The organism is Nostoc sp. JL33 (assembly GCF_017114985.1).
GTDB lineage: Bacteria > Cyanobacteriota > Cyanobacteriia > Cyanobacteriales > Nostocaceae > Nostoc.
Window position 1 is genome coordinate 1 of sequence record NZ_JABXKP010000068.1, and the last position, 40,386, is coordinate 40,386.

General features: G+C 41.8%; 44 protein-coding genes, 1 other RNA gene and 5 pseudogenes. 30 read left to right on the forward strand and 20 right to left on the reverse strand.

What is annotated here, in order from left to right; genetic code table 11:
* Positions 1–409, forward strand: a 409-nt coding sequence (locus HWQ23_RS19130; RefSeq protein WP_292831204.1) for a hypothetical protein, incomplete at its 5' end; no start/stop codon positions are given.
* A gap of 250 nt (positions 410–659) precedes the next feature.
* On the opposite strand, the gene rnpB is transcribed toward HWQ23_RS19130, so the two are convergent.
* The 3 genes from rnpB to corA form a co-directional block, all read right to left on the reverse strand.
* Positions 660–1,088, reverse strand: an RNA gene (rnpB, locus tag HWQ23_RS19135) — RNase P RNA component class A.
* 48 nt (positions 1,089–1,136) lie between these two features.
* On the reverse strand, positions 1,137–1,832 hold the full coding sequence (locus tag HWQ23_RS19140) for a hypothetical protein (protein ID WP_292831207.1): 696 nt from the start codon (positions 1,830–1,832) through the stop codon (positions 1,137–1,139).
* Positions 1,833–1,896: 64 nt separating this feature from the next.
* Complete coding sequence (gene corA, locus HWQ23_RS19145) at positions 1,897–3,039, reverse strand: magnesium/cobalt transporter CorA (protein WP_292831210.1); 1,143 nt, start codon at positions 3,037–3,039, stop codon at positions 1,897–1,899.
* Between the two features lie 94 nt (positions 3,040–3,133).
* On the opposite strand from corA, the pseudogene HWQ23_RS19150 reads away from it, so the two are divergent.
* Positions 3,134–3,959, forward strand: a pseudogene (locus HWQ23_RS19150) (IS982 family transposase).
* Positions 3,960–4,093: 134 nt separating this feature from the next.
* Here the strand turns inward: HWQ23_RS19150 and HWQ23_RS19155 are convergent.
* Genes HWQ23_RS19155 through HWQ23_RS19165 form a run of 3 tightly spaced genes read right to left on the reverse strand, consistent with a single transcriptional unit; the run spans position 4,094 to position 5,442 of the window.
* Entirely contained in the window at positions 4,094–4,732 is a 639-nt protein-coding gene (locus HWQ23_RS19155) for a histidine phosphatase family protein (RefSeq protein WP_292831214.1), read from the reverse strand.
* Entirely contained in the window at positions 4,686–5,168 is a 483-nt protein-coding gene (locus HWQ23_RS19160; RefSeq protein ID WP_292831217.1) for a hypothetical protein, read from the reverse strand. Before HWQ23_RS19160 ends, HWQ23_RS19155 begins: the two co-directional genes overlap by 47 nt.
* A complete protein-coding gene (locus HWQ23_RS19165; RefSeq protein WP_292831220.1) occupies positions 5,158–5,442 on the reverse strand; it encodes a hypothetical protein in 285 nt (94 codons plus the stop codon). Before HWQ23_RS19165 ends, HWQ23_RS19160 begins: the two co-directional genes overlap by 11 nt.
* A 515-nt stretch (positions 5,443–5,957) precedes the next feature.
* On the opposite strand from HWQ23_RS19165, the pseudogene HWQ23_RS33690 reads away from it, so the two are divergent.
* Positions 5,958–6,086: pseudogene (locus HWQ23_RS33690) on the forward strand (IS982 family transposase); the annotation flags it as partial.
* 5 nt (positions 6,087–6,091) lie between these two features.
* Positions 6,092–6,187: pseudogene (locus HWQ23_RS33695) on the forward strand (IS982 family transposase); the annotation flags it as partial.
* Positions 6,188–6,660: 473 nt separating this feature from the next.
* Here HWQ23_RS33695 and groL read toward each other — a convergent pair.
* Positions 6,661–8,334, reverse strand: coding sequence for a chaperonin GroEL (groL, locus tag HWQ23_RS19180; RefSeq protein WP_292831226.1), 1,674 nt, complete (start codon positions 8,332–8,334; stop codon positions 6,661–6,663).
* A gap of 158 nt (positions 8,335–8,492) precedes the next feature.
* On the opposite strand from groL, the gene HWQ23_RS19185 reads away from it, so the two are divergent.
* The gene (locus HWQ23_RS19185) at positions 8,493–9,575 is read left to right on the forward strand and encodes an MraY family glycosyltransferase (RefSeq protein WP_292831228.1); all 1,083 of its coding nucleotides are present in this window, start codon (positions 8,493–8,495) and stop codon (positions 9,573–9,575) included.
* Between the two features lie 62 nt (positions 9,576–9,637).
* On the opposite strand, the gene HWQ23_RS19190 is transcribed toward HWQ23_RS19185, so the two are convergent.
* Positions 9,638–10,519 (reverse strand): Rpn family recombination-promoting nuclease/putative transposase, encoded by an 882-nt coding sequence (locus HWQ23_RS19190; protein WP_292831231.1) that lies wholly within the window; start codon positions 10,517–10,519, stop codon positions 9,638–9,640.
* Positions 10,520–10,795: 276 nt separating this feature from the next.
* On the opposite strand from HWQ23_RS19190, the gene HWQ23_RS19195 reads away from it, so the two are divergent.
* On the forward strand, positions 10,796–10,972 hold the full coding sequence (locus HWQ23_RS19195) for a hypothetical protein (RefSeq protein WP_375466669.1): 177 nt from the start codon (positions 10,796–10,798) through the stop codon (positions 10,970–10,972).
* 57 nt (positions 10,973–11,029) lie between these two features.
* On the opposite strand, the gene fabG is transcribed toward HWQ23_RS19195, so the two are convergent.
* The gene (fabG, locus tag HWQ23_RS19200; protein ID WP_292831234.1) at positions 11,030–11,776 is read right to left on the reverse strand and encodes a 3-oxoacyl-[acyl-carrier-protein] reductase; all 747 of its coding nucleotides are present in this window, start codon (positions 11,774–11,776) and stop codon (positions 11,030–11,032) included.
* A 685-nt stretch (positions 11,777–12,461) separates the two neighbouring features.
* On the opposite strand from fabG, the gene trxA reads away from it, so the two are divergent.
* The 4 genes from trxA to HWQ23_RS19220 all read left to right on the forward strand — a co-directional run bounded on the left by trxA (position 12,462) and on the right by HWQ23_RS19220 (position 15,288).
* The gene (trxA, locus tag HWQ23_RS19205; protein WP_292831237.1) at positions 12,462–12,779 is read left to right on the forward strand and encodes a thioredoxin; all 318 of its coding nucleotides are present in this window, start codon (positions 12,462–12,464) and stop codon (positions 12,777–12,779) included.
* Positions 12,780–13,016: 237 nt separating this feature from the next.
* Positions 13,017–13,178: a hypothetical protein gene (locus HWQ23_RS19210; RefSeq protein WP_292831240.1), complete on the forward strand. Its 162-nt coding sequence runs from the start codon at positions 13,017–13,019 to the stop codon at positions 13,176–13,178.
* A 232-nt stretch (positions 13,179–13,410) separates the two neighbouring features.
* Positions 13,411–14,340 (forward strand): hypothetical protein, encoded by a 930-nt coding sequence (locus HWQ23_RS19215; RefSeq protein ID WP_292831243.1) that lies wholly within the window; start codon positions 13,411–13,413, stop codon positions 14,338–14,340.
* 18 nt (positions 14,341–14,358) lie between these two features.
* Positions 14,359–15,288, forward strand: coding sequence for a GUN4 domain-containing protein (locus HWQ23_RS19220; protein WP_292831246.1), 930 nt, complete (start codon positions 14,359–14,361; stop codon positions 15,286–15,288).
* Between the two features lie 437 nt (positions 15,289–15,725).
* Here HWQ23_RS19220 and HWQ23_RS19225 read toward each other — a convergent pair whose 3' ends face one another.
* Both HWQ23_RS19225 and HWQ23_RS19230 read right to left on the reverse strand, forming a co-directional pair.
* Positions 15,726–17,645, reverse strand: a complete 1,920-nt coding sequence (locus HWQ23_RS19225; protein WP_292831249.1) for an iron uptake porin — start codon at positions 17,643–17,645, stop codon at positions 15,726–15,728.
* A 527-nt stretch (positions 17,646–18,172) separates the two neighbouring features.
* Positions 18,173–18,376 carry a hypothetical protein gene (locus HWQ23_RS19230; RefSeq protein WP_292831252.1) on the reverse strand — a complete coding sequence of 68 codons (204 nt, stop codon included), beginning with the start codon at positions 18,374–18,376 and terminating at the stop codon, positions 18,173–18,175.
* Positions 18,377–18,749: 373 nt separating this feature from the next.
* On the opposite strand from HWQ23_RS19230, the gene HWQ23_RS19235 reads away from it, so the two are divergent.
* From HWQ23_RS19235 to HWQ23_RS19245, 3 genes are all read left to right on the forward strand, one after another.
* On the forward strand, positions 18,750–18,884 hold the full coding sequence (locus tag HWQ23_RS19235; RefSeq protein WP_292831255.1) for a hypothetical protein: 135 nt from the start codon (positions 18,750–18,752) through the stop codon (positions 18,882–18,884).
* 73 nt (positions 18,885–18,957) lie between these two features.
* Complete coding sequence (locus tag HWQ23_RS19240) at positions 18,958–19,197, forward strand: hypothetical protein (RefSeq protein ID WP_292831258.1); 240 nt, start codon at positions 18,958–18,960, stop codon at positions 19,195–19,197.
* Positions 19,198–19,296: 99 nt separating this feature from the next.
* Entirely contained in the window at positions 19,297–19,659 is a 363-nt protein-coding gene (locus HWQ23_RS19245) for a pentapeptide repeat-containing protein (RefSeq protein WP_292831261.1), read from the forward strand.
* Between the two features lie 74 nt (positions 19,660–19,733).
* Here HWQ23_RS19245 and HWQ23_RS19250 read toward each other — a convergent pair whose 3' ends face one another.
* Positions 19,734–20,438: a Uma2 family endonuclease gene (locus HWQ23_RS19250; protein WP_292831264.1), complete on the reverse strand. Its 705-nt coding sequence runs from the start codon at positions 20,436–20,438 to the stop codon at positions 19,734–19,736.
* 384 nt (positions 20,439–20,822) lie between these two features.
* On the opposite strand from HWQ23_RS19250, the gene HWQ23_RS19255 reads away from it, so the two are divergent.
* From HWQ23_RS19255 to HWQ23_RS19265, 3 genes are all read left to right on the forward strand, one after another.
* Entirely contained in the window at positions 20,823–21,434 is a 612-nt protein-coding gene (locus HWQ23_RS19255) for a hypothetical protein (protein WP_292831267.1), read from the forward strand.
* A gap of 482 nt (positions 21,435–21,916) precedes the next feature.
* Entirely contained in the window at positions 21,917–22,573 is a 657-nt protein-coding gene (locus tag HWQ23_RS19260; RefSeq protein WP_292831270.1) for a DUF2301 domain-containing membrane protein, read from the forward strand.
* Complete coding sequence (locus HWQ23_RS19265) at positions 22,573–23,262, forward strand: YdcF family protein (protein WP_292831272.1); 690 nt, start codon at positions 22,573–22,575, stop codon at positions 23,260–23,262. The genes HWQ23_RS19260 and HWQ23_RS19265 overlap by 1 nt, the downstream gene beginning before the upstream one ends.
* Positions 23,263–23,587: 325 nt before the next feature.
* Here HWQ23_RS19265 and HWQ23_RS19270 read toward each other — a convergent pair whose 3' ends face one another.
* The gene (locus HWQ23_RS19270) at positions 23,588–24,790 is read right to left on the reverse strand and encodes an SGNH/GDSL hydrolase family protein (protein WP_292831274.1); all 1,203 of its coding nucleotides are present in this window, start codon (positions 24,788–24,790) and stop codon (positions 23,588–23,590) included.
* A gap of 173 nt (positions 24,791–24,963) precedes the next feature.
* On the opposite strand from HWQ23_RS19270, the pseudogene dprA reads away from it, so the two are divergent.
* The 6 genes and pseudogenes from dprA to HWQ23_RS19300 form a co-directional block, all read left to right on the forward strand.
* Positions 24,964–25,671: pseudogene (dprA, locus tag HWQ23_RS19275) on the forward strand (DNA-processing protein DprA); the annotation flags it as partial.
* Between the two features lie 81 nt (positions 25,672–25,752).
* On the forward strand, positions 25,753–26,856 hold the full coding sequence (locus tag HWQ23_RS19280) for a site-specific integrase (RefSeq protein WP_292831276.1): 1,104 nt from the start codon (positions 25,753–25,755) through the stop codon (positions 26,854–26,856).
* Between the two features lie 403 nt (positions 26,857–27,259).
* Positions 27,260–27,445: a plasmid mobilization protein gene (locus tag HWQ23_RS19285; protein ID WP_292831288.1), complete on the forward strand. Its 186-nt coding sequence runs from the start codon at positions 27,260–27,262 to the stop codon at positions 27,443–27,445.
* Between the two features lie 5 nt (positions 27,446–27,450).
* A complete protein-coding gene (locus HWQ23_RS19290; protein ID WP_292831290.1) occupies positions 27,451–27,720 on the forward strand; it encodes a hypothetical protein in 270 nt (89 codons plus the stop codon).
* A 152-nt stretch (positions 27,721–27,872) separates the two neighbouring features.
* The gene (locus HWQ23_RS19295) at positions 27,873–28,022 is read left to right on the forward strand and encodes a plasmid mobilization protein (protein WP_292831293.1); all 150 of its coding nucleotides are present in this window, start codon (positions 27,873–27,875) and stop codon (positions 28,020–28,022) included.
* An 84-nt stretch (positions 28,023–28,106) separates the two neighbouring features.
* Complete coding sequence (locus HWQ23_RS19300) at positions 28,107–29,846, forward strand: VapE domain-containing protein (RefSeq protein ID WP_292831296.1); 1,740 nt, start codon at positions 28,107–28,109, stop codon at positions 29,844–29,846.
* A gap of 543 nt (positions 29,847–30,389) precedes the next feature.
* On the opposite strand, the gene HWQ23_RS19305 is transcribed toward HWQ23_RS19300, so the two are convergent.
* On the reverse strand, positions 30,390–30,905 hold the full coding sequence (locus HWQ23_RS19305; RefSeq protein ID WP_292831299.1) for a hypothetical protein: 516 nt from the start codon (positions 30,903–30,905) through the stop codon (positions 30,390–30,392).
* Between the two features lie 274 nt (positions 30,906–31,179).
* On the opposite strand from HWQ23_RS19305, the gene HWQ23_RS19310 reads away from it, so the two are divergent.
* Positions 31,180–31,497 (forward strand): hypothetical protein, encoded by a 318-nt coding sequence (locus tag HWQ23_RS19310; protein ID WP_292831302.1) that lies wholly within the window; start codon positions 31,180–31,182, stop codon positions 31,495–31,497.
* A gap of 151 nt (positions 31,498–31,648) precedes the next feature.
* Here HWQ23_RS19310 and HWQ23_RS19315 read toward each other — a convergent pair whose 3' ends face one another.
* On the reverse strand, positions 31,649–32,284 hold the full coding sequence (locus HWQ23_RS19315; RefSeq protein ID WP_292831305.1) for a hypothetical protein: 636 nt from the start codon (positions 32,282–32,284) through the stop codon (positions 31,649–31,651).
* Between the two features lie 125 nt (positions 32,285–32,409).
* Between HWQ23_RS19315 and HWQ23_RS19320 the strand changes: the two genes are divergently transcribed.
* The 7 genes and pseudogenes from HWQ23_RS19320 to HWQ23_RS19350 all read left to right on the forward strand — a co-directional run bounded on the left by HWQ23_RS19320 (position 32,410) and on the right by HWQ23_RS19350 (position 36,225).
* The gene (locus tag HWQ23_RS19320) at positions 32,410–32,661 is read left to right on the forward strand and encodes a hypothetical protein (protein WP_292831309.1); all 252 of its coding nucleotides are present in this window, start codon (positions 32,410–32,412) and stop codon (positions 32,659–32,661) included.
* On the forward strand, positions 32,654–33,190 hold the full coding sequence (locus HWQ23_RS19325; RefSeq protein WP_292831312.1) for a hypothetical protein: 537 nt from the start codon (positions 32,654–32,656) through the stop codon (positions 33,188–33,190). Before HWQ23_RS19320 ends, HWQ23_RS19325 begins: the two co-directional genes overlap by 8 nt.
* Entirely contained in the window at positions 33,183–33,413 is a 231-nt protein-coding gene (locus HWQ23_RS19330) for a hypothetical protein (RefSeq protein WP_292831315.1), read from the forward strand. Before HWQ23_RS19325 ends, HWQ23_RS19330 begins: the two co-directional genes overlap by 8 nt.
* Positions 33,414–33,552: 139 nt before the next feature.
* The gene (locus tag HWQ23_RS19335; RefSeq protein WP_292831318.1) at positions 33,553–34,125 is read left to right on the forward strand and encodes a hypothetical protein; all 573 of its coding nucleotides are present in this window, start codon (positions 33,553–33,555) and stop codon (positions 34,123–34,125) included.
* 112 nt (positions 34,126–34,237) lie between these two features.
* Positions 34,238–34,615: a hypothetical protein gene (locus HWQ23_RS19340; protein WP_292831321.1), complete on the forward strand. Its 378-nt coding sequence runs from the start codon at positions 34,238–34,240 to the stop codon at positions 34,613–34,615.
* 108 nt (positions 34,616–34,723) lie between these two features.
* A pseudogene (locus HWQ23_RS19345) lies at positions 34,724–35,173 on the forward strand (DNA-processing protein DprA); the annotation flags it as partial.
* A gap of 116 nt (positions 35,174–35,289) precedes the next feature.
* Complete coding sequence (locus tag HWQ23_RS19350; protein WP_292831323.1) at positions 35,290–36,225, forward strand: DNA-methyltransferase; 936 nt, start codon at positions 35,290–35,292, stop codon at positions 36,223–36,225.
* On the opposite strand, the gene HWQ23_RS19355 is transcribed toward HWQ23_RS19350, so the two are convergent.
* The 5 genes from HWQ23_RS19355 to HWQ23_RS19375 all read right to left on the reverse strand — a co-directional run bounded on the left by HWQ23_RS19355 (position 36,217) and on the right by HWQ23_RS19375 (position 40,273).
* The gene (locus tag HWQ23_RS19355; RefSeq protein WP_292831326.1) at positions 36,217–36,861 is read right to left on the reverse strand and encodes a hypothetical protein; all 645 of its coding nucleotides are present in this window, start codon (positions 36,859–36,861) and stop codon (positions 36,217–36,219) included. The genes HWQ23_RS19350 and HWQ23_RS19355 overlap by 9 nt on opposite strands.
* A gap of 52 nt (positions 36,862–36,913) precedes the next feature.
* On the reverse strand, positions 36,914–38,473 hold the full coding sequence (locus tag HWQ23_RS19360; RefSeq protein WP_292831329.1) for a serine hydrolase: 1,560 nt from the start codon (positions 38,471–38,473) through the stop codon (positions 36,914–36,916).
* A 174-nt stretch (positions 38,474–38,647) separates the two neighbouring features.
* Positions 38,648–39,388, reverse strand: coding sequence for an RNA methyltransferase (locus tag HWQ23_RS19365; protein WP_292831332.1), 741 nt, complete (start codon positions 39,386–39,388; stop codon positions 38,648–38,650).
* Between the two features lie 145 nt (positions 39,389–39,533).
* On the reverse strand, positions 39,534–39,929 hold the full coding sequence (locus HWQ23_RS19370) for an HNH endonuclease (protein WP_292831334.1): 396 nt from the start codon (positions 39,927–39,929) through the stop codon (positions 39,534–39,536).
* A 2-nt stretch (positions 39,930–39,931) separates the two neighbouring features.
* Positions 39,932–40,273, reverse strand: a complete 342-nt coding sequence (locus tag HWQ23_RS19375) for a hypothetical protein (protein ID WP_292831336.1) — start codon at positions 40,271–40,273, stop codon at positions 39,932–39,934.
* Positions 40,274–40,386 lie beyond the last annotated feature (113 nt).

Here is a 40,386-nt window from a genome sequence, read left to right on the forward strand (position 1 = left end):
CGCCACTGATTCCGAATACAGAATTCAGTGGGGGACTTACGGCGCAATAGTTAAAAGCTTGAGAGCATTACGCGATTTATGTCTGATACAGTATGGCATCCAAGCAATAGGGAACCCTGCTGAGAAGGCATCCTACATTAACGCACTCCTGACGTTCCCTGTTATAGCCTGTAAGCAAGTGTCAGAGAATAAAGGATTGAAGTCTCCTATGCTCTCTCAAGTACAAGCGCTAGAAGCAACGCTAGAGGCTATGGGAACACCTACACCGGAGCAGTCAGCATTGCTCAAAGTGACGATGGAGGGAAAGAAGCTAGAGTATCCAACACGGTATAGTCAAGAGAAGCTGTTTGGACTCTATCGGGTTAAATGGCATCTGGATACAGCATTAGAGATACTGGGAATGCTCTAAATTATCAATTAACCATTAGACCTCTAGCAAAAGTCGAAAACCCGCCCGAAAATAAATTTTCTTTTCTTATAGCTCAAGTCGGTTTAAACCGACTAATGGCAGTAGTTTTAGTCCGTTTAAACGGACTTTTGCTATAAGAAAAGAGACTTGAGTCTCTGGCGGTTCAAGTATTTTCGCAATAGGTTTATTGTCCAAAATCCGTACAAAAAATAATAGAGTACAAACCGTGAAGGTTTATACTCCATTACAGGGGAAAGACTAGGTAGTAAGCCGGGTTCTGTTCTCTTGCGAGGGCAGTTATCTATCTGGGACGCTTGTTACCAAACGCCTCTAGCGGCTCTCGTTGAGCGGAACTGGTAAAAGACCAACCATAGTTCCTATCGCCTTGCTCCCAACCGGGGTTTACCGAGCCAGCACCTCTCGATACTGCTGGTGCGCTCTTACCGCACCTTTGCACCCTTACCAAAGATTGGGGAGTCGGGAGTGGGGAGTGGGGAGTAGGGTTTTTCTTTCCCTATTCCCTATTCCCTATTCCCTAATTCTTGGCGGTATCTTTCTGTGGCACTATCCTCACGATCGCTCGCACTGGACGTTATCCAGCAAGTTTGGTCTTTCGGGAGTCCGGACTTTCCTCAAACCAGTAACTATGACTGATCTGCAACCGCCTGCGCCTACTCTCTCCTTAGATCCAGTGTAATCTTGGATGGCATACTATGTCTGGTTTGTATTACTTTTTTTTATTCCAAGGTAGAGCGTAAGTCCAAGGTAGTTTCCTGACTGTGAAAGGACAATTGATAATGCTAATGGCAGGGAAATCACGACCTGGGGATAGACCTAAACGCACTTCAGATATCCGTAGCACCAGTTGCAGGGAAAAGTCTAATGCCTTTCTTCTGTTAATAAAGTCGTTGTACAACTTTTTTTGCCCTTTTTGCAGCCCATTGATATCAATTAGTGGTTTTTTAGCTAAGTAGGTTCCAGTTATTTGATCGCGCTCGAAAACATCTTCTGCTGTCACCGTTTCAGAAAGTGTTTTCTTGGGGGCAATCAGGCTAGGACTTTGGGGTACTGCTAAGTCACGGGTTAAGTCTGGTGATTTGCGAATCACTCGGCGCGATTGCTTGCTATGTTCAACTACCAAAGAACTGTTGTCCCAGTCAACGTATACAGCAACATTATCAGATTTATTTTCAATGCTAATTCCTAAATCTTTCAAATCGTCAATTGGGTATGAGGATTTGAGTTTAAAGGAAATCCCAATTTGATCATCGAGATTGTGTTCTTTTAGTTGCTCGTCAACGATTCCTTTTTTAAACTCAAACTTAATTTGATCATCGATGGATTCAACCATGCGGTTAAAAACATAGGAAACACCGATAATATAAATCGTTAAAACTACTAAATTCTGGTCGCTACTCCTCATAAATTAAAATATTAACTCCCGATGCTAATGAATGTATATTTGACTGATCCCTCATCTGCAATTTTTAATTGCGCTTGATTATTACAGAATTTTGCAGCCAGCCTCGTCGCCAAAAAAAGAATAGCAAACCTAATGCGATCGCTAACATCACTGCCCAGCAAATAGGGTAGCCCCAATACGAATTCAACTCAGGCATATTATATGGCGATTTTTCAGTATTGAAATTCATCCCATATATTCCGGCAACAAAAGTCAGTGGAATAAAAATTGTTGAAACTATTGTTAGTACCTTCATGATTTCATTCATTTTGTTGCTTACTGCCGAAAGATACACATCCATTAATCCAGATGCTAGTTCTCGATAAGTTTCCACCATATCCATCACTTGTACCGTATGGTCATAACAATCTCGCAAGTAGATTCGCACTTCTTCACTAATCAAATCGGGAGCATCTCGAATTAAGGAATTAATTGCATCTCGCTGGGGCCAGATAGCACGGCGTAGTTGCAGTAATTCTCGCCTAATTTGATAAATATTTTGTAATGTTTGTGGGGTAGGTTTAACTATTACTTCCTCCTCTAACTCTTCGATTCGCTCACCATAAAGCTCCAGTACTGGGAAAAAGCCATCAATAATCGCATCTAACAGGGCATAAGCTAAATAATCCGCTCCCTGTTTACGGATAGTACCTTTGTTTTTTTCAATCCGCGATCGCACCGCTTCAAAGCAATCATGTTCTGGTTCTTCTTGTACTGTCAGTAAATAGTTTTTCCCTAATATCAAACTCACTTGCTCGCTGTGAAAACCACATATCCTTTCCTTTGGTACTACCATGCGGGCAATGAATAACAATTGGTCTTCATAATCCTCTGTTTTGGGACGCTCCGGTACATTAACTATATCTTCTAAAACTAGAGGATGTAACTCAAAAACGTTACCCAATCGTTGTAATATGTCTTGACTGCCTAAACCTTGTACGTCTACCCAAGAAATCGATTCCGTCTCCAGATAGGGGATACATTCTTCTGGAGTTGCTATTTGTTCCCGGATGAAATCGGTTTGGCTATAGTCAATCAAGAAAATTATCGGTGGTGGAGCATCTGCATCAATAAAAATGGTTCCAGGTATACTCCCTGGTTGGTGGTAGAACTCATCTTCATATGGCCTACTTACTATTTTGGGGAGGCGACTCAGTTTTCGTGCCATGCAATTTTACCTAATAACCCAAGTTGCTAGTTACTTGACTCGTGCGATCGCAAAAGTAGTAAAATCCCCTCCAAGAATAAAAACGGAGGGGATTATGCTAAATGAAATAATTACTGTCTATGCTATCATAGACGACTTCCTGAGAGCAATTGGACACAAAGAAGATTGTCGGCGAGAGATGAGCGACGCAGAAATTATCACAACAGCACTAATTGCGGCAATGTTCTTCGATGGTAATTATGCTTCATGTTGTAGCTATATGAAAGACCACAATTTGATACCAAATATGTTAGATAAATCCAGATTTAATAGACGACTACATAGCATTTCTATGCTGATAAATGACTTATTTCATCAAATAGGAATGATCTTCAAGGAAACAAGTGATTCCACAGAATATCTTCTGGACTCATTTCCCGTTCCAATTTGCGATAATATTCGTATTTTCCATGTCAAGCTAATTAAATCAGAAGAATATCGGGGTTATATAGCATCAAAAAAACGCTACTTTTATGGAATTAAAGTCCAATTATTAACGACTAAAAGCGGTATACCTGTTGAGGAAAGTCTTTATGCCTGGTAGTACTACTGATCTACGAGCTTTAAATAGTTTACCATTAAATTTACCATCAGACAGTCAGATATATGCTAACTCCGCATACACAGATTATACTGCCGAAGATGACCTTGTTGATTCGAGTGAGATGAAACTAGAAGTAATGAGAAAAAAGAATTCTAAACGTTCAGATAAGCCGTATATACAATATATAAAACAATCGACTCGTCACTATATTGAAACTGTATTTAGTGCTATTACTAGTATGCATCCAAAATTCATTCATGCAGTCACTTATGAAGGTTTTTTACCTAAGTTACAATCATTTATTTTTGCTTTTACTTTAAAAAAAGCATTCATGTAGCTAGTATTGTTTGACATTTATAATGAGTGGTATATATTTCGGTTACACACCAAGTAACCGAAGCGTTTTTCATGCGATCACATCGCTCTGCAGGTGCCAAGCACCCGGAGTCGCATAACCCGCAACTTGGATTATTATGTTCCCGGACGAGAGCGAATACGATCGGGTATATGATGGCGATCGCCTAATATTTCTAACAAGGGGCCATTTACGTCAAATTTAACCATACTTACCGACGCGACCAAAATATTCACCCGATAGCGATAGCGTCCCAAATCAATTCCCAGTAAACTGCAAAGCATAATCCGAATCGTGGCTTTATGGGAAACTACTAAAACATTACCTTGGGTATGTTTTTCTTGAATTTCAGCAATTACAGGCATAGAACGGTTAGCAATATCTACCGCAGTTTCTCCACCTAGTGGTGCATTCCAAGCGGGTTCTGTCAACCATTTTACATAGTTTTGGGCGTAATTCTCTTGGGCAAACGATTTACTCTTCCTTTCCCATTCGCCGTAACTACCTTCTCTAAGTCCGTCACGCAACTGCATATCCATACCGATAGCATCACAAAATGGCTTGGCAGTTGCAATTGTGCGTTTCATCGGGCTAACATAAACAGCCTCCCACAACAAGCTTTGATAAACATCGGCAAAACCGGACGCCATCTGCATCCCCTCTGTTGTCAACTCCGCATCAGTTTCACCGCAGAAATTACCACTTTGACTAAAAGTAGTTTCTCCATGTCGCAGTAAATATAAATTGAGTGTCATAGCTTGTATCGCGATTGGGATAGAAGAGTTTGTGCAAAAATAAAATACCATCAATCTCGCAATCGAGTCTGTGACACCAGGACAAACTAATCAACCCTGAGTCTATGATGAAATACAGACAAGCTGACCCAGACCTATCAACTGGCATTCGATAAAACGACATTGGCACAAGCCGCAGCCTCATCGGATCAATTTGGTCTGGATCGCATTGCTTTGGAGTAAGGTTGAATAACGTCGTTTGCTGAGGTGGTTGCCTTTCCCTCACCTTCTGTTGATAGTCCAAAATCTGAGATTTGCACTTCAAGAGCGCCTCAAGGTTCATTACCAGTGTTTCTGCTTTGCGTGCTGGTGTGACGGTCAAATTAGAAAATAAATTTAGCTGGTTGGGTTCCAAGGTGATTAATGGGAATGTACAAACCAGTGGATTATCCGCCACAACTCGATGGAGTTAAACCTGTTACCAGGTTTATTAGAGCGATCGCTGTTGGATTTTTGGGCATTTTAAAATAGCGTTTACTGAGTAGAGCCATATTAAAAGGATTTGGTCGCAGTAAGAAAAAACCAGTGCTTGAGGGCAATGAACTGACTACAGGTATTGTGCACCATCCTGTTACGATTTGGCAGGCTTGGATATCATTTACTGGCTGATAATGCCAGCGAGTAAGTTTTTCTGTCTCAGCCGCATTCATTGGTTCAAAACAAAAGTGCATTGACATACTCCCAACCGCTCACCCTATACCTTCTGCTAAAAGTATACTTCTTCTCGTTATTGACCAACAGCCTCTCGCCATCAGGAAAAGTCACAATCTGCTGTCAAACGTCGTTGGATTGCCTAGGTGCGATCGCTCTTTTCTAACACGATTGTAGCCAAATCTATCCAAACAGTACTCATCAAAGGTTTTGTGCGTAGATTGATATAATCTGCGATCGCCTACGGCGGGGCGTAGCCCATCGCGTAATTCTATTAAAGCTTTGCCTGCTTCAAAAAACGCCCGCTCCCACTTTCCTCTCCAAGTGCAGGCGGTAAGCTCACGCCATGCCGTCAGGCTTATCGCTTTGTTCCTACTCGGTTAATTCTGAAACTTCAACAGCATTAACTGTAGGCCGATCTCACCAAATCGCGTTGCTCCCCTATTAACCCAAGTTGCTAGTTATGCGATCGGAAGGTGAAAAAGAGATCACAAAAGTAATAAAATCCCCTCCAAGAAGAAAAACGGAGGGGAAAATGCTAAATAAAATAATTACCATCTATGCTATGATTGATGACTTACTTAGAGCAATTGGTGACAAAGAAGATTGTCGGCGAAATATGACTGATGCAGAAGTGATCACAACAGCAGTAGTTGCCTCACTAGTTGATTTCCTAAATCAATTCATGCAGTCACTTATAAAGGTTTCTTACTCAAATTACAAGCATTTATCTTTGCTTTTACTTTCAAACAAGCATTTATCTAGCTAGTAATAGTTTATACTCTTAGTTGAAAATCTATCTCTCGGTTATGGGCTGACGTAACCGAAGAGTTTTTGTGCGATCGCATGACTCTCCAGCTGCGAAGCACCCGGAGTCGCATAACTAGCAACTTGGGTTAATAGTCATTTGTCATTTGTCAGTGCTAAAAAGAACTGACTAGGGCAACCAAGACTTACACGTAATTTTACAAAATTTAATATAAAGACGGTAATTTCTAAATTAAGCAATTATTTCAGTGGTTAATTTGGTCATCAGCATTTTGTTAGTAACCAGTTGTACCCACAATTAATCATTGAAAAGTTTCATAATTACAGCTATTTTCAGATAAATAGGGTCGCGCGCTAAGGGTTACTTCCCAGCAATACAGATAACATACTCTAAATCAGCAATGCTATAAAAAACAGTTTGCCTTGGCAAGACAAACTGCTGAAAAAATATTTATCTGGGGGAGCAGAAATTAGAACATGCCCATGCCGCCCATACCGCCCATGCCGCCCATGCCGCCCATACCGCCCATACCGCCCATATCAGGGGCAGCAGCAGCAGATTTCTTCTCCGGCTTTTCAACAACGATCGCTTCGGTGGTTAAGACCAAACCAGCAATGGAACCAGCGTTTTGCAAAGCTGAACGCACGACTTTGGCAGGGTCGATAATACCAGCAGCAATCAAGTCTTCAAATTCCCCGGTAGCAGCGTTGTAGCCAATGTTGAAGTCGCTATCCCGGACTTTAGAGACGATCACAGAACCTTCAGCACCAGCGTTGTCTGCTATTTGGCGCAAGGGGGCTTCTAGCGCTCGTCCGACAATATCAGCCCCAATCTTTTCTTCCTCGTCTTGTAGGCTGTTTTTAATCGCTTCTACCGTCTTAGCTAAGTGAATTAGGGTCGTCCCACCACCAGGAACAATACCTTCTTCCACGGCGGCTTTAGTAGCGTTCAGCGCGTCTTCAATCCGCAGTTTGCGGTCTTTGAGTTCGGTTTCGGTTGCCGCACCCACTTTAATCACTGCTACACCGCCAGCGAGCTTGGCGATGCGTTCTTGGAGTTTTTCTTGATCGTATTCAGAATCGGTTTCTTCCAACTGTCGGCGAATTTGAGCAATCCGCTTTTGTACCTCTGGCTTTGTGACACTGCCAGCTACAATTGTGGTGTTTTCTTTGTCAATGGTGATTTTGCGGGCAGTTCCCAGCGCTTCTAGAGAAGCGGTATCCAAGCTCAAGCCGATTTCTTCAGAAATCAACTGTCCATCGGTGAGAATAGCAATATCTTCTAACAAAGCTTTGCGGCGATCGCCAAACCCAGGCGCTTTAATTGCAGCCACGGCCAATACACCCCGCGCTTTGTTCACCACCAGAGTTGCCAAAGCATCACCTTCGACATCTTCAGCGATAATTAGCAAGGGCTGACCAGAACGGGCAACTTTTTCCAAAATCGGCACTAAATCCTGGATGCTGCTGATTTTTTTATCTGTCACCAAGATCCGGGCGTTTTCAAATTCGACTATTTGCCGCTCGTTGTTGGTGACGAAGTAGGGAGAAATATAACCCCTATCAACCTGCATCCCCTCAACTACTTCTAGTTCGGTGGTTAGGGATTTGGATTCTTCAACGGTAATTACACCATCTTTGGTGACTTTTTCCATTGCTTCGGCTAACATTTGGCCAACTTCTTCATCGTTACCAGCAGAGACAGTGGCAACTTGAGCGATCGCACTTCCTTCTACTGGCTTGGCTACCCTGGCAATTTCGTGTACCAGTGCCTCAATAGTTTTGTCGATCCCGCGCTTCAAACTAACTGGGTTACTACCCGCCGCGACGTTCTTCAAACCTTCCCGAATCAAAGCCTGTGCTAAAACTGTGGCGGTGGTTGTACCATCCCCAGCGACATCTTTAGTTCTTGAGGCTACTTCCTGGATGAGTCTTGCACCAGTATTTTCCAAAGGATCTTCTAATTCAATTTCCTTGGCAACAGTGATACCATCGTTGACAATTTGAGGTGCGCCAAATTTTTTCTCTAAAAGGACATTGCGACCTTTAGGCCCCAAGGTGATTTTTACGGCATCGGCAAGGGCGTTAACACCCCTTTCTAGAGCTCGCCGCGATTCCTCGTTAAATGCAATAATTTTCGCCATGTTTTATTTCTCCAGCGCTTCCATTAGACAATTTAGCACTCACACGTCAAGAGTGCTAATCTCCCAAGCGGCTCAACTTACAAAATGGAAATAAAAAAATTGATTAATATACAGGTGATGCTCATATTAGATACAAGCAGTAATGCTTGAATTGGGAGATGAATCTAGACAACTCCCTTAAGTCCCTCGGTATTGCCGACCCTAGCGGCACCGGCTGGTTGGCGGTAGTATTTACGTTTCTCTTGGCTTGGGTTGTAACCTGGCGTTTAATTCCGACAGTACGCAAATTCGCCTTGCGGGTAGGTTGGGCTGACCAACCCAACGCACGGCGACTCAACCGAGAACCTTTACCCAATGCAGGGGGGCTGGCTATCTACGCGGGTGTAATTGCCGCGCTGGTATTAGCTAGCCTTTTACGACCTATCGAACTCCAAAACGTATTGGCTCAGGTACTCACTATTCTGTTGGGGGGTTCGATATTAGTCCTTGTAGGCTTTATCGATGATCAGTTCGGCTTACCGCCCTCTGTTCGATTGTGGGCACAAATTGTCACGGCACTGTTGCTGGTAGCTAATGGCATCAGCGTCAAAGTGATGTTTGGCACTCCCATCGACTCGCTGCTGTCCATGTCGCTAACAGTACTGTGGGTAGTAGGGATTACCAACGCCATCAACTTGATGGATGGTATGGATGGCTTGGCAGGAGGAATCAGCTTTATTACGGCGATGAGTTTGTTGGGTGTTGCAGCCCAATTTAACAATCGTGCAGCGGCAATCTTGGTACTCGCAGCCTTGGCAGGTGCTGCACTGGGCTTTTTGCGCCATAACTTCCATCCGTCACAAATTATTATGGGTGATGCCGGAGCATACTTTTTCGGCTATGTGCTAGCAGCAACCAGTATTTTAGGCAAATTGCAACAAAACACAGTTTATGCGCTAATTCCTACGGTTTTATTTCTGTTGTTACCAGTGCTAGACACCACTCAAGTATTTGTGCGGCGGCTACTAGCAGGAAATAACCCTCTGAGTACTCCTGGCAAAGACCACCTGCACCACCGCTTACTTGCTTGGGGACTCTCCCAGCGCAATGCTGCGTTCACGCTTTGGTCAATTACCTTAGTTTTCAACTTGCTGGCGATGAGAATACAAGGTATGAGTTTGGCTGTAATGCTGACTACCGCCAGTAGCATTATTCTTCTTTTGGGCTTTACTGTCTGGCAAAGGATACGCCAACAGCCTTAGTTGTTTGTAGGGTTAGCATTGTAATGCTACCCCTACTATGCTTTATTCTGTCCACAAAAAATTCAAGTTTGAGTTAAATTGTCTTGCAGCCAAACAACTAAATCTCCTTCTGTGGAAAAATCTAACAGTGCTTCGGCTAGATTTTCAAGCTGTTCAATAGATAACTGACTGATGCGCTCTAACAATTGCTGACTCAAATTACCAATGCGTCGTCGCAACTGGCGCATGACTACCTCTAGAGTCTGTTTTTGCCTGACTTCATTACGGACTTCTTCAATGATATCATCACGCACTTCCTCATAAATTCTGGTAGTTTTGATATCAAAATCACCGAGTCCAAACATTTTTATCAACTCCTGACGACTGATACGCGGTAGTTTGTAAACTACAATTGTTTCTATTAAATCTAGCACTTTTCCTTGAAGTGCTTTATCGCTCAATTCTGAACGTGTCCTTGTAATCAAACTTTTGACTAATATGGGAGTTTGTTTTTTATTTACAACTACTAATTTGATAATACCAACTCCCAAGGAATATTCAGTTACTTCTCCAAGCTCGTTTAGATATAGCCTCGTTACAAGTTGGCTTTCGAGTAAGACTCGATACGGTTGTACTTGGATTGGTTCAAGGCTGCGGCGAGGGAATATAACTACTGCTCGCCAATCTTTAGTAGGTGCGTAAAGTCGTAAATACAGAAATATTTCTGAAAATAAACGAGCGTAAAATTCGTTATCTTTTTGAAATTGAACCTCCACAAAATAAATCGGCTGACTACTAGTATCAGCAAGAGGAAGAAAGACTCCATCAATGCGAAATGCTGTTTGCTTTAATTCTACTGAAGCGAAATTATATGCATTTGCTTCTGATGCTTGCAGATTAATTAATTCAAAAAAAGCACTGGGAAAAGTTTGGAATAAACGATAAAAAATGGAGTCTGTTTTCATGCTAGTAGTCTGTCAATAAATAATTGATGGATAGATCCCCTGTAGAGACGGCGATTTATCGCGTCTCTCTAACGGTCTAAAGTAGCTCTTTATGGGGTGGGTTAAGCGCGATCGCCTTCACCCACCATTGAACACCAGAAGTTAGGAGTCCAAAGGCCAATTTGGCGGTCTTTTGGTATTTTTTAAAGCTTCATCCCGTGGGTTAAAAACCTGATTTTTCGTAGTCCACGGAGATGGAATATTAGAGAAACCGGGGATTATGAGAACTACTATCTTATGAAACGTTACAGTAATCTTTATCGAGAAATTATTGAGTTTGAAAATATATTGCTTGCTGCACGAAAATCGCCGAAAGGCAAGCGTTTTCGTGAACAAGTTTTACCGTTTAATTATAATTTAGAAACTGAATTAATCAAGATACAACTAAAATCGGTGCGTTACGCCGAGGGCTAACGCACCCTACGAAAATTGCTGGAGACGCGATTCATCGCGTCTCTACAATTTGATGAATTACGCCATTACCATACCGCCATCGACGTTAAAAACTTGTCCGGTGACGTAGGCGGCGGCGGGATCGGCGGCGAGGAAGCGCACCATCCCAGCGATTTCTTCTGGTTGACCGAAGCGACCGAGTGGGATGTATTTGAGAATATCTTCAGGGTTGTTGAGATCGCTGGTCATGTCGGTGGTGATGAATCCAGGGGCGACGGCGTTAACGGTGATCCCGCGAGTAGCGAGTTCTTTGGCAACGCTTTTGGTGAAGCCGATTACACCTGCTTTGGCGGCGCTGTAGTTTGATTGTCCTGGGTTGCCCATTAGCCCAGCAACGGAGGTAATGTTGATAATCCGCCCCGATCGCTGCTTCAGCATAATTTTACTGATTGCGCGTGTACATAAGAAAACACCAGTTAGATTAAGGTCTATCACAGCTTGCCAATCTTCTGTCTTCAAACGCAAAAGCAGATTGTCGCGGGTAATACCTGCGTTGTTGACTAAGATATCCACACGGTTGAACTTTTCGATGACGGACTTAACTAGTGCGTCTACTTGATCGCTTTTAGAAACGTCAGCTTGGATAGCGATCGCCTGACCTCCTGCTGCTGTAATTTCTGCAACAACTGCCTCAGCTGCTGCACTAGAACTGGCATAATTGACAACTGCGATCGCTCCCTGTATGGCTAATTCAATTGCGATCGCTCGGCCAATTCCTCGTGATGCACCTGTGACAATTGCGACTTTATCTTGTAATAATGTCATTTAATGTTCCTCAATCTTAGAAATACCGCGCTAATTATCTTATGGTGATTTCGGGAACATCTGAAATATTGTCTGGACAAAATCTAACTATTGCGGGGTGACAATCTTGCTGGCATGATGCAAATTAGATAGCTAATAGATAAGAAATAGTTAGTTATATTATGAAAAATACCCTTTGAAGAAGAAGTCAGAATTCAGAAGCCAGAAGTCAGAATTAATGAGTAATTAAATCTCTACAGTTATTTCTCTGTTAATGCATGAATAACTTGAAGCAATATATTGTTGCATTTAATTATAGCTGCGTAGGCGTAGGCAGTCGTAGACATCACTCTCAATACGGTTTGATCGCAAAGACGCGATAAATCGCCGTCTTTACAATAATCAGTCCTTTGTAGAGACGGCGATTTATCGCGTCTCTTGCCTTAATCGAACCGTATTGACATCACTCTCGTGAATGCCTCTATAATTATTTGGTTGCTCAGGATGGTTTAAATAGATATCTAGTTCATATGCACAAAGTACAATAATATACGTGTTTTATTATAATTATTTAAGATTTTTGGCGGGGAAATCAATCTATATTAACTAATCTAATCTTTTCCCAACAAAAACCCATAAACCTATACCGATTTTATTTTCTAAGAATTACTATTGAAACAAACAATTGAAAATCGGTGTGTGTCACATGGCAACTAAAAAGCAATTTAACAGCTTTGAAGAGATGCTGTCTGCTTCTGATGTACCTGTATTAGTAGATTTTTACGCTGACTGGTGTGGCCCATGCCAGATGATGGTGCCAATTTTAGAGCAAGTCAATGCCCAACTTAAGGATCGCCTGCGGATTGTGAAAATCGACACAGAAAAATACACAGACTTGGCTACTCAGTATCAAATTGCCTCTCTCCCAACCTTAGTACTATTTAAGCAGGGTCAGCCTGTGGATCGGATAGAGGGAGTGATGCAAGCACCGCAGTTGGTGCAACATCTACAAACAAAGATTTAAGCTAACACTTAGAATTTTGATTTTGGTTCTTAGAGGCGCGATATTTCGTGCCTCTTTCAGTAAATAGTAATTGTGCGCCTCTGTGCAATCAAATCACTGTTGAACTGAACTTGTAGCAGATAAAATCTTAAGTAAATATTAAGCATATTTACTTATACGTCTAAAGAAAGTAATTTAGAAATTAGGAGAGCTATATTGTGTAGATATAACAAAATATATTGACAAGCAAAGCAATATATGAATAAGCAGCAAAGCTCTGAGAAAGCTTATATTTGGGCGAATATTGATTTTGATAAGGTTAAACATAGAATAGATGCGGTAACTTGCCAGATTGAGCGGGTTATAAAAAAGCACGAATTATCAAATCAAACTGGTAAATCAGGCAAAAAAAATAATTAGGTTAACTGTAGGGCGATGTCTACGATCAGCTACACTTACACAGGTTATTTTTTGTGTAGCGTAGGCGTAGCCCGCCGTAGGCATATCACCAGTTTTGAACAACAGATTTTGGGCAAAGCGACTATATTTTTCTCAAACACTAAACAATATTATTCGATAATCGTCCACCGACTTTCTAGTTATTTATTAGTCATTATTTTATCCTCGACACTCCTTTTCAGGAGTGTTATTTTTGGGAGGATATCTGCTTGCTAATTATGCTGTAAAAGGGTGTAGACAAATGGTGGGATGGCTATTTGGAGGTCTTGTTAAACAATTTGAGAGTGCAGCTAAGGAGGTTTTGAGAGAGAGTAGCAAAGAAATAGCTAACTTGTTTGATGACAAACTTTACCCTTTAGCCGACAAGCTTGATTACATAGCTCAAGAAAGCATTAATCAGGCAATAGAAAGAACTGAGGAATTAGAAAGCAAGGTTAAAGTTGATATTGAATATCTGTTGAATACCGCAGATGAAAAAGTTAAACATCACCTTGAGAAAATAGATAGAATTCGTGAGAAAGCCCTCACTGAGACTGTTAGTAAAACTAATTTTTATCTAGAAAACAGAATTAATCAAATGTCACTAGCTGTAATGCAGGCGATTAGCTTGTCTCAAAACAGCATTGAGCAGAGTTTAGAAAGAATTGAATATTTGGAAAATAAGTTATTTCAAGATGCTAATCAAATAGTTGATAAAATATCCGAGCTGATAGATGGCAAACTTGAACTAATTCGGAATGAGTTAAAAAAATATTTAGTTCACGGTTTACCCAGTCCTCTTGATAAATGTAGACAAAGGCTCAAAATAGCATGGAAACCTGGTGGTCTATTTTCTGATATTGAGCTTTATGAGTTAAGCGAGTGTTATGAACTGAGTAAGTTAGATGAAAATACTTCTATTGACGAGGTATTGAAAATTTATGGACAATTACAACAAAATGCCGCTATGATGGCTGCTTTAGTAAGAAATTCTCCAGAATTAAAAAATCGAGCTATTAAAGACTGGATAAAATATGGTTTACTTTGTAAATTTTGGCGTAGCATCATGAATAATTATGATTTGAAAAACAATGTTATATCAGAGGATAAGTCTTCACAAATATTATTAATAGATAATCAATAAAATAAGCAAAGTTTTTCTATGTTCAAAGCAGGTAATGATAACTGGAAAACACCATTAGGATATTACGAAAAAGCAATTGAAGAACTCAGGCGTAGCCGTGAAGACTTGCAGGATATGAAAGCAAATAATAATTTGCATAATATTGAATCAACTCTTGCAAGCTTTCAAACGGGAATAAAGGAATTAAAATCTGAGCTTCAGACTATGCAGGAGCGATTGACAAATACTGAAAAAACAGCAATAGAAGCTCAGATGACGTTAGCTGAGACTCAAAAAGCCTCACTAGCTGCTCAAACTGAATTACAAGCTTTGAAAGAAATTATGACTGATGAACAAAAATCAAATTATAAAATTATTGAAGAATTGCGTCAAATAAAAGAGCAAATATCTCAATTACCATCTCAAGTGGTGGAGACAGATTCGCAAACATCAATTATTAAATCTTTATCAGATGTGCAGTTACATCTGTCTCAATTGGCAGCAGAATTAACTCTTGTATCTCATACTTCTGGTATAGATTACAGAAAATTGCAGGAATTACTAGCAGAACAAAAATGGCAGGAAGCTGATAAAGAAACCTACTGTACTATGCTCAAGATATGTGAGCGTGAACGAGAAGGCTGGTTAGATGATGGGGAAATTAAAAAATTTCCTCGTCATGACCTTTATATTATTAATAAGCTCTGGGTTAAATATAGTGAAGGCAGATTTGGCTTCAGTGTCCAACAAGGTATTTGGCAAGCCAAGAGAGACTCTAGACACTTTGCTTATAAAGTTGGATGGCTAGCAAGTCTTGCCAATAATGAATGGGTTAAATATGAAGAATATATTTTCAGCTTAGATGCTCCTAAAGGACACTTTCCATCTATATCTCGGTTAGTGGGTTTAGATTCTAGAAACTTTGGTGAGGTTCAGCATCGAGTAAATATTTTTCTGTCACGATACTAGTGGTTTGTCAAATTCATTTTGACGGTTAGGGAGACGCGATAAATCGCCGTCTATACTCTTAATCTATCCGTCAATTATTTATTGACAGACTACTAGTGGTCTGTCTCATTAAATTTGAAGGGTTATAAAAGTTCGTAGTAAGGACTTTAGTCCTTGATTTGAGCGATAAATCGCTCACTACAAACCTGGGCATTACTAATAGACCTATCCACAAATAAAGCTCAAAATAGCTGAAATCCTTACCTAGTAAGCTTTTTAGCTAAAATAAAACAATAATCTCTAAAACCCTCTCCAGGGCTAGGTTTCAGGCAAATAAAGTTCTCATTTCCGGATAGGTCTAATGGGACAGGGCAATATTGTTATTACTGTGAACTTTGTTATCCAATCTCAAAATCCCCCGATAAATTGGGGGATTTTGACTCTCTACTTCCAATCTCTTAAAACGTGAAAGTAGTCCGAAGTACACCTACAGTCGTAGTGTCATTGTTGCTGTTACCTTCTGGGTTAAAGAGAATAAATGCACCAGGGGTAATGCTGATATTATCGGTAACTTGAAGGCGGTAATAGGCTTCTAAATGGTAAGGAGTCGCGCGATTGTCGCCTGTGGGGGTAAGTTGAGCAGAACCACCAGTATCAGTACGGAAAAGCGGCTGACCAAAAAGAATCCCGGCGGTGTTCCCTGGCTTGAATAAATCTTTGAAATGAACTCCCGCCATCCAACTTGTAAAGGTGGTGGAAGCATTCACGTTATTTGAAGCAGCATCAACAAATATTGCTGCACCGTAGCCAGATAAGGCTATCTTGGGAGATAATCGCCATGTTACTGTACCGCCAACAGAGTTGAGTGTGAGCGGTGTTCCAGTTGCAACCCCTGCTAAAGCACCGATATCACTACTAACTAATCCTGTAGCCAAAATATTGATTTCGTGATAACTGTGGGCATAGTTTAAACCAATATCGAAAGCAGGACTTGGCTTGAAGGTTAACTGTGTGGCAATAATACTACTACCACTAAACAAACCTGCTCCCAAAGGTGTAGTAGAAACTCCTGGTACTGCGTCAGTAGCAGATTTTTGGGGTAAATTGGCATTTACACTGCCGTATAAAGCTCTTAAATCCAAATTTGGCGAAATGTTAAAAATAAATCCCGCCGCCGATGCTAAACCAGTACCCGAAGTTCCACCAGAAACCCGTAGCACAGGATTCAAGCCGGCAAAACGAGAAATTGACTCTTGTCCTTCACCATAAAAAGGCGTAATTGCTGGGAAAGCATCTGATGTTTCCGCCGCAGTTCCTGCAAACAAGGTTAATTTATTAGCGACGGGAAAGATATACAGCAATTTGTAAAGCTGAACACTGTTTGCGCCAACACTCGACAAAGTATTGACATTTAACCCCGGAAATTGCGGCTCAAAACTGGTACGGGCGCTACTTGCACTTAAAAGCGGCGCAGCTAATCCTAAACTTTGTTGTAAGCTACCCTCTCCAGTGGCTCCACCCAAAAAGTTATAAGCTTGCAATCCAGTAATTAATGAATCTTTACCAGTAAAGCTAGTGGTGAGATTTAACCGCACTCTATTGACTAGGATGATGTTCGAGTCGCTGTTATTAGGAGCGCCACCGCTAGCACCAACACCAGCAATAATTACCTCACCATTGAGTTTGGTCGTAGTAGAAAACTGATTTGCTTCTAGTTCTGCTGCGCGAGCTTCTACAGCATCTACTCGACCCCGCAATGTTGCCAATTCCGCCGCAAATTGTTCTTGTAGTTTCTGCAACGTGGCTAAATCTTCTTTTTTGACCGAATCAGCAGTTGCAGTCGCAATCAGTTCGTTGATTCGCTCTAAACAAGCATTTAAGCCAGCAGCAAATTCATAGCGAGTCATCGCCCGATTACCGCGATAGGTTCGATTGGGATAACCTGCGATACAACCATAGCGCTCGACTAAAGATTGGAGTGCCTGAAAAGCCCAATCGGTCGGCTGTACATCAGACAATTGAGATACGGATGTTACTTGTGCAAGTTTGTATGAGGTTGGAGATGAACTTGCAGATTGTGGTATGATTGGCTGCCAAAAGTTAACAGCAGAATCTACTCCTAAATCTTGATTCTTTTGCTGTTGATTGACTGAGGGTAAATTTTTTTGACTCTCATTAGCTATCAGCAATTTACTGGAGATATTATTTCCTAAATTGCTTTGATGAGAATTCTTTTTTTGATAGCTGCCATAATCTTGATTAACAGCTATGTTTTTATCTGCGATTTTTAAACTAGGAAGGGCTTGCACAGGTAATAACCCGGCAATTAAACATAAAAATCCCATCCCACTAGCAGAAGCTAGTAGATATTTTACCATGATGACTCCCAACACCTATAAAATAGTGAAAAAATCAATTGCGATTTTAAACTCGATTGATAAGTAAATTTAAAGTATTTTTAGCAAGAGAATCTTGTTAACTTTAAATTTTGGATATCAGGATTTTTTCTGAATTGACTTACCAGAACATCAGTTTATATCGCAAGTATTAAATTATAGTAAATACTATTTTCGGAAAGAATTAACAATAAATCATATTGATAGTTTTTATAATTACTATAGCAATCCTAAATGGTTTGTGAACAGTACGTTCCGTAGGATGCCTGATTCATAAGGCTTCCAAATTTTCTCTGTTCAAATATAAAATCGGATTGCTATATTGACAAAATAATAATTACATAAGTCTGATTTTGTGATAATGAATATAGCTATTGAGCCAAATCCTCGGCTCAATACCTACCAAAGAATAATTTACTCAAAAAAAATCTAGAGGGCGCGATCGCTGATCGATTTCGGTGCAGGTAAGATCAGGAGGAAAGCGGTGGAAATAAGTTCTCTTGCGGTTGTTAACAAGTTTCACCCAAGAGAAGCTTCATAGCGATCGCAATTTCCGCCCTTACGATAGCCCAAGTGTCAGGTTTAGCTCCGGCGTAGCCCGCCAACTCTTCTCTACGAGAGGCTGCGCCAAGGAGACGCTCCGCGTAGCTTGCTTCCACGTTTGCGGAGCCGTAGGCAAGTGGTACGGCATCGCACCAATTTTTTGTTAGCACATTTTAGTAAAATAAACAATATCTTACAGTAAGTAATATTTTTAACAAAACATTTGTAACTACCCTTGCAGTTTATTTACCCACCGCCTGCTATTGTTATAGTTACTTCGGTCTGTCATAGCAGATAGATTATCCTCAATAATGTTTTTATTTATGAGCGCTCATATACCATCCTGGTAATGTGGGTGCTTTTACTTTATCCCTCATGGCAAAAATCCGGTTTGATTTTGAGGCGATATCTGGTGTTTGGTACACTAAGCTGACACTGAAGCTTTAACTTGACCAAAATGGCGATGTCTACGACGGGCTACGCCTACGCGTCTTTGGTAGCTCAACAAAGCCTGATAAAACGCTTCTCTATTAAAATTAAGCGATGCCTACGCCTGGCTACGCCTACGCACTTTCTTTTGTCAGTCGGCTGAAGTTGGCAGTTATATCTGATGCAGTTGCAAAAGTCGGTGAAAAAGTTGGTTATAGAAAATTTCGGTTTAAAAACTCGCTTTTCTAGGGCTACTTTACAAAGTTAGAAGAGAGAATTATAGAGAATGTGGCGAAATTGTTAGAACAAGGGTAGATAAATCATGAACGTTTATAAAAGATATATCACCATTGCAGATCCAAAGCAGTTAGTATTATCTGATTTACCATTTAAAGCAGGACAGAGAGTTGAGGTGATTATTTTGGCAGAGGATAATCAAAAGGCTACTTTAGCAGAAGAATTAAAAAAGTTATTCAAAGAAATACAAGCGATACACGCAGATAATCCCTTGAATGATGAAGAAATAGCAGCAGAAATTCAAGCTTATAGACGGGGAGAATGAAAATGATTATTGATAAAAACTTTTTCTTAGCAATTTTGTACTGGATATTTTATAACAGGGCCTGTTAGGTAGTAACTGCCGTGTTTTGGAAGCTAAAGTATGACTGCTGAAGAACTGTTGCAACGTTATGCTGCTGGTGAAAGACGTTTTATTGAAGTCGATCTCAGTGGTATTGATTTGAGCGGAGCTAATTTGTCAGAAATTGATTTGTGCAGATGTAATCTCCGAAATATTAATCTTTCTGGAGCAAATTTGTTTGGTGGGAGCCTCATGAGTTCCGATTTGAGTGGGGGCAATCTGAGCAAAGCTAATTTAGAAAGTGTTGCTATGCAAGGAACGAATTTGGAAAACGCTACTTTGCTCGGTGCTAGAACTATCGAAACTGAATTTGCTGGAGCTTTCTTCTGTAATACCACGACTGAAGAAGGGGATGTTGTTCAAGAATATGAATACTTCGACTAATGCCATTACCATAGCAATTAATTAAAAATTAATTAGCTCAAAAATACACTCAACTTATTTTTACTAAAGTTACCTCAGCCTTCTGATAATTCCCCAAATTGCTGACGATAACGCTCAAGTTGTTTTTGGGCTAACTCCAATTGTTCTTCTGATGTTTGATAGCGCTTTCCTTGTTGGTCATACCAATACAAAACCTGACGCTGGATATTACCAGATACGTATTGGGATCGCCCAATTCCCAAACCAATTTCTGGCATCCAAAAGGGTTCACCAATTTGCAATTGATAGCTACCATCTACTAAGCGATAAACTTCAAAAGGTTGGTGGCGAAGCTCCGAAGGAGCCGCTTCGCTAACGCGTTGCCAATACTCTGGATTGTAAATAATGTAGTACAGTACCCCTAACTTGGCATAAATGTCTAATTTTTTGTCGTATTCTCCACCCGGAGTTAAGGAGACAATTTCTAAAGCCAAGATAGGCACAATGTTGTTTTCTTCCCAGACAACATAGCTTTTACGAGATTTATCTGCCTTGCGGCGTTCTACACCTAAGCTCAAAAATCCGTCTGGTACAATCGGCACAAGTGGACTAACCCCTGTAGTATGGTAAACGCCCATATCCACGCTGAAAAACCAGTCATTCCGATTTGCCCAAATATATTGCAGCAAGAAGAGAAGCAGGTTAGGAATAAAGTTCTGATCTTCGTTATCCACAGGGGTATCGTCTGAACAAGGAAGTTCAGCACTAGTAGGCAATTGACGGGGGTCTGATTTCACCATAAGTAATGATGGTGCTGGAGTCACCTAATGAGTTTTATTCTAGACGATTCGACACGGACGATATACTCTAGGTAAACGTTTTAAGTACAGCTTTGCCTAAATTCATGGAGGATTGAGGGTTGAAATTTAAACGCAAAGGGGCGCATTCGCAAAGCGTCTGTCTGCGACACGCTGCGCGAACGCAGAGAAGGTAAGCGCAGAGGATTCGCTACGAATTAATGAAATGTTGTACTTAGCTGCTAATTCCGAAGCCATTATGCCTAAGCCTTCGCGTAGCGTCTCGTAGAGAAGCTCGTCGTAGACATCGCCTCACCCCAAAATTAGCTTTGGGTTCTGATGCGTTTTTGTATAAAATAGGTAGTATAAATTTGGCTGAGGTTTTTTATGAATTCCCGCCGCATTCTGAAAGCTGGTGAATCTTATACTTTCAGCCGATATTTTGAATTGCCCTTCACCATTGATGATATTTTAGCTGAATTAAATTGCACTCTTGAAAGGAAAAATCTCACGCTCCCTGAATCTTCAGAAATTTTAGACCTCCAGTTTTTACAGCAGCAGCTTCAGCGTAATTTATCTCACATCGATTTAGTTAATGAAACTGCCAGACGGGAAGCTTTAATTGGCCCAATTTTATTTGAGGTATGCGATTTAACTAATCAGCGACTCAATATAGAATATTCTATTGCTGTCAACGACTATCTGAAAGGAACTCTCGACTACTATATTGCAGCACCTCAAAATTTATTGGTCATCAAAGCAAAACAATCAGATTTAGTTAGGGGATTTACTCAACTTGCGATCGAATTAATCGCACTTGATCAATGGACTCAATCTACATCTGAGCTTCTATATGGTGCAGTTACGATTGGTGAAGACTGGCGTTTTGGAGTTTACCATCGCGCAAATCGTCAGGTGACTCAAGACCAGAAACGCTATCAAGTTCCAGAAGATTTATTGGTGCTGATCAAAATTCTTATAGGTATTCTTGCTGGTTAGTAAACTGCTCTGCGATCGCTATCGACTTAAGTGGAAATTATGTTGTCTATATCTAGGGCGTAAATGGATGTTACTTTTGTCTGGAATTCGATCATGATCAACCTAGAAGATCAGGCGATCGCTAAACTTACAGTAAGCTTGAAAGGGAGGAAGGAAAGCCACTACCAGAACCCAGGATGCTTACTACACGACGATTGCAGGTTTAGTTAGTCAATTGTCAAATTATACAGTTTCTCTAGTGGTGTTTGCGTAGGGTGCCGTAGGCGAACGCTTACGACTGAAGTGGAAATTATTTTTTCAAGCGATCGCACATCCTCAACAAAGAGCGATATCTGACGACAAACCCAGGAAGCTTCTCCACTTTTGCAAAAGAATTTAGGGATTTTTACACTAAGTTCGTCTGATTGCCGATAATAATAAAAGTAACCCTTCAGCAATTTCCCGTTGTACTCTATTAGTAAATCCTAACTATATTTTTAACCATGACTACGCAAACACTACCTCCAACAGAAATTTATCAAGGTCAATTTGGGGAATTTACAATTACTCAGAGCGATCGCACTGGGGTAATTATCTACCGCGCTGGGTTAATGGTAGCAGCACTGAGCTTTGCCATAGGCAGCGCTTTAGTTTTGTTCAAGAATAACCCGACTGTTTTTACCGCACTTACACCTCTATATGCTTGTTTTAGTCTCGCTCTCGGTGTAAGTTTATTTACGATTCATATCTACATGGCATCACTGCACCGAATGTTGCAAATTTTTTGGGCGATCGGTAGTATAACATCAGTGATTCTGGCAATCTCTAGTAGTGAACCTTTGGCTCTGACTGTTTACAACCACCCTATTACCTTATTTGGAGTTGGTTTTATCTTCGTTGCTTTGACAGGTATTTATTTTAAAGAGGCTTTTTGCTTCAATCGCCTGGAAACCAAAGTGTTAACCCTAATAGTACCGCTACTGTTGTTAGGACATTTAGTGAGAATTTTACCAACTCAGGCAGAAACTATTTTATTAGGAATTTGGGCGGCGTTGTTTTTAGTGTTTGCGCTGCGGAAAACAGTGCAAGTAATTCCTGCTGATATTGGAGATAAGTCTGTGTTTACCTACTTGGAAGAGCAGCGTTTAGCTAAAGTTTAATGCAGATCAAAAATCGCCGGCGTCAAAATTTTACCAAAATCAAACTAATAAAACGCCAAGAAATGTGGACACTTACGGCTCAGGGGTGGGCGATCGCGATCGCTTTGATTGCTTATTTAATATTTTTCACTATTACTCATATACACTCATTTCTCGCCGTAACTTCCCCGATAAAATCAGCAGAAGTATTAGTTGTTGAAGGATGGCTACCAGATTACGCTATAGAAGAAGCTTTGAGTGAATTTCAAAACGGTTCTTATCGTCAAATAATAAGTACCGGAGGTACATTAGGAAAAGGGAGTTATCTTACTGGATACAATAACTTTGCAGACGTGTCAGCCGCCACCTTCATAAAACTCGGTTTAGAAGCAGAAAAAGTGATAGCTGTTCCAACGCCTTCCGTGGTTAAGGATCGTAGTTATGCATCTGCTGCTGAATTTCATCGCTGGCTATCCAATTCCAATTTACAGATAGAATCAATTAATCTTTTTTCTTTGGATGTTCATACCCGTAGAAGTTGGCTAATTTTCAAAAAATTACTGAATCCTGGTATCAAAGTTGGTGTAATTGCTGCCAAAACACAAGATTATGAGCCAGAGAAATGGTGGGGTTCTAGCCAAGGTGTGCGGACAATTCTTGATGAAGGCATAGCTTATATTTATGCACGGTTTTTGAATTGGAAAGCCTAAAAGTCGTAATTCCCAGATCCCCGAAAACTTTTACGAAGTCGGGGATCTATCTACTGAGCATTTTAGGGACTTCCAAGAAAGAAATTACTCAAATAAACGTAGACGCGGAGCGGTGAAGCAGCGCAGTCTTCTCCCAAAGGGAGAGGCTAGCGCCTGCCGTAGGATGCCCGGAGGGCTGTAGGGGGTTTCCCCCATGAGCGACTGCACCAAGCCGAAGGGCTTGCCGCAGGCTACCACTCCAGGCATAGAGAACACAGAGGAATGAGGAGGAGAGAGTTTTTTCGTCAGTTTTTGGGGTATTTTTTTATCTGGAAGTCCCTTATATTTAATTAGGTTGGACTACTTGCTTACCCAGGATTTGTAATAATGCTTCTCGATAAATTTTTAAGCCCTCTGCGTTTAGATGATCACCATCACTGGTCAAATTTTCTTTGAGAACATTATTTTCATACAAGGGTGCTAGCCCTGCTGCTGCAACTGGCACTTTTTCTGTTTCACCAACTTGATTAATCAGAGTATTAATTTGTTCAACTTTAGAAAGTGGGGCTGATACAGTTGGATCTAAGCTTGCTGCAACTGTTGAATAAAAAGCCGGAATCAGAAAAATCTCTTTAGTTCCCATTGTGCGGACAAGTGCGATCGCCTCTTGCAGGTTTTTGCTAAATAATTCATCACTAATTCCATACCAAGCATCATTTCCACCTATGGCAATAATAGCTTTTTCGCATTTCACCTTGGTAGGAATTAAATTTTTCAATTGTTCGACTAATGAGATTGTACTCAGACCATTTAACCCAAAATTAAAAGTACCATCCCCAAGGGTATTACCAAGTTCAGCCGAGATAGAATCACCAAATAAGCAACCTGAGAACTGTTTATTTTGGGCGGCGAATATCTGATATTGCAGTGCAATTTGCCCTAAAGGTGAAGAACTTACGTCGTCTTTCGGCCGCGCATCAGAAGAACCAGAAGATAAATTTGCCATGCTAATTAGCTTGGAAATTTTTGACACGTCAACGACTAGTTGATTACTGGGATAGGCTTCTAGAAAACTGATTAATCCTAGACCTTCTGGTGATTTTGCTCCTAAGATAATCGCAGCTCGTAACGCTTGTATACTGCCTTGATCAGGACGGGCGATCGCGGAACGTGTTGGAAAGACAGTCGCTTGAGAAGCAAAAGATAAAATTTGCTTGCCCATTCCTGTATTTATCAGCTTATCTAAAGCCGCAATATCAAGAGACATTTTCACCTGAAGAGTATCTTGAAACTTCTGTTTATCCTTAGCGCTGAGATAACCTAAGAAAGATTGCAAATCGGCAGAAACCTTTTGCGTCTCGGCGTAGTTGCGTATATCTGCCACCGGGAGCGATTGCTCAAACAAACCGTACCTGACAACAATTTTTTCGGCTGCCAAACTCGGCAACAAAGCAAAACAACTGTGTAGCAGTAAAAATATTAAGCACCCAGATAGGCATATTAAAAGACGATAGAAATATTTCATCACAGAAAATAATGGAATAGTCAATAGTTAATATTCAATGGTTAAGGGTCAAGAGTCAAGAGCCAAGAGTTGATATTTAATAGTCAAAGGCTCAACCTTCATGTTTTAATAAACTTCCCCATTCCCCACTCTGCCTTTATCTCAATAGCCAAACCTAATTTGGGAATACTCAATCTAGTAGGCGTGAGGATAGAACTGTGGTAGAAGAAGGCGCATATTGGCTAGCTTGGGCGCAAATTTCTGGAATTGGCCCAGTATTACTGCGACGGCTACAACAGCATTTTGGGACGCTGGCAACGGCTTGGAACGCTAACAAGGTACAGTTGGGAGAGGTGGAGGGTTTTGGTTTTCAGACACTAGAAAAAGTAGTACAACAGCGATCGCGTTTGCACCCAGAACAACTATTCACCAAGCACCAGCAGGAAAATTCCCATTTCTGGACACCAGCAGATGCAGATTATCCCCGCTTACTGCTGGAAACTCCGAGTCCGCCGCCGATTTTATACTATCGTGGTGAAGTCGAACTCCAAGAAAATCTCGGACAAAAACCGATGGTTGGGATTGTCGGAACCCGCCAACCCTCAGAATACGGCATCCGTTGGACTCGCCAAATTAGTACAGCTTTGGCTAAAAATGGCTTTACAGTTGTTTCTGGTATGGCAGAGGGAATTGACACAGAAAGCCACATCGCCGCCCTTAAAGCAGGTGGACGCACGATCGCAGTTTTGGGGACTGGCGTAGATGTCATCTATCCACATAAAAATCGGGATTTGTACAAGCAAATTTTGACGGCTGGATTAGTCGTGAGTGAGTACCCCACGAAAACCCCACCCGATCGCACTCACTTTCCCCGTCGCAACCGAATTATTGCAGGCTTAAGCCGCGCTATCCTGGTAATGGAAGCAAGGCTTTGCCTTCTGGATATCCAGGCTTTCTAATGCTTACTATATGGGCTTTTGGGGCTACTTGGCTATCCGGTGGCTATTATGGCAAAAGCAAAAGCAGGCACAGTTGGCATTGAGAAGTATAGGGGTAAATATCGCCTCAGATTACCCAGAGCGATCGCAGAGGGATCTAATCGGTACATTTCCACCGGGGTATCTATTGATAGCCAGGAAGGTTACAAACAAGCCCAGAGGATGGCCTGGGACATAGAGGATGAAATAGCCAGATGTAAGTTCAACCTAGCCAAACATAAGGCAACTATCAAGTCAGAACCAATACCTCAGTTGACTCTAGTTGAACTCTGGCAGCGCTTCAGTAATCATAAAAAAGCTTCAGTTGCCCTATCCACACATCACAAGGTCTATGAGGGAACCTGGAAAAGACTGATATCCTTAGTACCCTACCAATCCCCTGATGATGCCGAGGTAATCAAAGACTGGATAGTTAAGCACAAGCCAGCCAATACCGCTAGGCAGGTTATCATCCACCTGTGCGCTTGTATGGATTGGGCAGTATCTCAGGGACTACTAAATACCAATAGGTTTACCGGGCTATCCAAAGGTATCAAGGTAACTAAGGGGCATAACATTGACCCCTTTACCACCGCAGAGATGTTAGCTATCCTTCAGTTATTCCAGGGTAGCCATTATGAGAACTTTGTACACTTCCTATTTCTGACTGGCTGTAGAACAGGGGAAGCGATCGCGCTCCAATGGAAACAGGTAGCCCCTGACTACTCCACAGTTACCATTAATGCAACTTATTACCTTGAGTTAAGAGCCAGGAAGCCAACTAAAACTAAGAAATCAAGGGTAGTTCCTTGTAATAATCAACTATCACAACTACTCCAAAAGTTAACCAGGGGACAGCCTACCGATCAGGTATTTACCAGCTTAGAGGGTTGTGTCATAAATAACCATAACTTTCTCCTGTACCACTGGCGACCTAAGATTACTCAACTGATTGAACAGGGGTTAGTCGAGCGCTATAGACCAGCCTACAACACAAGGCATACAGCTATTACCAGAATGCTAGAATCTGGCTTAACTGCTGCTGAGGTGGCTAGGGTAGTAGGTAACAGTCCAAGGGTCATAACTGAGCATTATGCCGGGGTTAGCCGCGCCATAGTTCTACCAGAGTTTTAGGGGCATCTGACTAAGTAGGGTTAACTATAACTTTTATAAAAACCCTATTTTTAACTAAGCATTCTTTGAGTTTTGTTTGTACCTTTTTCCCCTTGTTAGCGCCAAACTAACTAGGGGTATTTTTATGTCCCTAGTAACCCTCGGTGTGCTTATGGGTTCATGGCTAGCGCTGGAGATATAAGGGGGACTAGCTTGATGTCTTAGTTTTGTCTTAGGATTCTCATTAGTCTGACAGAGGAGATTTCAGATTTCCAAGGGTATTATCAGCCAGCCTAAAATACCAAATCACGTCAAATAGGGTTAACCATGTTGTGCCAGTTTCTACTAAATATGTGCCAGTTTACTACTGACATTGATACTCCCCCAGGTTACAATAGGAGTATACTAAGAAACAAAAATAACAATGGACAACCAGAGAACTACCCGCAAAGTTAAGTTACAAGTCTGGTTAACTGAGCAAGAGCATGAACTATTACAGCAAGCTGCTACCACAACCGGACAAGGAATGTCTAGTTATGTGCGGTCTACTGTACTCAAGGCAATCAAGGCAGATTTAGGGGTAACAGTAGACAACCGGAGTAACCAATAACAATCATGAAACCGAACCGCATGATATATGACCCTGCTTATTGGTCTTACTATATCCTCAATGGTCGAGTCTACCGAGACTGCCAGATCGACTCTGTAACCTTTCATGGCACTCAGACATTAACCCAGTTCTTTAAAGCTAATCAGTACCTAGTCAAGTTAGTAGATGATGATGATAATGAATACCAAGAAACTCTCAGTAGAGTTGTTACTGAATGGGGTTTGGTAGAGTACCTATCGGATATTTGGGATGAAGTGAACTTTGCCAATAGATAAAGTATTCTCTATGGTAATCATAGGATAATCCAATGGTTATTTTAAGCCTCCTAACCCGCATCAGTCCACCTTGGAGGCTAGAACCCTGATTCTACTGTTAGATTACCAGACTTGACAGATTATTAGAAAGGACACAATAAGGGACACCGGAAATGACAAGGACAGCAACAGTTAAGTTTAGGGCTACAGAACAGGAAGTAGCAAAGATTGAAGAGTTAGCTAAGGCGGCTGGCTACAGTAAGTCGGAGTATGTTCGATTAGTCGCTATGGGATTCCAAATACAACCCCAAGACACCAAATAGGGTAACTAGTTACCAGCTAGCTAACCCTAAGAAACCAAAGATTCAAAGTAAACAAACACAGGGCTAATGCCCAAGGATTCAAAGATGTCTTATACAACCGATGATAACACACTTACAGGTACTCAGTCAAATAAAGATATCGATTGGAGTAGCCCTATATTAACTGAGGCTGAAAAAGCAACTATCAAAAACTGGACTACTACCTGTAATGGATACCTGGGGTTAAGAATGAGGGCTGAGAGGATTGGTGGAGATATTATCAGACCGGATGAGGCTATTTTAAGAGATATCCCATCAACTAACCAAAGCATCCTACCTTATGTCCTGAAACTCAGAAATGTTATCAGATATGCCTATTTGGATAACCTAAAGTTAGGTAGGGATTCCCTAGTATTTGATATGTGGGCAATATGTTCTCTTCAGGGTCAGGGAAAATATCAGATTAATCTCCTTACCAAAGATATTGAGTTAGATGGGGTTGTAGTTGACCCCGATGATCTTTATCATGACTCATGGATGACATACACCCGCGCTTTAGGTGTAGGGATTTCTAATAAAGAACAGTTTATTTCATTACTTCTGAATGCCTTAAGAAATAGTAAAATAAACCCCTGGCTAGAACTGATTAATAAAGTGCATACTGTTACCCCGGAAGAGTTCATGCTTAAGCATGGGTTTGACCCCCATAGAATGTGTGAGTTTATAACCGGGGATAACAGAGAGTTGCAACAGTTTCTCTGGCTAGTGCAGTTCATAGGGGTTATGGCCAGAACCTATAAGCCCGGTTGCCAGCATGATCACATGATGGTTTTGATGTCAGCCGAGAAAGGTCAGCGCAAAACATCATTACTCAGGGCTATTACTAAAGACCCAGCATCAAAGGGAACTACCCCTAAGTATTATGTGCAACTAAGCACCCTGAAGTCAGAGAAGAGAGATGTAGAAAGACTCAGAGGTAAGATTATTGCTAACTTAGATGAGTGTGATGGGGCATTCAGAGGGACTAACTCAGATGCGCTTAAGGAAGCGATTACCAGTACTTCTGATAACTACCGCGCTTCTTATGGCAGAGTAGCAAAAGACTGGGATAGAACCTGTGTATTATTTGGAACAACTAATACAACCGGGCTGATTCAGGATTACATGGGCGATCGCCGGATATTTATTATCCATGTCCAGAAGACCATTGATATTGACTGGGTAACTAATAACTGGGCGGACTTCTGGGGCTTCTACAAGTGGGCATACAACCAGATGGAAAAAGGTAATAATACTCATTACAGGAACTGGTTAAACAAGACTGAAGAGGGTTTATTAGTTGCAAGCCAGTCAGAATATAAGGCTAGAGAACCTTGGTTAGATGCCCTTGAGGGTGTAATGGATGTATTAGAACAGACACATAACTCAGTGGCTATTAAAGCCTCAGATATCCTAGCAGTTATTAGCACTGAAATAGACAGCAAAAAGCGATATATCACTGACCACATTAAGGATATTCTAAAGGCTGAAAGGGGGTATACAGAGGGTCGCCCTAGACCTAATAATGCCAAACAGCCAAGTAAGCCAGTACTTTACTTACTAGACTCCGAGGGTAGCCAGCCATACTTAGTATCTAGACAAGATATTCAACTCGCATATAGCAACTACTTGCAAGGGGTTTACCCAGAGGATAAGCCAGCTTACCGGAGAAGTGCTGAGGCTGCCAAAAATGTTAAGGTCAACCCTGAGTCCCCTGTTAGCTTCAGTGGGTTACTACCTCAGCCTATTGACCCTGAGTCCCTATCCCCGGATTTATTTGAGACTAGTGTGGATGATTACTTCTAACCTGCTACTCACATAGTTAACCAAGCCCCTATCAATGGGGCTTTTTAGTTCTGTGATTATTCCCTTGAGTCCCTTTAAATCCCCCTGAGTCCCTTTTTAGGGACTCTGAGTCCCTGTCTGAGTCCCTTTTTGAAATGGTTGAAAGCTCTACTCTGTCCTTAATCCAGCCTTTTGAGTCCCTTGAGTCCCTAAATATTTCATAACTTTCTAGAGAGTTAAGGGTAATCAATAGGGCTGCTACTACACCACACAGAGAAGTTTGAGAGAAAAAACAGGGACTCAAGGGACTCAAACAGCCACAAAGCATACCTAGTAAGGGATACAAGCATTTTAAAAAAGGACTCAGCAGGGACTCAAGGGACTCAAACAGGGACTCAAAAGGGACTCAAACAGCTACAAGCTATACCGCATAGGTATTCTAGCGATTTATAAATAGGGACTCAAAAAGGACTCAAACCTAAATCACCCAGCGCTAGCCAGTAACCCCTTAGCCCCTCTGGTATCCCTTAGATAACCACCGGGGGCTTAAGTTATAAATGAGCATTACCTTACACAATCATTCGCCGCACCGATCGCTCTGGTGGTTAAGCTGTCATCAACTACAGCCACATAGTTAGCGCGGTCTAGTCGGCTAGCAAATACTTCCTTAACCTCTGGCTCCATCTGCTGCATTAGGTCATTACCGAGTAGATTTAGGAAATCCGATTTAGCAAGCCAGATGTTTGCACCTCTATTTTGTGCCCTATCTACCAACTGATCACTGTCTGTAAACATTAGGTATGTCCCACTGGAGCCATGATGAAACCAGAACACATTAGCGCCCAATAGCACACCCGCATAATAAACCTTGCATTTAGACTTATCAAAGGGTTCATCATCCCCATCATCATCTAAATCACCTACCGGGGTTTGGATTTGGGCTTGTTCCTGGGGCTGATTTGTTCTAGGTATACCCTGAAACACCATATATGGTACAGACCCTAGCCCACATATGACAGCTATTGTGGCAGCTAACCTAATAGGATGCTTTTCAATGAGGTCTAGATATTTATTTAGCATTAAACTTACTAGTATCCAATATTACTTATCTCAGTCTATTCTGGTAAATAACTGAGGTCAAGGATACCAATCATCTAGGCTAACCACTAGGGTATTTTATGCTGACTTATGGCATACAGAGGTAACTAGTAACTAATATGGCTATACTAAGTATTAGTGTTATGATAAAGACTGCAAATACTTAAATCTATTTATGATAACCAAGATAATCTCAGGGCTGCTAGGGGTGTCTATAGTACTGTCCAGTTCCTCTGTGCTAGCCAGAAATATCCTAATGGGAATAACTAAGGATGGGGCTAAACTGTATGCTTTGACTAACTACCCGCCTAATGCTGAGGATGATGGTATGGGGGGCTGGACATCCTTCATTTATGCCATAGAGGATACTAAAGGTTACAGAAAAGTAGAAGCATACACATCTTTCTGTTATGATGGCAAGCTTCTGTCTCAGCCAGTTAAGGGTACTAAGGATAACATGAAAGTTCCCGGCTGGCATTCTAAAACAGCTAGTGGTTTTGCAAGTGTGATAGCAGACAGTAAAGCCAGCCAAGACCTACTAAAAGCAGTCTGTTATTTGGTATATAACCCATAGTTGCAAGTTGCGGGACTATAAAGGGGATAACCGCAGATAACCGAAGCTAACTGGCGATTCTAATATTCCCTTGCTGCTCTTATACCCCATAAAGAAAACCCCGGTAAGTTAACTAGACCTACCGGGCTAAACTATGACCTTACTGGAAAATCTAGAAGCCGCCGAATAACCCTTGGATGATGAACGCATCATCTGTAGTAATCGAGGATAACTCAGGAACATTCATACTGTTTTTATCTTGCTCAACCAGCTTTTGTAACTGGGGAACAATGAGTTTTAAATAATCAGGTAGCAAGACCTCAGCAGGTAACTTTGTGGGGTCAACAAAGGTTTCAAGTAGGATGTAATCAAACCATACTTGGCTATCAAAGGGGTCAAAGGCTGCCATAAACTCAACAAAGTATTCATAGAGTTCCTTTGAGTTTTTGTAGGATTCCCCTTTGTAGATTAAGCCGCCATTGCCGGGGCGATGGGTAGTTGACTCAACCCCATAGAAGTCATGAGATAACAGTCTGACCACAATGGAAACATATTTACCGATCATGGCTTGATCGCCATATTCCTTTCTGATTTGGGTTAAGTAAGTCTCAACATGGGTAGAGTTCAATCCGCCTGTTTTAATCTGTTGATCAACGAAACGCTCAAGGAATAGCATGGTTGCTTGTCTTGACTGGGCTTTAGCCCTTGCAGAGTCTTCGGCTATCTTTTGCTTTCTAGACTGTTCTGCATATAGCTCTTGGAGCATTTTTTCATGGTCTGCGATAGCGAGTTGAAAGTTACCTGACATGGGGTTTTACCTACTTGATTTATTTGTCCATCTACTAAAGAGAATGTCAAATACAAAAATCATCTGAAACACCTAAAACCCATAAAAGATGTATTTGACTAAATCAGGTAAATGGGATTAATAAAATGAAAACCAAAGCATTATCATTTCGGGTTGAGGAAGGAACATATAACTGGCTAGCTGGACTGTCTGAGACATCTAAACTACCAATCTCAGAAGTAGTTAGGGAAATACTTAAAGTTAGCCAGATGACACAGGGCACTCGAAAAGCCTATGGCGAATGTTTAGAGTATTTGGCATCAGTAGAGGCTGATGATTTCTTAGTTGGTCTAGACGCTCTTGTAGAGGCGATTAAGGAGGTTAAGACCAATGGTTAGAAAAACCACTTGCCCTATTTGTGCGCTTAACACTGAGGCTAGACAAAGCTTTGCGGCTAAGGTCAGTCTGGGGCTACCAGCAACCTCATTAGTTGATTACTTGATAACTCTGGGGGTTCATTGTACACCTCAGCAGATTTATAGCCATAAAAAGCACAGTAAACCCCAGAAGCCCCAGACCATTTATAGGGATACCCCGGTAGCCCCCAGGCTGACCACTAATGTTTCAGCAGATGGATTAACCACCGATGACAGACAAGAGCGGTTACTGGCGATCGCTCTGCAAGCTGTTGACTCCCTATCTGCTCAGTTCAATGCCGATAACAACCTGCGGGTAGCCCGGATGCTTAAGGAAATGGGGGAATGGGCTAGCCAGCTAGTTAAAGACCGGATGGCTAGGGAGACTCTACCAGAACCCAATATCTCGGTATCGATAAACCTTGGCTCCCTTGAGGAGCAGTTAGGGATACCAGAGACTTATTTTTCAAAACAGAACACCAGATATCAAATAGAGGAACCTAATGATTAATCGCAACCAAGTATTTACCAAGTTCAATCTGAATGCTGACCAAAGGAACATATTCGACCGATTGACCCCGGCACAGCAAAGGCGATTAATCAAAGTCCTTGAGGCTAAACAGAGGACAGGTAAGCGCCAGGTTATCAAGGCATCATCCAACCCCAGACGCGCCAAGGTTCTACAAGATGACTCCCTTCTTATTGTTAACCAGTACCAAAACCACCTGTATTAAACCAATCGATCGAAATGTTTCGATAGCCCGATAAATATTTCGATTTAAGCCCAAGACTTACCAGAACAGCCAAAGCTCCCAAGGTATTACCAGTACCAAGGGAGCTATTAAAAACAACTTATCGACTTTAACAAATACTATGACCATTATAGCACATATTCCCCATAATGGGGAAAAGCGCCATAGCGATTATTTCACCGATACTTTTGAGTCTCGGCTCGCCTGTGGTAACACTTGGGAACATAACCTAGCTGAGTACCTGAACACTCAAGGGTTAGACAAAGTTTACCAGCCAGATCAGTACATGACATACCGATCGGTTTATGGAAGTTACAGACTTGACCCGGATAACTGGCGATCGCGGCATCAGTTTAAGTTAGCCCCCGACTTAAACCCAAAGTACCAAAGGGACATAAGAGTTATCCACAATGGCAAAGGTTACAACATTGAGGTCAAGTCCAAATCAGGCATATTTGAAAATCATAACATACTGGTAGGAGGCATATCAAGCCGATGGGAGCGCTACAGGTTCCCAGTTCACTTTGTAGTCGCCATCGATCGCAACACAGGGGAAGCCAGGGTAACTGAGGCAGATAGGCTAACCAGAGAGACTAGCTGGTTAAGGGTCAAGTCTCAAGAGTTATCTTATGCAGTCCCCAGGCACTTATTTAAGCCTCTGGATAGCTGGCTAGATTTCATCAAAGTTAAGTAATCCTGGGGGGGTTAGGAGGGATAAATCAATACTATATTGCTTGTATAGTAAGAGTTAAATACTACCTCCCTTTAATGGAAACTACTACCCATAGCCCCGCATAGGTTAACCCATGTTTAAGTTATCCGCAGTTTTTTTATTAACCTTGGTTATCACAGGATGTCAGCCAACCTCAAGATTCAAACTATTACCAGAAAGGGAAGAGTATAAGGCTGATAACGGTGTTGTCATGGGTATCAGGTTTAACTATCAAAACACAAGTGAACCGGGGATAACCAGAACAGGTATAACAGCCTACTGTGCTAATGGATTTATTTCTGATACTCCTATGAGTACTAACCCTCTCCTGAAGCTACCAGAGCCAGGTTTCCTAACTAATCAAGCTGAGGCTGGTAGACCAGTGTCGATGACTTATTTCACTGTCAGTTACCCAGATGTTTTAAAGGTTTTAGTAGAGGTCTGTAAGGCAACGGAGGAAGATCAAGATTAGTATAAATCAACCCATAATCAAGGGGGTAAGTTGACTCTCTGGCTATCCTCTGGCTACACTGGGGAGTATAAACACCCCCAGAAGCCTTAAGTAAACCGGGGCTATTGGATTATTGCAGGCTTAAGCCGCGCTATCCTGGTAATGGAAGCCCCGTTAAAATCTGGTGCTTTAATCACAGCTACCTACGCGAATGAATTTGGTAGAGATGTCTATGCATTACCTGGAAGACTTGACGATCACCCATCCCAAGGGTGCTTAAAGTTACTGAATCAAGGAGCTTCTTTCATCCTCAAGGAACTAGATGAACTGTTAACTATGCTAGGAGCAATACCACAAATTGATGGAGTCGAGGCTTCCACAGCACCAGAACAGTTAATGCCAACTTTATCGCCAGAATTGCAAACGGTAATGAATGCGTTTTCTTGTGATCCTTTACCCTTTGATTTTATTGTCCAACAAACCGGCATGGCTGCTGGCTCAGTTTCCAGTGCTTTATTACAGTTGGAACTTATGGGTTTAGTTTCGCAACTGCCAGGAATGCGGTATCAAAAAAGTTAAGAGTTAAAATACAACAGCATTATTTAGCTTTTTAACTTTGTTTTTAGCGATTTAACCCTAAGATTTATGGGAATATAAAAATTGTATTTTTATATAAAAACAAACTAATTAAAATCATGAATCAATGGGCTTTTGAATACAAAGTAGAAAATATAGGTAAATCTGTTATCTTACACGCAGACTGTTTCGAGTGGCTGAGTAGGATACCAGAAAACAGCATTCATGCAGTAGTTACAGATCCACCTTACGGCGTAAAAGAATATGATTTTGACCAGTTGCTAAAAAGAGCAAATGGAAACGGAGGGATTTGGAGAATACCCCCATCATTTGATGGACATCAACGCGCACCTTTACCACGATTTACCGCACTTACTACCAAAGAACGTCTAGTTTTAAAAAATTTCTTTGTAGAATGGGCAAAACTATTGGTACGTGTACTTCGCCCTGGTGGTCATGTTTTTATAGCAAGTAATGCATTTCTTTCCCAGTTAGTTTTCTCTGCTTTAGTTGAGGGCGGTTTGGAGTTTCGCGGAGAATTGATTCGCCTGGTGAGAACACTTCGTGGTGGCGATCGCCCAAAAAATGCCGAAGATGAATTTCCTAATGTGTCTTCCATGCTCAGAGGATGTTATGAGCCGTGGGGTATTTTACGAAAGCCGATACCAGTAGGAATGAAACTCAGCGAATGTCTGCGAGAATTTCAAACTGGAGGGTTAAGACGCAACAGAGATGGTACACCTTTGGGTGATGTTATTGCTAGTGAGAGGACACCTCAGAAAGAACGAGCTATTGCAAATCACCCAAGTCTTAAACCACAGTCTTTTTTACGTCAGGTCGTTTATGCTGCACTACCTTTAGGTGAAGGTATAATTGCTGATACTTTTATGGGTTCTGGTTCGACAGTTGCAGCGGCGGAAGCTGTTGGTGTTTGCTGCATTGGTATTGAGCGTAATTTAGATTATTATGAGATGAGTTGCACCGCTATTCCTAACTTGATAACTTTAGAAACGCCTTTCCCAAATATTACAGACTTGCAACTAACACTATGGTAAATTGGGAATTTGATAAATCCAGTTGGACATCATTTTTTGATATCCAGATTTAGTAACGCTGGCAGTTATTGTTCTGCGACTAATTTCCGAACGTCCAGAAAATGACCAATCATTTTTTGTGAGGCTAGCACCAACAACCTTGATAAAACGAAAGGGCTTTGGCTGAATACTTTGAACAGCGTCACTAGGACGGTTGCTATCAAAAACAAATACCATCAGCCAAGTATCTTCGGGATTATGACCCTGCCATCCACTCTGATAACGAGAAGCTTTTATTTCAATACCAACATGAGAATGCTGTACAGAGTTTTTAGGAAACATCCCAGCAGGAATTAAGTCAGGATGTCCGTTATGATATTGATTTTTTACTAAGTTAGAGCAGTATTTCGGAATATTTGAAATCATGAATTCTCCAACCATACTGCTAAAGTTGGCTGGCATCAGCATTACCTCAAGACGTTCTATTTCCTTGCTGTAAAGCTGTTGATTGATAAAGCCTAAAAACTCTACAAAATTATTCATTGCCAAAAGAATGTGTTCAATTGTACAGTCGTATGGCAGAGTCGCGTTAGGATTAAAACCGTTACTCTCAATCGGGTGAGGTTGGCAGGCAATCAGCTCTAGTTCGCCGCTCATTTATAAGGGAGGGGTGGATGTCATGAACAATGCAAAATTCAAAAATCCCAAATTATCTTTGGGGATAATACTGCGGATTCACAACAGGGGGCTGATAACCATTTGCCGGCACAGTACCTCCCATACTATTGGGTGCAGGATTCACAACAGGGGGCTGATAAACACTCATGGGTACTGTCGTACCGTTGGGTAAAGCAGGACTCACAGCAGGGGGCTGATAACCATTTGCGGGTATAGTGTTTGTGGTACTGTTGGGTGTAACAGCATTTTGGCTAAACTCTTCGTAAGCAGCACGAGAAATTGAGCTGATCAGTTTTTCGGCGCGAGGGTCGTTATTAGGGCGTTGTACCATCACAGAAGCTATGTAGCGCTTGCCATTTGGCAGAGCAACTAAACCTGCATCTGCCAACATTGTGCCAATATCGCCTGTTTTGTGGTATATTCTTGCGCCTGTTCCCAAACCCGATGGTAGTAGACTGTCTTTCTGAGTGCGACGCAAGATATCGAGCATTAGATCGCGTGATGGCATACTCACTAAATTTCCCTGACTCACAATCGCCATCAAATTCCCCAATTCCCTCGGACTAGTGGTGTTTGTCCCTGACAAATCTGGGAGTTGATTACGAATTATTGTGTTTGTCAATCCCCAAGTGCGGAAACGCTGGTTTAAAGCGTCTATGCCTCCCAATCGGGCAATCAACATATTTGTCGCTGTGTTGTCGCTGATTGTAATCATTTTTGTGGCGACTTCCAGAGCGGCATACTGGGTTCCGGCTGGTTTGTATTGCAGAGTTCCCGAACCGCCAGCTATTATATCCTGTTGCATGGTCAGCATTTCATCCAGGCGAATTTTCCCTGCATCCACATCCTGGAAAAAAGCAATCAGAATCGGCACTTTAATTGTGCTAGCCGCCGGAAAACTGGTTGAGCCATTGACATCTACATAATTACCAGTATCCAAATCTACTAAGAAAACTCCGGGTGTAAGATTTGGGTTGGCCGTCGCCAAATTTTGCACGGCATTTTTCAAGGAGATAATTTCTTGGGATAGGTATAAGCTCGAAGCTGCGGGTGGGGGAGTTTGGGTAGGTTGTGGCTGCGATCGCACCACATTACTATTAGATTGCGGCGCAGAAGTTGTGGTGATGCGATTAGCCGGGTCTAATACTGACAACACCGTGCCCACAATTGCACCCATCCCAACACCCACAATCAACAACCGCACAACATACAACATGGTTCTGGCCATTGGCTTTAACCGCGTCTTGGGCGACGATCGCCGGCTTTTTTTTGGCTTTTCCATCCGCACTGTTTTGACCATCACAGCACCTGGTCGAAAGGGAGGAATTTTCCCTTTCACACTAGGTATTGGTTTTACTGCTGCTGGCATGACTAACCCCGATTTTACCCTACGTGTAGCACCAGGGATTGTCTGAGGACTGATCTGATTTTTTGGGCGTGTTAACGCCGCTTGTTGTCCATTCGCACCTTGCTGCTGGCTGTTAGCTTTAACTTTCTTCTTTAGCACTTTTTGAACTTTTTGTGGCCGCTGGCGGCGATCTAAGGGTTGACGCCGCGAGAAAGCTTTTAGTTCGTCACTTGACTCTGACACCGTTACTCCTTGTGACCCACTTGGCTTTTTTATTGCAGACTCCTGACCCAAAGCTTAATCTTTTAGCAATATTAATACTTAAATTCGACTTTGCCACTAAGTAGCATTTTTCTGTTTAGTTTAAGCCATATTAATTATTTTGGGGGGAGGACTGCGTATATATTAAACGAATAATTACGAGTTTTCACCATCCCTCTGCTTTTTAAGCGCCCATTCTACCTGCTGCAAAATCCCTCGCAGCATGGCTACTTCCCTTGTTTTCAGGTGAGCGCGATTATACAGTTGGCGAAATTTTCCCATCCGACTAGCTGCCGTATGCGGATATACATAACCAATTTTCAGTAATACTGATTCTAATTGCTGGTAGTATCCTTCCACAACATCTATTGGTGCAAGTTCAGTTTGGGGTAAAGTCTGAGTATTAGGTTGTTTTACAGATTGTGACAATTCATAACAGCAGATTGCCACAGCAGTAGCCAAATTCAAGGCTACATAATCTTGACTTGTGGGAATGCCAACAAACCTCTGTGCATAATTTAATTCTTCATTGCTTAATCCCCGGTCTTCTCTGCCAAAAATCAGGGCTGCGGGTTTTTCTGGTTCCTCCAGTAACCAGGGTAATGCAGTGCGGGGGTTTTCTAAGGGTGTTTCCCAACTCCGAACGCGACCAGTGGTAGCGATCGCCCTGACACATCCATGCAATGCTTCTGGTAAGGTCGCTACTAATATCGCAGATTCTAAAATGTCTTGACCATGAACAGCCATCATCAAAGCTTCCGTCGATAGCGGATCGCATTGGGGATTTACTAATACTAAATGATATAGCCCGAAATTTTTCATTACCCTGGCGATCGCGCCGATATTTATCGGCCCAGCTGGTTCTACCAACACAATTCTTAATCCAGCCAAGCCCATTTTTTCCCTCCTGCGATCGCACCAGATAATACTTACAGGCTAATTCTCAGCATTGTATGTTCTGCTGAAAGTTTCCTTTACATCATTGTAACCAGAGCAAGTAAATGCCTACAGCAGTTCTGAACAGTGACTTACACTTCTTTACTCAGCACAATCTCCGCCGTTCAGCTAGTCGTTCGTCGCTATTTATTTGTAGCAACCTAATTGTTGTACGTCCTGGAGGCGTTAACCCTAGCAGATCCAGTTCTAAAAAGGTGAAGTGTTCAGTCCATTTCTGGGTGCGTGGGTTGAACAGAAAACTAAAAGCCCCTGTTTCTGGATCAAACGATCCTAAGTCAGTGCCTTTGTGACGGTTACATCGCCAGCAGGTGAGCGCTAAATTATCAGCATCAGTTGCACCGCCGTGCTTTTGGGCAATAACATGGTCAATTTCATGGGGAAAAAAGGCGACTCCTGCGGGTAACTGGCAATACTCACATCTATAGTTTGCGCGTTCTTCTACCAGCCGCCGAAGATTAACCGGAATATAGGTTCCACTCACGATCAGCTGGTCAAATAAGATAAATTACCTGCTTTAATCATCACAACTAAGTGTTCAATACGTTCATACTCATCTAGTTCTTTCAACTCCGTGGGTGTGAGTTCACCTGCGTTACTGCGTGTTAACAAGGTACGCAAGCGTTCTTGCATTTCGGGGGTGGGTTTAAATTCAGCAATTTGTTCAGGAGTGGGGTTGCTGGCCAGAAAATCCAGGATATATCGGTAAACTTGTGCTGGTACAGCTGGTTGTTGGAGGCTCAGAGCAAGTAATTCAGGTAAGCGATCGCCTACTTGTGCTAGTTGTTGAGATAGTTCTTCTGATACTTCCAGGGTGATTTTCGGCATGGTGCGCTTTCCTGAAGTGTGATCTTTTTCCCATTCTAAACATGGCAAGACTGGCAAAGTGAACTACCCACACTGACTTGGAGTACCAAGTACAGTGTCGGCTTCTGTAATCA

Bases quoted from the DNA above. Each gene is read 5' to 3' on its own strand.
- HWQ23_RS19240 (WP_292831258.1), top strand. From the start codon at position 18,958: ATGAACGTTTATAAAAGATATATCACCATTGCAGATCCAAAGCAGTTA.
- HWQ23_RS19255 (WP_292831267.1), top strand. From the start codon at position 20,823: ATGAATTCCCGCCGCATTCTGAAAGCTGGTGAATCTTATACTTTCAGC.
- HWQ23_RS19185 (WP_292831228.1), top strand. From the start codon at position 8,493: ATGAATCTAGACAACTCCCTTAAGTCCCTCGGTATTGCCGACCCTAGC.
- fabG (WP_292831234.1), bottom strand. From the start codon at position 11,776: ATGACATTATTACAAGATAAAGTCGCAATTGTCACAGGTGCATCACGA.
- HWQ23_RS19340 (WP_292831321.1), top strand. From the start codon at position 34,238: ATGTTTAAGTTATCCGCAGTTTTTTTATTAACCTTGGTTATCACAGGA.
- HWQ23_RS19300 (WP_292831296.1), top strand. From the start codon at position 28,107: ATGTCTTATACAACCGATGATAACACACTTACAGGTACTCAGTCAAAT.
- HWQ23_RS19355 (WP_292831326.1), bottom strand. From the start codon at position 36,861: ATGAGCGGCGAACTAGAGCTGATTGCCTGCCAACCTCACCCGATTGAG.
- HWQ23_RS19235 (WP_292831255.1), top strand. From the start codon at position 18,750: ATGCCTACGCCTGGCTACGCCTACGCACTTTCTTTTGTCAGTCGGCTG.
- HWQ23_RS19260 (WP_292831270.1), top strand. From the start codon at position 21,917: ATGACTACGCAAACACTACCTCCAACAGAAATTTATCAAGGTCAATTT.
- HWQ23_RS19305 (WP_292831299.1), bottom strand. From the start codon at position 30,905: ATGCTAAATAAATATCTAGACCTCATTGAAAAGCATCCTATTAGGTTA.
- HWQ23_RS19310 (WP_292831302.1), top strand. From the start codon at position 31,180: ATGGGAATAACTAAGGATGGGGCTAAACTGTATGCTTTGACTAACTAC.
- HWQ23_RS19265 (WP_292831272.1), top strand. From the start codon at position 22,573: ATGCAGATCAAAAATCGCCGGCGTCAAAATTTTACCAAAATCAAACTA.
- trxA (WP_292831237.1), top strand. From the start codon at position 12,462: ATGGCAACTAAAAAGCAATTTAACAGCTTTGAAGAGATGCTGTCTGCT.
- HWQ23_RS19320 (WP_292831309.1), top strand. From the start codon at position 32,410: ATGAAAACCAAAGCATTATCATTTCGGGTTGAGGAAGGAACATATAAC.
- HWQ23_RS19210 (WP_292831240.1), top strand. From the start codon at position 13,017: ATGAATAAGCAGCAAAGCTCTGAGAAAGCTTATATTTGGGCGAATATT.
- HWQ23_RS19155 (WP_292831214.1), bottom strand. From the start codon at position 4,732: ATGACACTCAATTTATATTTACTGCGACATGGAGAAACTACTTTTAGT.
- HWQ23_RS19350 (WP_292831323.1), top strand. From the start codon at position 35,290: ATGAATCAATGGGCTTTTGAATACAAAGTAGAAAATATAGGTAAATCT.
- HWQ23_RS19375 (WP_292831336.1), bottom strand. From the start codon at position 40,273: ATGCCGAAAATCACCCTGGAAGTATCAGAAGAACTATCTCAACAACTA.
- HWQ23_RS19330 (WP_292831315.1), top strand. From the start codon at position 33,183: ATGATTAATCGCAACCAAGTATTTACCAAGTTCAATCTGAATGCTGAC.
- corA (WP_292831210.1), bottom strand. From the start codon at position 3,039: ATGGCACGAAAACTGAGTCGCCTCCCCAAAATAGTAAGTAGGCCATAT.
- HWQ23_RS19285 (WP_292831288.1), top strand. From the start codon at position 27,260: ATGGACAACCAGAGAACTACCCGCAAAGTTAAGTTACAAGTCTGGTTA.
- HWQ23_RS19140 (WP_292831207.1), bottom strand. From the start codon at position 1,832: ATGAGGAGTAGCGACCAGAATTTAGTAGTTTTAACGATTTATATTATC.
- HWQ23_RS19195 (WP_375466669.1), top strand. From the start codon at position 10,796: ATGAAACGTTACAGTAATCTTTATCGAGAAATTATTGAGTTTGAAAAT.
- HWQ23_RS19220 (WP_292831246.1), top strand. From the start codon at position 14,359: ATGTTCAAAGCAGGTAATGATAACTGGAAAACACCATTAGGATATTAC.
- groL (WP_292831226.1), bottom strand. From the start codon at position 8,334: ATGGCGAAAATTATTGCATTTAACGAGGAATCGCGGCGAGCTCTAGAA.
- HWQ23_RS19225 (WP_292831249.1), bottom strand. From the start codon at position 17,645: ATGGTAAAATATCTACTAGCTTCTGCTAGTGGGATGGGATTTTTATGT.
- HWQ23_RS19290 (WP_292831290.1), top strand. From the start codon at position 27,451: ATGAAACCGAACCGCATGATATATGACCCTGCTTATTGGTCTTACTAT.
- HWQ23_RS19165 (WP_292831220.1), bottom strand. From the start codon at position 5,442: ATGCACTTTTGTTTTGAACCAATGAATGCGGCTGAGACAGAAAAACTT.
- HWQ23_RS19280 (WP_292831276.1), top strand. From the start codon at position 25,753: ATGGCAAAAGCAAAAGCAGGCACAGTTGGCATTGAGAAGTATAGGGGT.
- HWQ23_RS19295 (WP_292831293.1), top strand. From the start codon at position 27,873: ATGACAAGGACAGCAACAGTTAAGTTTAGGGCTACAGAACAGGAAGTA.
- HWQ23_RS19325 (WP_292831312.1), top strand. From the start codon at position 32,654: ATGGTTAGAAAAACCACTTGCCCTATTTGTGCGCTTAACACTGAGGCT.
- HWQ23_RS19365 (WP_292831332.1), bottom strand. From the start codon at position 39,388: ATGGGCTTGGCTGGATTAAGAATTGTGTTGGTAGAACCAGCTGGGCCG.
- HWQ23_RS19315 (WP_292831305.1), bottom strand. From the start codon at position 32,284: ATGTCAGGTAACTTTCAACTCGCTATCGCAGACCATGAAAAAATGCTC.
- HWQ23_RS19190 (WP_292831231.1), bottom strand. From the start codon at position 10,519: ATGAAAACAGACTCCATTTTTTATCGTTTATTCCAAACTTTTCCCAGT.
- HWQ23_RS19245 (WP_292831261.1), top strand. From the start codon at position 19,297: ATGACTGCTGAAGAACTGTTGCAACGTTATGCTGCTGGTGAAAGACGT.
- HWQ23_RS19335 (WP_292831318.1), top strand. From the start codon at position 33,553: ATGACCATTATAGCACATATTCCCCATAATGGGGAAAAGCGCCATAGC.
- HWQ23_RS19250 (WP_292831264.1), bottom strand. From the start codon at position 20,438: ATGGTGAAATCAGACCCCCGTCAATTGCCTACTAGTGCTGAACTTCCT.